The sequence below is a fragment of the Algoriphagus resistens genome, assembly GCF_001442615.1.
GTDB classification, from domain to species: Bacteria; Bacteroidota; Bacteroidia; order Cytophagales; family Cyclobacteriaceae; genus Algoriphagus; species Algoriphagus resistens.
Genome location: NZ_LMXN01000017.1, coordinates 1 through 57,671, shown reverse-complemented (window position 1 = coordinate 57,671; position 57,671 = coordinate 1). Strand labels below are relative to the sequence as shown.

At 41.6% G+C, this 57,671-nt stretch carries 45 protein-coding genes and 2 tRNA genes; 21 read left to right on the top strand and 26 right to left on the bottom strand.

The genetic code is table 11. The annotated features are described in order from the left end of the window. Positions 1–18: 18 nt before the first annotated feature. Positions 19–1,593: a toxin-antitoxin system YwqK family antitoxin gene (locus AS141_RS22790; RefSeq protein WP_057940020.1), complete on the top strand. Its 1,575-nt coding sequence runs from the start codon at positions 19–21 to the stop codon at positions 1,591–1,593. A 364-nt stretch (positions 1,594–1,957) separates the two neighbouring features. Here the strand turns inward: AS141_RS22790 and AS141_RS22785 are convergent, their stop codons facing one another. Further along, positions 1,958–2,479, bottom strand: coding sequence for a cupin domain-containing protein (locus AS141_RS22785; protein WP_057940019.1), 522 nt, complete (start codon positions 2,477–2,479; stop codon positions 1,958–1,960). Positions 2,480–2,694: 215 nt separating this feature from the next. On the opposite strand from AS141_RS22785, the gene AS141_RS22780 reads away from it, so the two are divergent. From AS141_RS22780 to AS141_RS22765, 4 genes are read left to right on the top strand one after another with little or no spacing between them, the layout of a single operon-like run. Further along, positions 2,695–3,942 carry an ROK family transcriptional regulator gene (locus AS141_RS22780; RefSeq protein ID WP_057940018.1) on the top strand — a complete coding sequence of 416 codons (1,248 nt, stop codon included), beginning with the start codon at positions 2,695–2,697 and terminating at the stop codon, positions 3,940–3,942. Positions 3,943–3,963: 21 nt separating this feature from the next. Next, on the top strand, positions 3,964–7,251 hold the full coding sequence (locus tag AS141_RS22775; RefSeq protein WP_057940017.1) for a VCBS repeat-containing protein: 3,288 nt from the start codon (positions 3,964–3,966) through the stop codon (positions 7,249–7,251). Continuing rightward, complete coding sequence (locus tag AS141_RS22770; RefSeq protein WP_057940016.1) at positions 7,248–8,594, top strand: vanadium-dependent haloperoxidase; 1,347 nt, start codon at positions 7,248–7,250, stop codon at positions 8,592–8,594. Before AS141_RS22775 ends, AS141_RS22770 begins: the two co-directional genes overlap by 4 nt. Continuing rightward, complete coding sequence (locus tag AS141_RS22765; RefSeq protein ID WP_057940015.1) at positions 8,591–10,033, top strand: sulfatase family protein; 1,443 nt, start codon at positions 8,591–8,593, stop codon at positions 10,031–10,033. The genes AS141_RS22770 and AS141_RS22765 overlap by 4 nt, the downstream gene beginning before the upstream one ends. Here AS141_RS22765 and AS141_RS22760 read toward each other — a convergent pair whose 3' ends face one another. The 4 genes from AS141_RS22760 to AS141_RS22745 all read right to left on the bottom strand — a co-directional run bounded on the left by AS141_RS22760 (position 10,034) and on the right by AS141_RS22745 (position 18,180). Beyond that, positions 10,034–10,882, bottom strand: a complete 849-nt coding sequence (locus tag AS141_RS22760; protein ID WP_057940014.1) for an ROK family protein — start codon at positions 10,880–10,882, stop codon at positions 10,034–10,036. A gap of 2 nt (positions 10,883–10,884) precedes the next feature. After that, entirely contained in the window at positions 10,885–13,185 is a 2,301-nt protein-coding gene (locus tag AS141_RS22755; protein ID WP_057940013.1) for a GH92 family glycosyl hydrolase, read from the bottom strand. A gap of 326 nt (positions 13,186–13,511) precedes the next feature. Further along, complete coding sequence (locus AS141_RS22750) at positions 13,512–15,113, bottom strand: SusD/RagB family nutrient-binding outer membrane lipoprotein (protein ID WP_057940012.1); 1,602 nt, start codon at positions 15,111–15,113, stop codon at positions 13,512–13,514. A 1-nt stretch (position 15,114) separates the two neighbouring features. Beyond that, complete coding sequence (locus AS141_RS22745) at positions 15,115–18,180, bottom strand: SusC/RagA family TonB-linked outer membrane protein (protein WP_057940011.1); 3,066 nt, start codon at positions 18,178–18,180, stop codon at positions 15,115–15,117. Between the two features lie 1,206 nt (positions 18,181–19,386). Between AS141_RS22745 and AS141_RS27475 the strand changes: the two genes are divergently transcribed. Further along, entirely contained in the window at positions 19,387–19,623 is a 237-nt protein-coding gene (locus AS141_RS27475; protein ID WP_394331085.1) for a transposase, read from the top strand. On the opposite strand, the gene AS141_RS26695 is transcribed toward AS141_RS27475, so the two are convergent. From AS141_RS26695 to gap, 3 genes are all read right to left on the bottom strand, one after another. Then, on the bottom strand, positions 19,586–19,837 hold the full coding sequence (locus AS141_RS26695) for an ISAs1 family transposase (protein ID WP_262481011.1): 252 nt from the start codon (positions 19,835–19,837) through the stop codon (positions 19,586–19,588). The genes AS141_RS27475 and AS141_RS26695 overlap by 38 nt on opposite strands. Before the next feature lie 29 nt (positions 19,838–19,866). Continuing rightward, the gene (locus tag AS141_RS27470; protein ID WP_082632392.1) at positions 19,867–20,007 is read right to left on the bottom strand and encodes a transposase family protein; all 141 of its coding nucleotides are present in this window, start codon (positions 20,005–20,007) and stop codon (positions 19,867–19,869) included. A gap of 1,105 nt (positions 20,008–21,112) precedes the next feature. After that, a complete protein-coding gene (gene gap / locus AS141_RS22720) occupies positions 21,113–22,117 on the bottom strand; it encodes a type I glyceraldehyde-3-phosphate dehydrogenase (protein WP_057940006.1) in 1,005 nt (334 codons plus the stop codon). 249 nt (positions 22,118–22,366) lie between these two features. Between gap and AS141_RS22715 the strand changes: the two genes are divergently transcribed. Continuing rightward, positions 22,367–23,239, top strand: a complete 873-nt coding sequence (locus AS141_RS22715; protein ID WP_057940005.1) for a trypsin-like peptidase domain-containing protein — start codon at positions 22,367–22,369, stop codon at positions 23,237–23,239. Between the two features lie 184 nt (positions 23,240–23,423). Here the strand turns inward: AS141_RS22715 and AS141_RS22710 are convergent, their stop codons facing one another. From AS141_RS22710 to AS141_RS22690, 5 genes are all read right to left on the bottom strand, one after another. Continuing rightward, complete coding sequence (locus AS141_RS22710; RefSeq protein WP_057940004.1) at positions 23,424–25,655, bottom strand: NADP-dependent isocitrate dehydrogenase; 2,232 nt, start codon at positions 25,653–25,655, stop codon at positions 23,424–23,426. Between the two features lie 192 nt (positions 25,656–25,847). Then, the gene (locus AS141_RS22705; protein ID WP_057940003.1) at positions 25,848–26,645 is read right to left on the bottom strand and encodes an amidohydrolase; all 798 of its coding nucleotides are present in this window, start codon (positions 26,643–26,645) and stop codon (positions 25,848–25,850) included. Beyond that, entirely contained in the window at positions 26,642–27,196 is a 555-nt protein-coding gene (def, locus tag AS141_RS22700; protein WP_057940002.1) for a peptide deformylase, read from the bottom strand. Before def ends, AS141_RS22705 begins: the two co-directional genes overlap by 4 nt. After that, positions 27,193–27,606, bottom strand: a complete 414-nt coding sequence (gene ruvX, locus AS141_RS22695) for a Holliday junction resolvase RuvX (protein WP_057940001.1) — start codon at positions 27,604–27,606, stop codon at positions 27,193–27,195. Before ruvX ends, def begins: the two co-directional genes overlap by 4 nt. Beyond that, on the bottom strand, positions 27,606–28,364 hold the full coding sequence (locus tag AS141_RS22690) for a hemerythrin domain-containing protein (protein WP_057940086.1): 759 nt from the start codon (positions 28,362–28,364) through the stop codon (positions 27,606–27,608). Before AS141_RS22690 ends, ruvX begins: the two co-directional genes overlap by 1 nt. A gap of 169 nt (positions 28,365–28,533) precedes the next feature. On the opposite strand from AS141_RS22690, the gene AS141_RS22685 reads away from it, so the two are divergent. Then, complete coding sequence (locus AS141_RS22685) at positions 28,534–30,186, top strand: S41 family peptidase (protein WP_057940000.1); 1,653 nt, start codon at positions 28,534–28,536, stop codon at positions 30,184–30,186. Between the two features lie 143 nt (positions 30,187–30,329). Continuing rightward, complete coding sequence (locus AS141_RS22680) at positions 30,330–30,761, top strand: VOC family protein (RefSeq protein WP_057940085.1); 432 nt, start codon at positions 30,330–30,332, stop codon at positions 30,759–30,761. Positions 30,762–31,057: 296 nt separating this feature from the next. On the opposite strand, the gene AS141_RS22675 is transcribed toward AS141_RS22680, so the two are convergent. Continuing rightward, on the bottom strand, positions 31,058–33,016 hold the full coding sequence (locus tag AS141_RS22675) for a M1 family metallopeptidase (protein WP_057939999.1): 1,959 nt from the start codon (positions 33,014–33,016) through the stop codon (positions 31,058–31,060). Between the two features lie 157 nt (positions 33,017–33,173). On the opposite strand from AS141_RS22675, the gene AS141_RS22670 reads away from it, so the two are divergent. Continuing rightward, positions 33,174–35,000: a TonB-dependent receptor plug domain-containing protein gene (locus AS141_RS22670; protein ID WP_057939998.1), complete on the top strand. Its 1,827-nt coding sequence runs from the start codon at positions 33,174–33,176 to the stop codon at positions 34,998–35,000. A gap of 93 nt (positions 35,001–35,093) precedes the next feature. Here AS141_RS22670 and AS141_RS22665 read toward each other — a convergent pair. From AS141_RS22665 to AS141_RS22645, 5 genes are all read right to left on the bottom strand, one after another. Beyond that, positions 35,094–35,168 (bottom strand) — tRNA-Val (locus AS141_RS22665). 43 nt (positions 35,169–35,211) lie between these two features. After that, positions 35,212–35,286 (bottom strand) — tRNA-Val (locus AS141_RS22660). Between the two features lie 134 nt (positions 35,287–35,420). Beyond that, the gene (amaB, locus tag AS141_RS22655; protein WP_057939997.1) at positions 35,421–36,965 is read right to left on the bottom strand and encodes an L-piperidine-6-carboxylate dehydrogenase; all 1,545 of its coding nucleotides are present in this window, start codon (positions 36,963–36,965) and stop codon (positions 35,421–35,423) included. Between the two features lie 56 nt (positions 36,966–37,021). After that, the gene (locus tag AS141_RS22650) at positions 37,022–38,053 is read right to left on the bottom strand and encodes a DUF4421 domain-containing protein (RefSeq protein WP_057939996.1); all 1,032 of its coding nucleotides are present in this window, start codon (positions 38,051–38,053) and stop codon (positions 37,022–37,024) included. 578 nt (positions 38,054–38,631) lie between these two features. After that, positions 38,632–39,384, bottom strand: coding sequence for a hypothetical protein (locus AS141_RS22645; RefSeq protein WP_057939995.1), 753 nt, complete (start codon positions 39,382–39,384; stop codon positions 38,632–38,634). Positions 39,385–39,516: 132 nt separating this feature from the next. Here AS141_RS22645 and AS141_RS22640 point away from each other — a divergent pair, with 132 nt between their 5' ends. Beyond that, complete coding sequence (locus AS141_RS22640) at positions 39,517–40,341, top strand: FkbM family methyltransferase (protein ID WP_057939994.1); 825 nt, start codon at positions 39,517–39,519, stop codon at positions 40,339–40,341. Positions 40,342–40,346: 5 nt separating this feature from the next. On the opposite strand, the gene AS141_RS22635 is transcribed toward AS141_RS22640, so the two are convergent. Together AS141_RS22635 and AS141_RS22630 are read right to left on the bottom strand one after the other, a co-directional pair. Continuing rightward, positions 40,347–41,057, bottom strand: coding sequence for a glycosyltransferase family 2 protein (locus AS141_RS22635; protein WP_057939993.1), 711 nt, complete (start codon positions 41,055–41,057; stop codon positions 40,347–40,349). A gap of 82 nt (positions 41,058–41,139) precedes the next feature. Further along, positions 41,140–42,342 (bottom strand): pyridoxal phosphate-dependent aminotransferase, encoded by a 1,203-nt coding sequence (locus AS141_RS22630; RefSeq protein WP_057939992.1) that lies wholly within the window; start codon positions 42,340–42,342, stop codon positions 41,140–41,142. A 133-nt stretch (positions 42,343–42,475) separates the two neighbouring features. Here AS141_RS22630 and AS141_RS22625 point away from each other — a divergent pair, with 133 nt between their 5' ends. After that, positions 42,476–43,327 carry a toxin-antitoxin system YwqK family antitoxin gene (locus tag AS141_RS22625; RefSeq protein ID WP_057939991.1) on the top strand — a complete coding sequence of 284 codons (852 nt, stop codon included), beginning with the start codon at positions 42,476–42,478 and terminating at the stop codon, positions 43,325–43,327. A gap of 1 nt (position 43,328) precedes the next feature. Here the strand turns inward: AS141_RS22625 and AS141_RS22620 are convergent, their stop codons facing one another. Beyond that, positions 43,329–43,856: a YSC84-related protein gene (locus AS141_RS22620; protein WP_057939990.1), complete on the bottom strand. Its 528-nt coding sequence runs from the start codon at positions 43,854–43,856 to the stop codon at positions 43,329–43,331. Positions 43,857–43,889: 33 nt separating this feature from the next. After that, on the bottom strand, positions 43,890–44,186 hold the full coding sequence (locus AS141_RS22615) for a YraN family protein (RefSeq protein ID WP_317043075.1): 297 nt from the start codon (positions 44,184–44,186) through the stop codon (positions 43,890–43,892). 141 nt (positions 44,187–44,327) lie between these two features. Here AS141_RS22615 and lipB point away from each other — a divergent pair, with 141 nt between their 5' ends. The 6 genes from lipB to AS141_RS22585 all read left to right on the top strand — a co-directional run bounded on the left by lipB (position 44,328) and on the right by AS141_RS22585 (position 50,240). After that, a complete protein-coding gene (gene lipB / locus AS141_RS22610) occupies positions 44,328–45,053 on the top strand; it encodes a lipoyl(octanoyl) transferase LipB (RefSeq protein WP_057939989.1) in 726 nt (241 codons plus the stop codon). A 177-nt stretch (positions 45,054–45,230) separates the two neighbouring features. Then, complete coding sequence (locus tag AS141_RS22605) at positions 45,231–45,632, top strand: hypothetical protein (RefSeq protein WP_057939988.1); 402 nt, start codon at positions 45,231–45,233, stop codon at positions 45,630–45,632. Between the two features lie 10 nt (positions 45,633–45,642). Continuing rightward, positions 45,643–46,392: a 3'-5' exonuclease gene (locus AS141_RS22600; RefSeq protein ID WP_057939987.1), complete on the top strand. Its 750-nt coding sequence runs from the start codon at positions 45,643–45,645 to the stop codon at positions 46,390–46,392. Between the two features lie 52 nt (positions 46,393–46,444). Then, positions 46,445–48,646, top strand: a complete 2,202-nt coding sequence (rnr, locus tag AS141_RS22595; protein WP_057939986.1) for a ribonuclease R — start codon at positions 46,445–46,447, stop codon at positions 48,644–48,646. After that, entirely contained in the window at positions 48,609–49,607 is a 999-nt protein-coding gene (locus AS141_RS22590) for a polyprenyl synthetase family protein (RefSeq protein WP_057939985.1), read from the top strand. The genes rnr and AS141_RS22590 overlap by 38 nt, the downstream gene beginning before the upstream one ends. A gap of 3 nt (positions 49,608–49,610) precedes the next feature. Further along, entirely contained in the window at positions 49,611–50,240 is a 630-nt protein-coding gene (locus AS141_RS22585; protein WP_057939984.1) for a rhomboid family intramembrane serine protease, read from the top strand. An 18-nt stretch (positions 50,241–50,258) separates the two neighbouring features. Here the strand turns inward: AS141_RS22585 and AS141_RS22580 are convergent, their stop codons facing one another. After that, positions 50,259–50,567: an HPF/RaiA family ribosome-associated protein gene (locus tag AS141_RS22580; RefSeq protein WP_057939983.1), complete on the bottom strand. Its 309-nt coding sequence runs from the start codon at positions 50,565–50,567 to the stop codon at positions 50,259–50,261. Between the two features lie 108 nt (positions 50,568–50,675). On the opposite strand from AS141_RS22580, the gene AS141_RS22575 reads away from it, so the two are divergent. Beyond that, complete coding sequence (locus tag AS141_RS22575) at positions 50,676–51,860, top strand: baeRF7 domain-containing protein (protein WP_057939982.1); 1,185 nt, start codon at positions 50,676–50,678, stop codon at positions 51,858–51,860. 359 nt (positions 51,861–52,219) lie between these two features. Here the strand turns inward: AS141_RS22575 and rpmA are convergent, their stop codons facing one another. Together rpmA and rplU are read right to left on the bottom strand one after the other, a co-directional pair. Then, complete coding sequence (gene rpmA, locus AS141_RS22570) at positions 52,220–52,480, bottom strand: 50S ribosomal protein L27 (RefSeq protein ID WP_057939981.1); 261 nt, start codon at positions 52,478–52,480, stop codon at positions 52,220–52,222. Positions 52,481–52,516: 36 nt separating this feature from the next. Continuing rightward, positions 52,517–52,828 (bottom strand): 50S ribosomal protein L21, encoded by a 312-nt coding sequence (rplU, locus tag AS141_RS22565; protein WP_057939980.1) that lies wholly within the window; start codon positions 52,826–52,828, stop codon positions 52,517–52,519. Positions 52,829–53,408: 580 nt separating this feature from the next. On the opposite strand from rplU, the gene AS141_RS22555 reads away from it, so the two are divergent. Together AS141_RS22555 and AS141_RS22550 are read left to right on the top strand one after the other, a co-directional pair. Beyond that, positions 53,409–54,389, top strand: coding sequence for a ribonucleotide-diphosphate reductase subunit beta (locus AS141_RS22555; RefSeq protein ID WP_057939978.1), 981 nt, complete (start codon positions 53,409–53,411; stop codon positions 54,387–54,389). Between the two features lie 40 nt (positions 54,390–54,429). Then, a complete protein-coding gene (locus tag AS141_RS22550) occupies positions 54,430–56,829 on the top strand; it encodes a ribonucleoside-diphosphate reductase subunit alpha (RefSeq protein ID WP_057939977.1) in 2,400 nt (799 codons plus the stop codon). Positions 56,830–57,671 lie beyond the last annotated feature (842 nt).

Genomic DNA, 57,671 nt, shown 5'->3' with positions numbered 1-57,671 from the left:
CACTCGAAAACAAACTATATGAAATATATCTTAATCGCATTAATTCTATTCAGCACGCCGTTATTTGCGCAAGAAAGCTCCATGGTACGCCAGTACAATTCAGACTCTACACTGATGGCCACCGGTGTGCTTACCAATGCATTGCGCGAAGGTCTATGGAAATATTATGACCCAAAAACAAATACCCTGCTAACCGAAGGGACGTTTAAAAATGGGCTGAGGGAAGGAACTTGGAGTAGTTTTTATCCCGACGGCAAAAGAAAAGTCGTGGCTGAATATAGAGATGGAAAACTTTTTGGACCGTCGAAATTATACGATGCTAACGGCGCACTGAAGAAGGAAATGATTTTTCAGGATTCTGTCATTGTAGGCAAATACATAGAATATTTCGGCAGAACTGGTGTACCAGAGTATATTGATGCCAAACAGGTAGCTGTTGAGGGTCAATATGAAAACAGTAAAAAAACCGGCCAATGGGTACAATATTATGATTTTGGGGAGGTAGCTGTCCGTGAATTTTATGTTAACGGACTACGAGAAGGGCCATTTCTGGAATATGATACCGAGGGGACATTAATTACAGAGGGGCTGTATAAAGCAGGCGAATTGGATGGAGCATTCAAAAGACTTACCTATCCGAACCTTGTGGTAGAGGAAGGGAATTATAAAAACGGAAAAAAAGTAGGAGAATGGACCAGATACTTTACCGGCACAAAAACTAAAGAATCAGAAGAATTTTACGACGAAAACGGAAATCGGATAGGTACATGGAAGTATTACTACGAAAATCAAAGGCTTGCAAGAATAGAAAAATATGAGAATGGAATTGCGGTAGGAACCTGGGAGGAATATTTCCCAAACAAGTCAATTGCCAAGCGTAAAATGTATGAGCTGGGAGTTCCTATCGGCAACTATGCAGAATACCATAGTTCAGGTCAAATCTCAGTTTCCGGACAATATACCAATGGGATGAAAACAGGTGTTTGGAAGAGTTATTTCCCGGATGGTGAATTATATTCCATAGGAGAATATAGAAACGACCTAAAAACCGGACTTTGGAAGTATTTCAATAAGATCGGAATCCTGATAGCCGAGGGAGAATACACTGTAGGGTTAGAAGACGGCCAGTGGGTTTACTACTACGATGGTGGACAACTGAAATCAGTCGGTAGCTATAATATCGGATTCGAACATGGAATTTGGGGGCTTTTTTATGACAACAAGCAGCTTACACAGGAAGAATATTGGGACAATGGCCGACTGATGAATGTCAGCGATTACAAAACCTACGACGGAAGTCAAAATCTGGATAAAGGGACTCTTCAAAATGGTAACGGCACAAGAATCACCTATTATGTAAACGGCAGGAAGGAATCTGAGGGAAATTATATTTCGGGAAAAGCAGATGGTACCTGGCTTTTTTATCATGAAAATGGTAGAAAAGCATCTGAAGGCCAAATGAAAGACGGTAGAAAAGAAGGCCCTTGGAGGTATTATAATCCTGCTGGACGCCTGGAGGATTTGATTAATTATAAAAATGATGAAATCCAGGAAGAATCACTCACTAACCTGCTTAACTCGACCAATCCATAGCCACTCTGCTGCCTCTTGGTTTTGTTACAGCATATATTGCTTAGCCATGTTGTAGAATACACGAAAGCAAAGCTGATAAGAACGCATTTCGAGATAATTGGCAGTAAGATGAAAAGTAAAGGAGCCGATCAACCAGAGGACTTGGGTTAAATACAAAAAACAGAATAGCTGTGAAAAGTACTCATTTCAATCAAAATCACTTTTCACGTATATCCTTTTGTACTTCAAATAATTACCAGTAAATTCAATCACTGTTCAAGCTAGTCTTGTAGGATTTTTTATAAACTATTGAGTTTATTTAAGGGTGATTGAGCTACAGACGACAAATTTTAAACTTTTCAGCTCGGGTATAACCCGAGCTTTTTTAGTTTCTAGAATAGTCGTCTTCCAACCGCACGATATCTTCTTCATCTGATGGATTTTCCGGATCTATGTGCATCCAAATTTCGGCCACTATACCCCAGGTATCCAAGCCGACCAATCTGTGTCGTTCGCCCTGTTTCAGAGATACCATTTTCCCAAGTACCATTTTCTCCAATGCTCCAAGTTCATCTGTTTCGCTTCGAACTATCCCTGATTCCCCATTGATAAGTTTCCAAAGTTCCGCTCTGCGAAAGTGATATTGCCATGAAAGACGCGCTCCTGGTGCTACTAATAAAAACTTAGGACTTAACTTTTGCTCCAATTGCACTTCTGAAAGATTAACCTCAGCAAAGAAAATGGCTCTAAATTCACGAATCTGGCTTTCATCCAACACAAAAAAACCTCCCCATGGTCTGGTCTGGTCTACTTTTGAAATTCTAAACCCCTTCTCTATCAAAAAGTCTCCAACTTTCTGGAACACCTCTTTTTTGCTCTGGTCAGCATTAATATCTATCAAACTCATAACTATTAAAATATATTTTCCAAAAATAGGTATTTCATTCGAAAAATGAATTCTACTGGAGCAATCTCACATTTGGAATCTTTTACGAAAAACCATGATTAACATATCAAGAATTGAGTGATATCACAACAAATTCACTTGTGTTAGTTTATTTTTTTAATGAAGTGCTTTTTTGAAAATCAAAAATTGCCGTTATTCAGGAATAACTTATACCTATGCACCTAATTAACCCTCAGGAAGTAATCGACAAAATGGATGGGGTAGTAGAAATCAAAAGCTACCTCAATAAAATTAAGATTATTAAGAACCTTTACACTAAAGGGGCAAACACAGCAAGTGAGATCTGCACAGAAGTAGGCATCTCTTTACCAACAGTAAATTCTCTACTCAGTGACTTGATCTCTAGTGGAGAAGTGATCAAACAGGGACGCGCAGAGTCACAGGGAGGGCGAAAACCCGACCTGTATAGATTAGCTCCTGATGCATTCTATGTCCTTTCAGTCGATCTTTCCAAGTTCAATATGAATCTTGCCCTTTATTCCTGCAACCATACGATTGTTACAGAGAAGGAAAGTCACAGGATCAGCTTAGATAATGAAAAAGAAACGTTTGACCACATTTGCCAGCTGATAGAGTCATATCTGATCAAGACGGGGATACCTGCTCACAAAGTAATAGCAATTGGCTTTTCCATGCCTGGTCTGACGGACTCCGTGGGAGGAGTGAATTATACTTACTTGAGATTTGGGGAGAAAACCCTTCTTGAAAACTTGGAGACTAGGTTTTCAAAAAAGATATTCCTCGAAAATGATGCCCGGGCAATGACCTTAGCAGAATTCAAATTCGCTACTGATCACAGCCATAAGAATGTTCTTGGACTTTTTATTGGTTGGGGAATTGGACTAGGAATCATCATTGACGGTAAATTATACCAAGGAGCATCAGGTTTCGCCGGAGAATTCAGCCACTCTCCTATTTTCGAATCCCGTGATGTCACCTGCATTTGTGGCAAAAAAGGATGTCTGGAGGCTGTAGCTTCTGGTACCGCAATCGTCAAAATGGCGGAGACAGCCATAAAACTCGATAAAGACAGCATACTGGCAAGGATGGCCCGGAATCAGGAAGGCGGTATAATGCCAAATCTAGTAGTGGAAGCAGCCTTGTCTGGTGATCAAAGAGCAATCACCATCCTTTCAGAGGCTGGCTTGGATCTAGGAAGAGGGATTTCAATGCTTATCCAGGTATTAAATCCTGAGTTGATAATAATCGGGGGATCTGTTGCTGAAGCAAATCAATATTTAATCACGCCAATCCAACAAGCTTTGAATATTTACAGCATGGCAAAATCACGGGAAAAATCCCAACTTGCCCTTTATCAATTAGGTGAGGATGTTGGACTTTTAGGCGGAGTCGCGGTTGTAAACGAAAAGCTCTTCGAAGATGTAACTACCCGGCTAAGTTAACTGTCAGATCTACTTATTCATATGAGGATCCTTAATAAATCCAAAGCAGTACTGTTTATTTTAGGATATCTTCTGATCCTCCAACTGGAAAACACTCTTTTAGCCCAATCTTCCAATATGGTTTTTGAAAGTATATCAGGGAAAAAATCCGGAGTTACTTTCAAAAACCAACTTAAAGAGGATACCAATAATAACATTCTGCGCTATGAATATTTTTATAATGGAGCAGGGGTAGCGGTGGGAGATTTAAACAACGACGGGCTGGAGGATATTTTCTTCACCGGCAATATGGTGCCCAACAAGATGTATAAAAACCTTGGAAACTTCAAATTCGAAGACAAAACCAAATTTTCTGGTATTTCAGGAAAAAACTCTTGGACTACAGGTGTGACCATGGCAGATGTAAATGGAGATGGGCTCCTTGACATCTATGTGAGTTATTCGGGAAAAGGAGATGCTGACAGCCGCCGAAATGAACTCTGGATTAACAGGGGCGGATTCAAATTTCAAAATGAAGCGGAAGCATACGGACTTAATGATTCAGGAAACAGCACCCAAGCATTATTTTTTGATTTTGATAAAGATGGAGATCTCGATATGTATCTACTTAATCACCACATTGAGTCGATCCATGAAATGGAATTTAGTGAGGTAAAATCAATCCGGCATCCGACTGCTGGAGATAAACTTTTCAGAAATGACGGAGAAAAATTCATTGATATCTCGCAACAAGCCGGAATTAAGGGTTCGGCACTAGGATTTGGTCTTTCTGTGGTTTCCTCAGACATAAACAAGGATGGCTGGCCGGATTTGCTGGTCACCAATGACTACATTGAGCCTGATTACCTGTATATCAACAATGGGGATGGTACATTCACAGATCAACTGACAGAACATTTTCAGCATATATCCCACTTTTCTATGGGAGCGGATATCGCTGACATCAACAATGATGGCAAACCGGATATCTACACACTCGACATGCTGCCTGAAGACAATGCACGGCAAAAGTTGCTCTATGGTCCGGAAAACTATGAGCAATATGCACTAATGATTCAAGAGGGATTTTACCATCAAAACATGAGAAACATGCTTCAGGTGAGCCTGGGAGACGGTTTCTTTTCTGAGGTGGGACAGATGGCCGGTATTTCGAACACAGACTGGAGCTGGTCTGCCTTATTTTTTGATGCAAATAATGATGGACAAAAAGATTTGTTTGTCACCAATGGCTATTTCCGGGATTACACCAATCGGGACTTTTTGAAGTACAAAGGGGATTACTATTTCAAACAGGCTATAGCGGCGGAAAAGGCTGATACATTGCATCTGGTCACCAGCATGGCCTCAACCCCAATCCATAATTATATTTTTGAAAACAACGGAAATCTGAAATTCTCAGATCGCTCCGGGGAATGGGGATTTTCTGAAAAGAATTTTTCAAGTGGAGCCGCTTATGCAGATTTGGACAATGACGGTGATCTGGATTTGATCATAAACAACCTGAACGCGCTAGCAGGGATCTATGAAAACAAGCTAAATGCTGTCAATTATCTGCAAATCCAACTCTATCAAGAGGATCAGAACAAATTTGCCATAGGAGCTAAGGTTGAGATTTATGACGGACAAACAAGGCAATTTGCGGAAATTCAACCCGTGCGGGGATTTCAATCTTCAGTGAGTACAAGATTACATTTCGGGTTAAGTGATCATAACAAGGCTACGTCAGTTGAAATCACCTGGCCCGATGGAAGTTTTCAGGTTTTGGAGGATGTGAAAGCAAACCAGCTCCTGAAGATCACAAAAGAAAACACAGGTCAACCTACAGAAGCATCAAAGCCCTCCCCTATCTTCAAGCGATCTGCAAACTCGCCAACCTTCGTATCCCAGTCAGCAGGGTTCAATGATCTTAAACGTCAGCCCCTGATGATTAACATGCCTAGCTATATCAGTCCAATTCTGGCTCAGGGGGATCTCAATGGAGATGGAATTGCTGAGGTTTTTATCGGTGGTACCAAGGGACAAGCAGCAAAGATTTTTACGCTCAGCAACAAGGAATGGATTCCCTACCACGGCTTTATCTCGTCTGAAGAATTTACTGATGCAGTGGCTATTTTTAAAGATTTCGATCAGGATGGTACACAGGATTTATTTGTAGGTAGCGGTGGCTATCATGACTACTTAGCTTCAGATGAGGGCCTACAGGATCGATTGTACCTAAACGACGGTTCCGGACAGCTTACCAGGGCGGCCAATTTCCCTAGCTATACCTTAAGTACAGGTGATGCCGTGGCCATTGATGCCAATGGAGACGGAGCATTGGACCTCTTCATAGGCGCCCGACTGATCCCTGGCAAGTACCCGCTAATCCCTCAAAGCAAGATCCTTATTAATGACGGTGCGGGAAATTTTTCAGACCAGTCCGCTACCTATCTTCCCAAATCAGGAGAGCCAGGTCTTGTTACCGGGGTAGAGAAAATAGATCTAAATGGAGATGGATTAGATGATCTTGTTATTGTGGGCGAATTCATGCCTATAACCTTCTGGGTAAATCAAGGCGGGAAATCATTTGAGGATCAAACTTCAGTCTTTCTCGATAAAACACACGCAGGATGGTGGGGAAGTATCCATTCAGCCGATATGGATGGAGATGGAGATCTCGATTTGATTGTAGGAAACTATGGGCTAAACACCCAGTTCAAAGCAAATGAAAATAGACCCATCAAGCTCTACGCTGCTGACTTTGACAAAAACGGATCAATTGACCCCATCTACGAATGCTATCTGGGAGATAGTGCTTTCCCTTATGCCAGCAGAGATGAACTATTGGATCAGATGGCAGGCATGCGAAGCAAATTCACAGATTACGCGTCCTATTCAAATGCAAAAATAGAAGACCTATTCACGGTACAACAACTGGAAGAAGCGCAGGTTTTGGTGGCAAATTCTCTGGAAAGCATCTACCTGGAGAACACGGGATCAGGCTTCAAAGCACGCCCTCTTCCAAGTGAGGCCCAAGCTTTTCCCATCTACGCTATTCAATCCTTGGATGTGAATGCAGATGGAAATATGGATCTAATCCTCGGTGGAAATCAAACTTTTACAAGAATCAGAATCGGGGTAATTGATGCAGGATTTGGATTGGTAATGCTCGGTGATGGCAAGGGAACCTTTCGCCCACTTTCTCCTTCAGAGTCGGGAATAGGTATTAAAGGAGATATTAAGTCAATTTTGTACCTGCAATCTTCAGGTGAATCAAGCGTACTTTTCGGTATTCATAATCAGCAAATTCAGCAATACGATATCAAATGATCCGATTTCTTCTAAGTCTACTATTTTCTACTATTCTGGTTAGCGCACAGTCACGAGCTGCAGGCAAAGAAGTCAATTGGCCAAAAATATATGCTGAGGAGTTATTTCATATCACAGAAGTGATGGTAACCGATGTAGCTTCCCCTCCGGTGGCTGCACGGATTTATGCATATTCTTCATTAGCCTCTTACCTGGTGGCAAAGGAAAGTGGTACAGCGTTTACACATAAGAACCTCTTGCTTCCTACCTATCTCACTGATCAAGTCTGGGAGAGTCCAAAGATTCTCTCTTCTCCGGAGTTTTCCGCAATCTATGCTATGCTAAAGGTAGGAGAAGCGATCATGCCCTCCGGATATTTATTGAAAGAAAGACAACAAGCATGGACTGAGAAAGCATTGAAAAGCAAGATCATTTCCAAAAAGGAACTCGAAGCGCATGTAGCCTATGCAAGCGTAATTGCTTCCCAGGTGATAGGTATTGCCCAAAAAGACGGGTATTTACAGCTTTCTACCCTCATAAGATATACCCCCAAAAAAGGCGAGGGGTTTTGGTATCCCACCCCTCCGGCATACATGGCAGCAGTAGAACCTGAATGGAAAACCATCAAACCATTCTTCATCCAAGATCTGGAAGAGTACAAACCTGCCCCTATGGCTCCATTTGATATGAGCGAAGGCAGTTCATTCCACAGACAATTGATAGAGGTGTATACTACTACGAAAGAATTGAATGAAGAAAGAAAGCTGATTGCCAATTTCTGGGATTGCAACCCCTTCAAAGTCGAATTCTCCGGGCATATGGCACTGGGAGTAAAAAAAATATCTCCCGGAGGCCACTGGATGGGGATCACTGGAATTGCGGCTCAAAAAGCAAAACTTTCACTTGCTGAAACCGCATATGTCCACGCTCTTGTGGGCATGACACTTCATGATGCTTTTATCTCTTGCTGGAAAACAAAATATGAAACCGACAGAATCAGACCAGAAACGCTCATCAATCAAAAGATAGACCAGCGTTGGAAACCTCTTCTGCAAACACCTCCATTTCCGGAATACACCTCTGGGCATTCGGTGATCAGCAGAGCTTCAGCCGTTGTTTTGACAGGGTATTTTGGAAACAATTTTGATTTTATCGATAGCTCCGAAACCTACTTTGGCCTTCCAGAACGTCCTTTCCACTCTTTTCTGCTTGCCTCCGAAGAGGCGGCTATTTCCCGCCTTTATGGAGGAATTCATTTTAGGGATGCAATAGAAGAGGGGATCAAACAAGGAGAAAAAATCGGCACTATGGTCTGGTCAAAAGTTAGTAGTATCAATAGTAAACAGAAAATCTCTATACGATGAAATCCACACATTCAATTCCTCTTTCTTCATTACTCATTTCTCTAATATGTTTTACTTCTTGCGAAACAAAAACCAAAGAAAATGAATTAGTTGGAATTCCATCGAAACCCAATATTGTCTTAATTTTCGCAGATGACATGGGCTATGGTGACTTAGGGGTGTACGGAGCAACTGAATGGAAAACACCAAACCTCGATCAACTGGCAAAAGATGGCGTGCGGTTCACCCAATTCTATGTGCCCCATGCAGTTTGTTCTGCATCAAGGGCAGCACTTCTAACCGGAACTTATGCCAATAGGTTAGAAATTTTTGGAGCTTTGGATCATACTGCCAAACATGGATTAAATCCTGAGGAGACGACCATCGCAGAGATGCTCAGGGCAAATGGCTACTCAACCGGAATGGTTGGAAAATGGCATTTAGGACATCACGATCCATTCCTTCCTACCGCGCAAGGTTTTGATTCCTATTATGGGCTTCCTTATTCCAATGATATGTGGCCTCATCATCCTGAAGCTAAGAACTATTACCCTCCACTACCTTTGTATAGAAACACTGCTGTGATCGATACTTTGGACGATCAAAGTATGCTTACGACCAATTACACCGAAGAGGCGATCAAGTTTATAGAAGAAAGTAAGGATAAACCTTTCTTCCTGTACTTGGCACATAGTATGACCCATGTCCCGCTTTACGTCTCTGATAAGTTTAAAGGCAAATCTGAACAGGGTCTTTATGGGGATGTGATGATGGAAGTGGACTGGTCGGTCGGTCAGGTAAGAGAGAAAATAGAGGAACTAGGATTAGCTGAAAACACACTTATAATTTTCACTTCGGACAATGGCCCCTGGCTTTCTTACGGCGGACATTCTGGCTTAACTGGAGGCCTAAGAGAAGGAAAAGGGACTTCCTGGGATGGCGGTATCCGTGAACCGGGCATCTTTGTTTGGCCCAATCATTTTCCTGCCGGAAAAGTAGAAGAACAAGCTGCTATGACAATAGACATACTCCCAACGTTAGCTGAGATCACAGGTTCTAACCTCCCTGATTTACCAATCGATGGCAGAAGTATCTTACCTATGCTGGAAGGCAAAGAAATGGAGTCAAAACCGTATTTCGCCTACTATAACAGGAATGAACTGCAAGCAGTAATCTATGGTAAGTGGAAGCTTGTATTGCCACATGCCTACAGAAGCATCCCGGAGGGCACAACTATGAGAAACGATGGGATACCGGTAAAATACCACATGCTGAATCTAGAAAAAGCAGCGCTCTTTGACCTAGGCAAAGACCCCAATGAAACAACTGACGTTGCAGGAAGCAATCCTGAAATTTTAACAAGATTGAAACAATTTGCAGATGAAGCACGAGCGGATATGGGGGATGCTTTGACAAAATCTGAAGGAGCTGGATTAAGGAAAGCCGGAAGAGTGGAGTAGCTAAACAAAGGACAAACATGCTCCAATCAATGCCGCACGCTCTCCCAGGACGGATTTATTAATGGGAACAGGATAGCCCATAGTTTCCAAGTAGGCTCTTGTAGTAGGCAGGTAATAATCTCCCGCCAGACTTATTTTTCCCCCGAGCACTACTCCTTCAGAATGCAACCGAATCAAATATGGAAATAAAAATTCCCCGAAAGCTCTGCCGAAAGTCTCGAAGATCTCTTTACAAACAGCGAAGTCAATTTCTGAAGCAAGTAGATCTTTCACTCCTGAAATTTCTAATCCATAGTGCTCAAAAGCATATTTTTTGAACCAGGCTGTACCTAAATAATCCTCTGCGATTCCATCTCGGAATGGCGCAGTCCAAAGCTTCGCGTCTTTCACTACTTCATGCACTTTAATAGCTGACCCTAAACCTGTACCTAATGTGATCCCAACCGAATTCTGAAAGTCCTTTCCCGCACCAGCATAGCTTTCTCCAGCTAAAAAAGCTTCAGCATCGTTGGTAAATGCGAGACAAGATGATGGAATACCCAGACTTTCAGCCAACAAATCCTTTACAGAAAGCTGGTAAAGAGAGGCCATTTTTCCCTGATCTTTTATCAGGGAAATTCCATTGTCGTAATCGTAAGGACCAGGCATGGCAATTCCTACTTTATAGTGTGAAGATTCACCCGCCGCGTTTCTTATCACCTCCGACCAAGCTGTAATAATTGCTTCTTTGGTACAAAACGTATCTACATCAGCTTCATGAAATTCATCAAAGGATGCGGTCCGGTCTCCAAACTTTACTTTTGCCGCGGAGATATGTGAACCTCCGATATCTACTCCTATAACTTCCATACTTAATCTTTTAAGCTTAATGAAAACGGCTTGGCACCTTCAGAAATCCCTCTAGACTTGTTTGGCACAGCGCTCATTTCGAATCCAAGTTTTACCCCCTTTACAAGCTCTGAGTAGTTAAGGAAGTTTTTATCATAAGTCTTCCCATTCCAGGTCATTGACTTGATATATCTCCTATCAGGAGAATTTTGAGGTGAAGCTATTTCAATTTCTTTCCCGTTCATCAGATGGATTCTGGCTTGCTTAAATAACGGAGCGCCCAAAACATACTCATCGGCACCAGGAGTGACAGGATAGAATCCGAGCGCCGAGAAAACATACCAAGCCGAAGTCTGTCCGTTGTCCTCATCTCCACAATATCCATCAGGAGTAGGCTGGTACATTCTATTCATAGTTTCCCGTACCCAGTACTGGGTTTTCCATGGCTGAAGCGCATGGTTATACAAATAGATCATGTGCTGGATGGGCTGATTTCCATGTGCATATTGCCCCATCTGCGCCACTTGCATTTCCCTAATTTCATGGATAACAAAACCATAGTAGCTTTCTTCGAAAATAGGTGCATGTGTAAAAATCCTATCCAATTTATCAGTAAAAGCCTTTTCTCCGCCCATTAGATCAACCAGACCCTGCACATCATGAAACACCGACCAGGTATAATGCATAGAATTCCCCTCAGTGAAAGCATCTCCCCATTTGAGTGGATTAAAAGGAGACTGGAAAGAACCATCTTCATTTTTTCCGCGCATCCAACCCGACTCTACGTCGAAAAGCTTCTTATAATTCATCGCTCTTGCTTTGTATAAAGCAATTTCAGCTTGTGGTTTGTTCAGTTTCTTTGCCAACTGATAAATTGTGAAATCATCGTATGAATACTCCAGCGACCTGGCCGCATTCTCGTTGATATCCACATCGTAAGGAACATAACCCAGTTTGTTGTAATATTCTGCGCCAGCCCTTCCTACGGCCGTCAGCGGCCCTGCATTATTTGCCCCGTGAATCAGCGCTTCATAAAGCGTCTCAATATCGTACTCGTAATCCTCCCCTATTTTTAGGTAAGCATCTGCTACCACTGAAGCAGAATTGTTGCCCACCATTACGTTTCTTAGTCCCGGACTTCCCCACTCAGGAAGCCAGCCGCCCTCTTTATAGGCATTCGCCAAGCCTGCCTGAATCTCTGCATTTACTTCAGGATAAACTAAATTCAACAGAGGAAATAAAGCTCTAAATGTGTCCCAAAAACCTGTATCTGTGTACATATATCCGGCTTCTACCTCTCCGTTGTACGGGCTATAGTGAACCACCTGGCCAGCGGCATTGATTTCGTAGAATTTCCTTGGAAAAAGTAAAGAACGATATAAACTCGTGTAGAACATTTCAAGCTGGGCAACAGTACCGCCCCCTACTTCAATTTTACCTAACTGCTCATTCCAGGCATCTCTACCTTTCCCACGCAACCTTTCAAAATCAGCATCTCCCAATTCTTTTAAATTCAGATTAGCCTGCTCATAACTTATAAATGAGGAAGCTACTTTCACCGTTACTTCGAAAGCTTCATCCTGCTTTCCAAAGCTGATTAATGCACCAACATGATTTGCATTTATAGTTAGCTTTTCATTAACAAGGGTATCAGAGATAGTTTGGGCCAAAGAAAAATCTTGGTTAAACTCTAAGACAAAGTAATTTTTGAAATTATCAGGAACACCACCTGAATTTTTGGTAGAATACCCAGAAATCCTGTTGTTTTCAGGATCAATTCTCACTTCAGATCCACTATCGAATGCATCTAAAATAAACGATGCTTCTTCATTAGCTGGATAAGTAATTCTAAAAAGTGCTGCTCTTTCTGTTGGTGTGAGTTCCACATTGATATCATGATCAGCAAGATATACCTGATAGTAATTTGGTTCAGCGGTTTCTGCCTTATGCGAAAACCAAGAGGCTCTTTCGTCCTGATCAAAAATCGGTACGCCAGTCATCGGCATGATAGAAAACTGACCGTAATCATTCATCCATGGTGAAGGCTGATGTGTTTGCTTGAAGCCCCTGATTTTTTCAGCTCCATAGCTATACATCCAGCCATTTCCCATCTTTCCGGTTTGTGGTGACCAGAAATTCATCCCCCAAGGTAAAGCAATGGCAGGGTAAGTATTTCCGTTGGAAAACTCAGGTCTAGAATCTGTCCCTACCAGTGGCAGTGCATAGTCCACCAATTCCCGGGATTCTGTAGCGGTGATTTTTTGGGCAAGAAGCCCGAATTGAAGGCACAGTAAAAGTGCAATAGTCGCAATAATAGGTTTCATTAAAGAGGGTATTAATTCAGCGATAAACTTACAAATCAATTCTCAGAGTAGGCAAAAGAATTCAATTGGCGGTACTTGGTATTCACAAGTGACAGCCTTGAGTCTCCGAATAGCTCTCAAAACATGCCCTTTCTTATTCTATATCTATTTTTAAATCGACTATATCGGCAATAGGTTCTTCTTCAAAATGCTCAAAATCAAATCAGCACTAAATTCTTGAAAGCACCTGGGCTGTCGGCTACGATAGAAACTTAGGCAGTAAAAAAGATAGAGGCCTTGAACTCAATCAAAGCCTCTATCGAACTAATTATAGGTAAAAGCAGGTATTAATTTCCTGCGTCCCACCATACGTTGTTAATCCAAGTATCACCCCCCATATTGGCAATTGCATCAGCCAATCCTTGCGGATTGGTAGCGCTTTCCGAAGTGGGGTAAAGTTGTCTTCTAGGAATTTGACCAGATGAGAAATTACCTGTATAGTTTATGGCATTCAATTCAGGGTAACCTGATCTTTTCCAATTATTCCAGGACTCTACAAAGTTAGCGAAGACGCCAGTGGTAGCCCAGATCTGCGTATTGATCATTTCCAGTGCTGCTGATGAGTTGCTAGTATCCAATGGATTTGCTGAAGCGTAAGCAGCAGCAGCCGCAGGCGAAATAGTAGCTCCGCCAAATTTGCCTATTGAAACTAGCGCTCCTTCTAATCCAGCTGCATAGTAAGCAGAGGCAGAACCCGGCACAGAATATCCTCGTGTAGCCGCATCAGCTAGCAAAAACTGAATTTCTGCGTAGGTCAAAATGAAAACCGGGGCATCTCGATCCCGATAGATTGCTGTTGGTCTTGAATACTTACCGATTGGAGCCACATCATCGCCCGTGCCTGTTGCTCCAGGATAATTAGGCGCTTTGGTGATATCGGTCGCACCACCTTTTAGATCATAACCATTTGGCATTCCAATCTGGACACTTGGATCACTGTTTCCCGCGGCGGTCCCTTTGTTAGCCGCAAGCCCTGCTAGAGGAATTTCAGCAATTACCGACAGACGGGGATCGTTGTCTGCTTTAAGAAAATCAATCAACTTGTTTGACCAACGTACTTCATACACATCATCGGTTACATTTAGGGCGTTAGCACTTGAATTGGAATAACCATTCGTTTGGTCAGATGCCAACACTGCTTCGTCCGCTGTAGATGTAAAAACACCACCGGCAATAGCTTTTTGTACATAAGTCTGTGCCGTGGCTGGATCCACTTCAACTAATCTCATTGCCATACGCAACATGATAGAATAGCCGAGTTTTTTCCATTTAGTCAAATCGCCTCCATAAAGAACATCGTTTTTGATTTGATCTCCTGACTCATTAATAGAAGAAAGTGCTCCCTCAAGACCGGACAACATTGCCATATACGCTTCAGCTTGGGAATCATACTTTGGCTGCGTGATTCCTTCCTCCGCCCGTAATGCTTCTGAATAGGGAAGATCCCCGTAGACATCAGAAACAAAAGAAAGCGTAAGGACTTTCCATATTTCGCCCACTGCAATTAAATTGGCATATCCTTTCTCTTCAGCAAGAGCTTGCATTTGAAATACTCTGGATGCAGCCGAATAGCCATCATTCCAGACGCTCTGGATATAACTATTGGTACTGCCAGAAGCTACATATTTATCTGCATTGGAATAATAATTGGCCCCTCCAGTAGATGTCGAAGCCATTACCTGTACCCACATACTTTGGAAAAGTATGGCACCGGTATAACCTGTCATCATATTGCCATAATTATACGACACTGTCGGCAAAATCAGGTTAGGATCAAAAACATCCCCATTCGCTCTGTTAGGGTCAGTATTGATATCATCAAAATCCCCATCACAACTGGACACAGCCAGCAAAACGCCAGTAAGAAATATGCTTATATATTTTTTCATTTTAGTTCAATTTGAAATTAAGATTAAACCCAAAGGATCTAGTGCTCGGTAGATTGCCGCCTTCAATACCTGTATAATTGATATTAGAACCAAAGCTTGCTTCCGGATCGATATTCTTAGCCTTACGCATCAAGAATGCCAGATTCCTGCCTACTAAAGAAACATCAAGTCCTTTTAAGACCGGCATATTTCCAAACCATTTTGCAGGGAATGAATACCCTAAAGTCAATTGCCTCAACTTGATAAAATCACCCTCAACGACACTGGTTTTGGTGATATTTTGAGCTAAAGCCTGATAGTATTCCTGGGCTGGTGCAGTTACACTTCCATTAGTCACGCCTTCTTCTCTACCTTCAAGAGTAACCTGATTAAGTCCTCTGAATGTAGAGTAGAACTCAGTTGCGGAAAGCACTTTATTGCCATAGTTGTAATCAATCAGGAATGAGAATGTGATTCCTTTATAATTGAACTCATTATTCCATCCACCATATAATGTAGGCAATACAGTTCCCATATTGATCAATTCACCTCTGACTGGCAATCCAGCTTCATCCACTTGAATGGAACCGTCAGCATTATATGCATAATCATACGCTCGTATTTGAGGCCCCGACTCTCCTACTACATAGGCGGTTACAGCATTTCCCAAGGTAGCCCTATTTTGGCCCAGGTTTACCGGGTTATTGTTGTTATCAGTGCTCAGCACTTCATTTTTTACCTTTGACAAGTTAAATGACGATTTCCAAGTAAAGTTGGTCGTTTGAACCGGCGTGCCAGTCACCAAAACTTCTAATCCCTTATTGCTGGTAGAGCCCGTCGCAACAACTGCACTATTAAATCCGGATGCTATGCTATAGCTAGCATTCATGATTTCGTTATGCGTTTCTTTTTCGTAGTATGCAATATCAAATCCCAATCTGTTATTGAAGAAACTTAGGTCTACTCCTAGTTCTATTTCACTGGTAGTAAATGGCTTCAGGTTCAAATTTGGAAGAGATGTAGGTGATGAACCTGCAGGAACTCCATTGTAAGAGTTTGCGGAACTGTAATAGAAGTCAGTTATGTAAGCGTCAAAGGGCTCTCCACTGGTGACGGCATAAGATGCTCTAAACTTACCGAAATCTAAAGCGGAGCTATTGAGCAATTCACTGAAAACAAATGCTGCTGCTACTGAAGGAGAGAAAATATTATTATCGGCCAGAGGCAATGTGCTGTATACATCATATCTGCCTGTAGTTGTCAATGTCAGTATATTATCATATCCTATACCAACAGAATAAAATGCAGAATGAACCTCACGTTCGTTGTATTCATACGTTCTGGAGAATGTCTCTAGATTGAATGGAGAGTATAAGTAAGGAAGAACGAAGCGACTGCCACCTACTCCTACAGACTCATATTGATTGTTTCTCATATTCGCACCTGCCAGTACGTCAAGATTTAACTTCTCTGTCAAGTTAAATTTACCGCCCAAAATACCATCAATGTTTGTTTCGGATCTTTGGGATTGACCACGGCCGCTTAGGTTACCTTTCAAGTCTGCTGTATAAGCCAAACCATAGGGTTCTACGCTAAAGAAATCATCATTTGATGCATCGTTTCCAACTCTAATCAGTGCATAAATATCTTTTGTAAAGGCATACTTGGTAGCTATTGCAGAAATGATACGCTTTCTACCCAAATCATTAATTCCTTGATTTACCACAAAATAAGGATTGGTCACATAAATATCATCGCTAAATACAGTTTCAGCTCCGGTCTCTATATTATAACCCGGCGCAAAAATACTCTGGCTGATATTTGGCGCAAGTAGCAGGAAATTATTTGGATTCTGAGGTCCATCACTTAGACGGGGAATGTTGTTGGATTTTTGATCTATGTAATTGACCATCGCAGTCACGCTCAGCTTATCTGTAATATTCTGCTCTACATTTAGGTTGATGGTCAGACGATCCAGCCCACTGCTGGGCACGATCGATTTAGCATCTAGATTGGAAATAGACATTCTGAATGAACCGTCTTCACCCAATCCTTTTGCTACAGAAACTGTATTGGTAAAATTGGATCCTGTTCTGTAAAAATCAATATACCTGTCGTTTGAAGGAGAGTAAGGATATTGGTTGCCGTCAAATCCAATAACCGGTGTACCGTCCATTCGGCCGCCCCAAGCTAATCTACCGGTTGTTTGTGCATCGGTTGCAGTCGTTGGCCTAACTCCACCGACTCCTTGACCATAGACATTTTGAAAATCGGTGAAATCTACAGCATTTTCTGCCATATAGTTCATGGTATAGTTTAAGGACCAATCCCCACCTTTCGCTCCCTTTTTGGTGGTGATCAAAATCACTCCATTGGAAGCTCTAGTGCCATAAAGCGCAGAAGCAGCCTGACCTTTCAATACAGTCATTGTCTCTATATCATCCGGGCTAAGGTTACCGATACCATCACCGCTATCAGCACCTCCCCATTGTCCTGCAGAGCCTCTTTGGGTATTATCCATTGGGATACCGTTGATCACATACAAAGGAGACCCTGTACCACTGATACTTGGCAGACCCCTCAATGTAATCTTCGATGTTCCTCCCGGACCACTGTTGGTCCCTTTTACAACTAGACCGGCAACACGTCCTGCAAGCGAGTTGGCAACGTTTGTCTCACGAGCTGTGGTAAGGGCTTCGCTCCCTACCTCAGTCAAAGAATAACCCAAAGTCGCCTTGTCTTTACTGATACCTAACGCGGTCACAACCACCTCTGATAATTCACTGGCGTCTTCATCCAATACCACGTTCAGTTCAGACTGATTCCCTACAGGAATTTCCTGTGAGGCATAGCCGATAAAGGAAAAAACCAATATAGAATTGGTACCTACAGAGATCGAGTACTCACCATCTATATTAGTGGTTGTACCTGTCTTTGTGCTCTTATCAAGGATAGTGACACCTGGCATTGGCGATCCATCCGGCGCTGCCGTCACTACTCCTTTCAAGACTCTACTCTGACCTTGTGCTAGATGCGTTGCGCATAGCATAAAACCTAGAGCAAAAGCAATTGATAATACTTTTCTCATAGCGTGTAATTCTAGATTAGAAATAATTTATAGGGTATTTGGGAGTCCTTTTTATGCCTTAATTCTCTTGCTTGGCATTAAAAGCTTGGGTACAGGGAAATCATACTGATAATTTATCCTATGCAACCTGATAGGATCAGGTAACTCTTGCAAACTATCCGTTTTACAGTTTTTTATCTGGTAAATCTAAATATTTAAAAATTTATTCAAAAGCAATTCAACGATATTTTATTTTAAAACTTCTCCTATTTTTTTAATTTTTTTAAAAAAGACAATTTAAACTAACGATTATTTTAAAAAAATGAAAAATCATCTCTCTTTTATACGAGAACCTATATTTATATGCATCCATCTGCCCCCAATTGAGTAGGAGAAATGGGGTTAGCTCCCGTTTCGACCTCCACACCACCCTACGTACCGTTCGGTATAGGGCGGTTCCTTGCTTTTACACATCGAAAGGCGTGTTTGGCGTTGTTTTCAGTTATCCTTCTATGGAATCACTCTTATCTATCCTTCGGATTCTGTCCTATTCTTTTGATAAGGAGCCTCGTTGCCGAGCATCTGATCCTCTTTTTCCGGTAACATTCATTTACTGCCTAATTGCAAGGTTCGGGCCTTCCCAAACCAACCCGTGATCCGGTACTTTGCCCTCTGCTGACTTCTCATGGCTAGCTTTACACCGTATGTCAGAAAAGAAATCCGACACACGTCCATGAGACCTCCCCAGGTAAGAACGATAACTTTCTTCTCATATACCCGCTACATTTACCATGTTGTCTCCGAGCAGTATAGGACTTTGGTTTGTTAGGCAACCTCATCCAGACAACTTTGGCCTAATATGTAGTTTCAGTCCGTCAGGCCGAGAATTTGCCGCTGGCTTCCTTCAGATTCCACCTCACGATGGACACCCTTGCCTTAAGCTAACACTTCCAACTGCCGAGGCGTGTTCGGAACTTGCACCCTATAGCTATCGCCCATGCTGGGCGCACCCAAAAGAAAAGACTGTCTCAAAAGTAGATAGTTTAAAAGGCTAGCCGATTACTCGGCTAGCCTTTCCTGTTATACTCAAAATTTGTATTTTAAGGTGTGCAAAAACAAGACTTAAATGTAGCCTTTAAGGACTACAATCACAACCAATTAATGCTTCTTCCTCCTTCGTTGGAAGAACTTATTGCTTCCAATCATCCAGGACGAACAGTCAATTAGATCGTAGAACGAATCGACCTCACCCCGGTTTACCTCAGTTTCCCTGACAACGGATCCAGTAGTTACCATTCCAAAATGTTGTTGAAGATTCTGGTTTATGGGTATCTGAAAAACTATTTTTCGTCCCGTAAGCTGGAGAAATCAACCCGTGAGAACATTGTATACATGTGGAGGTCGACCACGTCGCACAAACTGTGCTCTATCCTTCCATGTCCAAGCCCATGGTATCCAGGGTGACAATGCAGCCCTTCAGGCCCAGCAGTTCCGGTATAGCGGTGATTTCATTGCTCTTCGAACCATCATTTACCTGTCCAAGGCATAGCCCGTTGGCCGTTGCAAAGGCTAATACCACATGTAACGCGAGCTTTCCATTGGCCGTGTCCACAGAACCGCGGAGTGTTTTCCCGTCTATAGATACCACTTCGCCTGAAGTGGTATCTATAGACTTAATCCAAGAAACAAAAATCTACTGAATACCTGTTAATCAAGGACTTTGAACACTTTACCAAGAACATCATGGGAAGGTATTCCGTTTTCAAAAGGATAAAAGCTGCTAAGCCAGTCCAGCTTGGCGCGCCCAAAAAGACTGATGGCCATCCAGGTATCAGCCCCGCTGACCACAGCGGCAATGGATTTTTAAAAGCGATTTCCCTGTACCCCTCCACCTTCTTTGGAATTTCTACCAACTTTACTGGGAAGGAAAGTAGCTCCCTAAGCTCATCCTGTTCCATAACCTGTACAGGTCGTTCCGGCGATCTTTCTCGAAATCTTCCAAGCTAACATCATCAGAGCCAGCACTGCCCCGGGTTTGTTTTACCCGGTCATAAGCCTTCTGAACGACGTCCTTTGAAATACTAAATGTTTTTTGATCATCTCAGTACCTCCTTTGGTGTGACCATAGTTTTCTTTGTGATAAAACTGACTAATACATCCCCTTTGCCCCATCTCCATTACAGAGATTTCATCACTACTACGGGATGTTCCGCCCGCGTGCTCCGCATCGGTACTTTTGCTCTTGTGGGTTCACCACTTGAAGGTTTCTCTTAACATCGGGACGAAACGTTCTAACGTTCCGCTTAAATGACTGTACTAGGTTCACGCCACCTATACGCCGGATGCCACCGAAGCAGTAATCAGGTTTCCCTTCGGTTTGTCCCAAGGCAACACCAAGACCTTGGTTTCGACATCGTCTAATCAGCTTTCGACGCTTCATCGATAGTTCGCTTTCGCTCGTCTCTCTAGTACACACCTGATACCTTTAAGGGTACCTTTTCCTTTATCGCTCCTTACCGGACCATTTAAATCCAGCAACATAAAGGTGGTTTGGGGCCTGCGCCTGAACACCGACTCCGAGGGGCCTATCCCCATCATTTAAACAGCACCACAGCATTTTTTCCCTAATGCTTTGTTCGTGACACACTGACCACGGCTGACTCCTCATGGCAAGTTTTACTCCATGTTTCATACTCCGTTTCCACACGTCCCTGAGGTCTCCCGTGGTAAGGCAACCCACTTTCACTCCATGTCCCCGCCTCATTTACACACCAATGTCTGTGTAATCTTTGGACTTTGACTTGTTACGTACCCCCCCACAGTGGACTTTCACTACCTAGTTGATTGCCATGCACGGAATACAAAAAATTAGCATCGAGTCGAAACCCGATGCTATCTCAAATTTATCCTTAAAGACTGTATCGTCTATTCAGGACTAGTCATAGTTTACTTATTACTTGCTGGCAATGAAGCTAACCAAGTCGATTACTTTATTGGAGTAACCCCACTCGTTGTCATACCAAGAAACTACTTTCAAGAATTTGTCAGAAAGCTGAATACCCGCACCTGCATCGAAGATGGAAGTTCTGGCATCTCCAAGGAAGTCATTAGAAACCACATCATCTTCAGTGTATCCAAGAACGCCTTTCATGGTAGTCTCAGAAACTTCTTTCATTTTAGCACAAACCTCAGCATAAGTAGCAGGATTTTTCAATCTAACTGTCAAATCCACAACTGATACATCCGGAGTAGGAACTCTGAATGCCATACCAGTCAATTTACCATTAAGTTCAGGAATAACTTTTCCTACCGCTTTAGCAGCTCCGGTAGATGAAGGGATGATATTTTGACCTGCGCCACGTCCACCTCTCCAGTCTTTTGCAGAAGGACCGTCAACAGTTTTCTGAGTTGCAGTAGTCGCGTGAACTGTAGTCATCAAGCCTTCCTCGATTCCCCAGTTGTCATTCAAGACTTTGGCGATAGGTGCCAAACAGTTTGTAGTACAAGAAGCGTTAGAAACGAAAACCATGTCAGAAGTATAAGCATCTTCATTCACACCCATTACAAACATTGGCGTGTCATCCTTAGATGGAGCAGACATTACAACTTTTTTGGCGCCAGCATCGATATGGCCCTGTGCAGTTTCTTTAGTCAAGAAAATACCGGTTGATTCGATAACATAATCAGCTCCTACTTCACCCCATTTAAGGTTTGCCGGGCTTTTCTCGGAAGTAACACGGATGCTATTTCCATTTACTACCAAAGCGCCGTCTTTCACCTCTACAGTCCCTTTGAAAGTACCGTGAGTGGAGTCATACTTAAGCATGTATGCCATGTAGTCCACGTCGATCAAGTCATTGATCGCTACTACCTGGATATCTTCTCTTTCTTGTGCAACTCTGAACGCCAAACGTCCGATTCTACCGAATCCGTTGATTCCAACTTTAATTTTGCTCATTGTTATTTTGATTTTACGTATAGGTTTGATTCCTAAAACTCCCTTGGAGGTATGCCTCTTTTGGCCAAAAATCCCTGCGGGATGGCTAAGTTATCACATTTATTTGGCTAGCCCAAACTATCTTACGAACCAATAAAAGCCAGCTTAAATACAATCGATTTCGAAAGATAATTTTTTTCTTAAAAATTCTGAAAAATCCAATTTCCCGATGCTTTTACCTATTTTGAAATCTGAAACACCTAATTTTTGATGTTTGAAAAAGCAATTCTGGAAACCGCGGGTTATACTCGCGCAATTCATTCTATCTCAAGAAATTTTGGAAGCACTCAAATAGAGAGAGGTTCAGCCACCTTGTTTTTTGTAAATCAAGAAGGCTATGCCCTAACGTGCAAGCATGTCGCACAGTGGCTGAGACAAGCAGATCAGATCAATCAGAAATACTCCACATTCCTTCAGCAGGGTAAAGAGATGAGTGGTGGGCAACGTGCTTCCTTAATCAAAAAACTGGGATTGAAAGCTGACACCACCTCTGAGATGCGTGTCACATTTGTGGATTGCGTGGATCAGATCAAGAACATAAAGTTCTTCATCCATCCGGAATACGACCTTGCCTTGATCAAATTCGAAGGTTTTGAAAAACCACTTTTTACAAATGTTCCCAAGTTCAAGAAGAACCACTCTGAAATAAACCCCGGAGCAATGCTATGCAGACTGGGATTTCCTTTTCCCGAGTTTTCAAACTTCCACCTAAATCAACAAAATCAATCCTTGGAATGGACAAGTACGGGAACCATGCGTTCTCCCAGATTTCCTATCGAAGGGATGCTGACACGATTTCTGGGAGACAAGAAAGGAAAAGTCTATGGGATGGAGATGAGCACGCCAGGTCTGAGAGGACAAAGCGGAGGGCCGCTTTTTGATTCTTCCGGCATCATCTGCGGAATGCAAAGCCGAACCAAACATTTACACCTGGGATTTGATATAGAAGACAAAGCAATTATTGCCCATGGCAAGGCCAAAAAAGTGAATGACTATGCCTTTATCCATTTAGGCGAATGCATTCACGTATCGGTGATCAAGGAATTTATGCGGGCAAATAAGGTGTGTTTTGAGGAGGAGTGATTGGATTTCGGATTTATTCCAATTCAAACCAATTTAACAGGTGAAAATTAGCAGATTTGCTTAGTTCTGATTTTTGAAACAAAATCTCGCTCCGGCGTTCTCTACGAGAACCTCCGTGGTTAAAAGAATCCAACAAAAAAGCCACCCGATTTCCCGAATGGCTTTCCATATTTTTCAGTTCTTCTTAAACTAAGGTTGTTAAAACTTCATTTAAGGTAGCACTTGGCCTCATCGCTTGAGAAGCCAGTGCAGCATCAGGCCTGAAGTATCCGCCTATATTCACCGGAGCACCTTGAGAACCGTTCAATTCTTCTACAATTACATTTTCTTTTTCCCCCAAGGCTTTCGCAATCGGCGTAAATTTGGCTTTCAACTCCGCATCTTTAGTTTGACCGGCAAGTGCTTCTGCCCAGTAAAGCGCAATGTAGAAATGGCTTCCTCTGTTATCCAGTTTGCCTACTACTCGTGCAGGAGATTTATCGTTTTCCAACCATTTGCCGGTCGCCTGATCAAGCGTTTCAGCAAGAAGCAAGGCTTTTTCATTATGGAAAGTCTGTCCCAAATGCTCAAGTGAAACCGCCAACGCAAGGAATTCACCTAAGGAATCCCAACGTAAGTGCCCTTCAGAAACAAACTGCTCCACGTGCTTAGGTGCAGATCCACCTGCTCCGGTTTCAAACAACCCACCACCATTCATCAATGGAACGATGGAAAGCATTTTCGCCGAAGTACCCAATTCCAAAATCGGGAACAAATCAGTCAGGTAATCTCTCAATACATTTCCTGTGACAGAGATCGTGTCCATACCTTCCCTGATGCGCGCCAAAGAAAGGTTTGTCGCCTCAACAGGTGAAAGAATAGAAATCTCCAGTCCAGTCTGATCGTGATCCAGTAGGTATTTATTGACTTTTTTAATCAATTCAGCATCATGTGCTCTATTCGGATCCAACCAGAAAATGGCCGGTGTATCTGAAAGCCTTGCTCTAGTAACAGCAAGTTTCACCCAATCCTGTATTGGTGCATCCTTCGTCTGGCACATTCTCCAGATATCTCCGGCTTCTACCTCATGCGAAAATATCTCATGTCCGTTTTGGTCAATAACTTTTACAGTACCTGCATAAGGAATTTCGAAAGTTTTATCATGGGAACCGTATTCTTCGGCTTTCTGGGCCATCAGACCCACATTAGGAACAGAACCCATAGTCGATGGATCAAAGGCCCCATGAGTCCGGCAAAAATCAATCGTAGCCTGATAAACACCGGCATAGGATCTATCAGGAATGATCGCTTTGGTATCCTGAAGTTTGCCTTCCTTGTTCCACATCTGGCCGGAAGTCCTGATCATCGCAGGCATAGAGGCATCGATAATCACATCACTTGGCACATGTAAATTGGTGATTCCTTTGTCAGAGTTCACCATGGCTAAGTCTGGGCTATCCGCAAGACAAGCTGCAATATCTGCCTCAACTTCAGTTCTCTTTGGGATAGAAAGTTTATCAAGATTGGAGATCAAGTCCCCGAATCCATTATTCACATCAATTCCCACCTCATTGAAAGAGGCGATATGCTTAGCAAAAACCGGCTCAAAAAAAACTTTCACTGCATGGCCGAAGATAATGGGGTCAGAAACCTTCATCATCGTAGCTTTCATGTGAAGGGAAAAAAGAACTCCTTGTTCCTTTGCCTCTGCTTTTGCATTTCTTAGAAATGCCGTCAAAGCAGAAATACTCATTGTGGAAGCATCTATCACTTCACCAGCTAGAATCTTCAAACCGGATTTAAGAATCTCTTTTCTGCCATCTACACCCTGCAATTCAATTGAAATAACAGCCTCCTCTGTCATTGTATGAGATTTTTCACTTCCATAAAAATCGCCTTCAGTCATACTATCCACATGAGACTTGGAGTCCGCAGACCATTTTCCCATGGAGTGAGGGTGTTTTCTTGCGTAAGCTTTCACCGCTTGTGGAGCTCTTCGGTCTGAGTTTCCCTCACGGAGAACTGGGTTCACTGCCGAGCCTTTGATTTTATCATATTTACTCTTAATGTTCTTTTCTCCTTCGGTTTTTGGTTCTTCCGGATAATCAGGAAGCGCATATCCCTGCGACTGAAGTTCCTTAATCGCAGCCTTCAACTGCGGAATTGATGCGGAAATATTCGGAAGCTTTACGATATTGGCTTCAGGAGTTTTGGCGATATTACCCAACTCAGCCAATGTATCCGGCAACTGCTGCTCAGAAGTTAGGAATTCTGAGAAGTTGGCGATAATTCTGGCAGAAAGTGAAATATCACGGGTCTCTACTGATACACCGGCAGATTTAGTGAATGCTTCTACAATTGGTAATAGGGAATACGTTGCCAAGGCCGGAGCTTCATCGGTCAGCGTGTAGAGAATTTTTGGAGTTTGGTTACTCATGGTTTTAAGAATTCAAAAAGGCTAGTTAAACCCTGAATCATCAATCGATCGTTCTTCGGTCTTAATCCATTTTTTCTTTTAATATGGAATGGAAATAGAGAAACAGGGTCTTAAAATATCGCGGCTAAAATACGGAAAATATCCTTGTTTCAAATTCCACCCGCATAAAGTACTGAGTGTCTGAAAAAAGGATTACTTGATCAAAAAATCATCAGAATCCATCCAAGCCGGAAACTTCTCCCTATAAGAATCCAACTCCCCCGCATCCAATCGCACTATAATGATTTGCTCATCTTCTCCCATAAATTCAAGCTGATTCCCTTTATAATCATAAACTGCAGAATGCCCATTGTACTTTATTCCATTTCCGTCCTCTGCCACACGGTTCACCCCCAAGGAATACGACAGATTTTCAATGGCACGTGCCGGCAAAAGTGCATCCCAGGCTGAAATTCTCGCAGCAGGCCAAGAAGCCACATAAAAAATCAGGTCATAGGCCATTTGCCCATCAATCACCCTATTTCTGGACCAGATAGGAAATCTAAGATCATAACAAACTTGCGGACATATCTTCCAGCCCTTCAATTCAAAAACCGGCAGCCTCTCTCCTGAGGAAAATGTCCTGTCTTCGTCCGCCATTCTGAAGAGATGTCGCTTGTCATAATGCTGGATCATCCCATCAGGACCTACCCAAAGCAACCGGTTAAAAAATTTACCATCCACCTGGATAATTGCACTTCCTGCAATGGTAGCATTTTTTTGTGCAGCCAGCTGCCGCATCCATCTGCAGACAGTGAAATTCATAGGTTCTGCCAATTCCGCTGCCTCCATACTAAATCCTGTCGGAAACATCTCAGGCAGGATGATCAAGTCCACTCCTTCTTCTATCCCCCAAAGCTTCTCTTCCAACATCGCCAGATTGGCGACCTTATCTTTCCAATGAAGATCAGTTTGTACCAGCGCTATAGAGAGTTGGGTGGATTTAATCATTTAAGCGGGTAAATCATTCGGTAATCAGTGGATATTTTGCCTTTACTTACGTCTATCAGCTTGGATTTTACAAGTCGCTTTTTGAGGCCTTTGAGGTAGTCTATGAATAAAATACCTTCCAAGTGATCATATTCATGCTGGATCACACGGGCAGTCATTCCAGAGAATTCTTCCTCCTTCAGATTCCAGTTTTCATCGTAATACTCTATAGTCAATGTTTCCGGACGAGTGATCTCTGCACGGACTTCAGGAATACTCAGACAACCTTCCTCGAAGCTGTAATCATCTCCATATTCATCCAAAATAATCGGGTTGATGAATGCCCGTCGGATACCCACCTCTTCATCCTCTTCATTTAGCATCAAACTACTGTCAATGACAAAAAGGCTAATTCCCTTATTGATTTGGGGTGCAGCCAGACCTACGCCGCTGGCGTTGTCCATGGTTGCAAACATATTTTTTATCAGCTCGTCAAGCTCTGTTCCTTCGGTAATTTCCTCAGCTTCTTTTTTCAGAATCGGGCTACCGTAAGCAACTATTGGGTAAATCATTGTCTCTCTAAATAGGATTGTAGAATAATTGCCGCACTCACCTTGTCCAGGTTTCCTGCTTTTTCTTTTCTGTCTTTCTTTTTACTTCCCATGGAAATCATGCTTTGCATGGCCATCTTAGAAGTGAACCGCTCGTCAATGAGTTCAATTTTTTTATCAGGAAATGCCTTCGAAAGCCTGTCCTTCATCGTAACTACTTTGGGAGTCATCTCGTTATCCTGCCCATTCAAGCGGGTCGGATATCCAAGAACCAGTGTATCCACTTCTTCTCTGCTGCAGTAGCTTTTAAGATAATCAAGCAGTGCGGATGTCTCAATGGTTTCCAGCGGATTAGCCAGCATTTTCAATGGATCGGTAACAGCCAGGCCGGTCCGTTTGGTTCCCAGATCAATAGCGAGTATTCTGGGCATCAGTTTTTTCTGGTTTTTTTACGGATTTGGCGTAAAGCCTCCCTTTCCAGTTCTACTGCTTTTGGGAAAAGTAGTTCATCTTCTATTTTGGCATGAATTCTAAGTTCCTGCTCGAAGTTTTGTAATTCATGATATAGCACTTTCATCGTCAATGGAGCGTTAAGCTCCAAAGAATAATCCGCTGTCAACTTTCTGATTCCTTCCATTTCATCATCGTGAATCTCATGCTGGTCAGCTAATAAATGAACTGGATCTCTTTCCAAAATCGTAATGGCATCATTCAGCGAAAATCTATTTTCTTCAATATCCTGAAGCAATTCAATTCTCTTGAAAAGCCTGCTTTCCTCTTCATGAATATGATGAATAAAATCTTCTACAAAGAGTGGAAACATAATCCGTAGGTCTGCCATCAAGGAAGCAAATTGAGGCTCTGGGACTATACCTGAGATAATATTAGACAGAAAAGGTAATTCCTGACGTACAAAATAGTAATGCTTCTTCTTTAGGTAAGCCACCAAAATCTCAATGGGATTTAGGTAAAGCTCTTCGGTAGAAGGCTCCTTCCGCTGGGCCCATGATTCCAACTCTGTAATCAGCTGACTGGAATGCACTTTATGTTTCCTGCAAACTACCTCAAGCGATTCGGTAGGATATTGGTAAAAGCTGATTCCGAAATAATGCAGCACAGAAGCAAAGACGTAGTTTTCAGAAACTAAATCTCCTAATAGTGCCTTTTCAAAATCATCTATTGATCGCATCTTGCAAAAATAATTTTTTTTAACAGAAAAAAGGGGAATAAATTGAGCCATTATACCCTCCCCTCGTATAAACATTTATTAGCTTTATCAAATGCCCCTTTAATAACAGGGTGAAATAGGCTAATTTACCGTAACAATAAAGAAATATAACCAACTGAAAGAGAAAGCCGTGAGCGAGACGAAAAACACTAAATCCCAAATCAGACTCCCTATAATATTGGCACTTGCCATTTCCGCAGGAATTTGGATTGGGGCCACTTTTGCTGAGCCAAAAGGAAATCAAAATGATCTGAGAGCTGCACTTTACAAGTTGCAAGAAATAATGACCTATGTCAATAGAGATTATGTGGACAGCGTCAATACCAATGAACTGATAGAATTTGGTATCAATAAAATGCTTGAACACTTAGATCCTCACTCAAGCTATATCCCTGCAAAGGATGCTTCATTGGCACAGTCCCAACTGGATGGGGAATTTGATGGAATTGGGGTAGAATTTGGGATCATAAGGGACACAATCTATGTGGTAGCTCCTCTTACTGGCGGACCGTCGGAAGCACTGGGAATCCAATCCGGTGATCAAATCATCCGGGTAGATGGAGAAAACATGGCAGGAGTCGGTGTGACCAACCGCGATGTCTTCGAAAAACTACGGGGTCCAAAAGGTTCTGTGGTCGTAGTGGACATGAAGCGTAAAAACCAGGATGAGCTGATCGAGTACAAAATCACCCGAGACAAAATCCCCCAATACAGCATCAACGCTTCCTATATGGTCAATAATGAAATCGGCTACATCAAAGTAACCAGATTTGCAGCGACTACTTACGATGAGTTCAAAGAATCAATCGCTGACCTGAAAAGTAAAGGAATGAAGAAATTGGTGATTGACCTTCAGGGAAATCCAGGCGGATACATGGGTGCGGCTATCAATATGGCAGATGAGCTATTGGGAGAAAAAGCGCTCATCGTTTCCCAAGAGGGAAAAGTTGAGCAATACAACCAGAAAGCATTTGCTTTCAAACCTGGAATGTTTGAGGAAGGGCCTGTGATTGTGCTTGTAAATGAAGGATCTGCCTCTGCATCTGAGATTTTGGCAGGAGCTATCCAGGATAACGACAGAGGATTGATCGTAGGTAGAAGATCTTTCGGAAAGGGCTTAGTCCAGATGCCAATAGATCTTTCGGATGGAGCAGAGTTACGATTAACTATCGCAAGATACTATACCCCTTCTGGCCGATCTATCCAGAAACCGTACGATGCAGACTATGAAGCCTATGAAAGAGACTGGATAGACCGATACGAGCACGGGGAATTTTTCTCAGCTGATAGCATTACCTTCAATGATAGCCTGAAATACGAAACGGTAAAAGGACGCACTGTCTACGGTGGTGGAGGGATCATGCCTGATTACTTTGTTCCTTTGGATACTACGATGTCCTCAGCATATGTGAATAGGCTTTTCAATTCAGATTCGAACCGGGAATTTGTACTCGATTATGTGAATGAGAACAAATCCAAATTCGAAAATATGAGTTTGGAACAGTACTACAATGACTTCACTGTTAGTGATGCGATGCTCAGCGAATTGGTAGAGTACGGTAAGAAAAACAAGGTGGAGTTTAATGAAAAGGATTTCAATAAATCAAAATCGTATCTCAAAATCCTAGTAAAAGCCCATTTGGGAAGGCAACTTTATGATGACAGCGCTTTCTATAAGGTAGTGAATGACATCAATGAAGTCTATCTTCAAGCCATCAAGCTTTTTGATGAAGCGGAGAAACTGGCTCTGGCTTCGGACCTTCACAACGAAGAGGAGAAATAAAAAACTACCTTTGAGCTCTTTAAGTTACAGATGAAAGCACTCGCCTAGGTGAGTGCTTTCATGTTTATTATCTGATTTTATTTTCAATCTATCCCCAAATACGCTAACATTAGCTTTCCAATTAATCTATGATCCAAAAATCAATGAAAGCACTATTCACCTTTATATTACTAGGAATTACCATGAGTACTTTTGCCCAGATTAAAGTAAACCACATCGCTGTCCATGTAAGCAATCTGGATTCCAGCAAGGAATTTTATCAGAAAATAGTAGGTCTGGAAGAGATCGAAGAGCCTTTCAAAGACGGACTTCATGCTTGGTATGACCTAGGTGGCGGTGCGGCTCTACACATCATCGAAGCGCCAAATGTCCCAACCCAAATCTCAAAAGTAAATCATCTATGCTTCAGCATGAAGGATATGGATGCATTTATAAAAACATTAGAAAGCACCAATTACCCCTTTGAAAGCTGGCCTGGAGAAAAGGGAAAAATCACTACCCGTGTAGATGGAATCCGCCAAATCTACATCCAGGATCCTGATGGCATGTGGCTGGAAATCAACGATGATTATTGATTGATATACGAACCAAATTACACAAAAGTGGACTTCCCGGCTATTTGAGGAAGTCCACTTTTTTTGTCAATTCTGAACCGGGGTCTTCCCTAAGGTTCCCCCACAGCGGATGAGTCTGTAACTGCTTCGCTACTTTTTTCTATTCGGTTATAATGGCACTTTAATAATCTAAATGGAGATTAGGGTTTACACCTGGAGATGAAAGTGCTTACCCTTATTGACACATGCAGAAATGTGCAGGAGTAATTTGATCCTTTTACTAAAAAAGCCCGGACATATATCCAGGCTTTTGCAATTTACTTTTCATAGATGTTTTGTGGCCAACTATCATTTCCAAGATTCACATCCGGGAGAAGCTTGTTGGGATCGATTACCACTGATTTCACCGTTTTATCTGTTTTCAGTAAATAGTTCCAAGTATCGCCCCGCTGCCAGATCTCTACAGGAAGCATCTTAAGCTCGCTTGTACCATCCTCGAAAGTCACCTCCAACTGTACAGGCATCGGCATATCTCCCTTATTGGCCAATACAATCACAAAGTTTCCTGCATAAGGAATAACTGCTTCTACCCCCAAGTCGATATTACCGGTTCCATAAAACCATCCTTGCCAGAACCAGGAAAGATTCTCTCCAGCTACGTTTTCCATATGATTGAAGAAATCCGTAGGCTGGGGATGCTTGTATGCCCAGGTTTTGATGTAGGATTTGAAAGCATTGTCAAATCGCTCATGCCCCAAGATGTATTCTCTCAACATCAGTAAACCGAAGGCCGGCTTATTGTATGCCAGCATTCCAAGGTTATTGATATTCACCACATCAGGGTAAGTATCTATTCCCTCTCTGGTTTCACTGGTAAAGAAGTTCAGGTACCTGCGGGTTTCATTTAAGTTAGAAGGGTATTCGCCCTCATTGAAAGCCAGCGTGCTATAATGATTGATAAACGTATTGAATCCCTCATCCATCCAGGCGTAGCGGCGCTCATTCGTCCCTACGATCATAGGGAACCAGTTATGACCAAACTCATGGTCTGTCACTCCCCAAAGTCCTTCACCCTTGGAATTGTAGCTACAGAAATTCAATCCTGGATATTCCATTCCTCCGATATCCGCCGCTACGTTTGTCGCAGTGGCATAAGGGAACTCAAACCACTTTTCAGAATAATGTTCGATTGAAGCTTTGCTATATTCGGTTGATCTCGACCAAGCCTCTTGCCCATTTGATTCCTTGGGATAAACAGACTGTGCCAAAATTTTCTTTCCACTAGGTAAGTCAATTTTAGCAGCATCCCAGATAAATGCCTTAGAAGTAGCAAAAGCAATGTCACGGCTGTTTTCGATGGCAAAGTGCCAAGTGACTGTTCCATCCTGCTTAGGTCTGGTCAATTCTGTATTGCCAAGTTCTTCAGCAGAGATCAGCATGATCGTAGTATCACTTTCCATTGCTTTGTTGTAGCGATTCTGAAGTTCTTTGCTCAAGACCTCCTTTGGATTCAACAGCTTACCGGAACCGACCACAATATGATCATAAGGCACGGTAACTTTATAATCGAAATCACCATACTCTAAATAGAACTCTCCAGCGCCCAAGTAAGGTTCCACATTCCATCCTTCCACGTCGTCAAATACCGCCACTTTAGGATACCACTGAGCAAATGCATAAATCCAACCATCTTCGACTTCAAGTCTCCCCATTCTGTCCATCCCTTTAACCGGAACTTTAAAGGAGAAATCCATGGAGACAGTTGCTGTCCCACCTTTAGCCGGGATCGGCTCGTTAAACCAAACCTGCATTCTTGTATCTGAATCAATATGCTTAGTAGAGACTGATCCTTTAGAACCAACTTTTGCCTGCAGATTAGTCACCTCAAATCCACCGTCAGTATCGCCGTTGTAGCGATTGCCTTGAATAGGCGTAGTAAGCGTGCCTCGGGAATCTTCGGTAAACCTGTTTTGCTCCATTTGCATCCAGATGAAATCCAGCGCCTCCGGGCTATTATTTGTATAGGTCAATGTAATAGTACCAGTAAGTTTGTGCGCCTCTTCATCCAAGCTCACTGCAATTTGATAATCGGCTTTATTTTGCCAATAACCCACATTAGGCTTGCCCGATGCAGATCGGGTGTAGGTTCCTTTTCGGTTGATAAATTCCCCAAATTCACTTTGGTTGTTTTCCTTCACTTCTTGAGCAAAAGAATTGCTGATTCCTACGAGCAATGCCCCGGCAAAAAGCAGCTTAACTATAATTTTCCTGCGCATACTATTTGTTGATTTAGCCCAAAAATAAGAATTGCGCTTTTAAGCTTCATTATAATTTACATGAGAGTATTTCCTTTAACGAATTTTTAGAAAACTTTCATTATTGGAAAAAGCATATTTTGGGACCACTTTTGAGCCACCATTTACAATCTTACCCATGAAAAAATCAGTACTCCTAGTGGCTTCCCTGGCATTATACTTTACCGGGAATGCCCAAACTGACACCACAACACAGAACTTAGGTGAAGTTTTGATTCAGGAAAACAGAATCCAACTTCCTTTTTCAAAGCAAAGTAGAAACGTCTCTTTAGTAAACAAACTCCAGATAGAGACTTCTCCGGCCAGAAGTTTAGCCGAGGTATTATCATTTGTGCCGGGTGTGGATATCCGCCAAAGAGGGGTGACCGGTGTACAATCAGATGTAAGTATCCGCGGAGGCTCTTTCGAACAAACACTTATGCTGTTGAATGGCATTAAATTAAGCGATCCGCAAACGGGACATCACATGATGAATATCCCGGTTCCTTTGGTCAATATCGATAGAATAGAAGTAGTAAAAGGTCCTGCATCCCGTATTTTTGGCCAAAATGCCTATGCTGGTGCCATCAATGTGATCACAGATCTCAGCGATAAGAAATACGCCAGAGTCCAAGGCTATGCAGGTGACTTTGGGATGAAAGGGGTAAATTTTGCCGGCTCCCTCCCTGTCGGAAATTACAGACAAAACCTGGCTATCTCCTACGATGACTCCAATGGGCATTGGTACAACTCAGATTATCAAGTCAGCAACATCTTCTATGAAGGCGGTTTTGATATCAATGCGAAAAACACGCTAAAGGGAATGATTGCTTATACCGATAGAGATTTTGGGGCAAATGGTTTCTATTCCAGCACCTTTCCCGACCAATGGGAAAGTGTGCAAACCACATTGACTTCATTAAGTCATAAGTTGACACTAAATAAGTTTTATTTGAACACGCGCGCCTATTTCCGCAGAAATCAGGATGAATATGTATTAAAAAGAAATGAGCCTGAATTCTATAAAAATAATCATACGACAGATGTGATCGCCTTAGAAGCTAACGGAAATTTTCAAAGCAGTCTTGGCACTACCGGATTCGGGATCGAAACCAGACGAGAGTCCATAGAAAGCACCAATCTTGGAGATAGAGAACGTACAATTGCAGGGATATTTCTAGAACAGATGATCAATTTTGGGACAAAAATAGACCTACGGGCAGGAGTATATTCCAATTATTATTCAGAATACAACTGGAAGCATTTTCCCGGCGCCGAACTGGGATTTCAAGCTACTAAAGAATTACGGTTCTATTCTGGCTATGGAATAAGCTTCAGAATCCCCACGTATAACGATCTCTACTACCAAGGCCCTACTAATATCGGAAATGATCAGCTTGAACCTGAGCAGGCTCAAAACTTTGAAGTTGGTGCCAAGTGGTCCAAGTCAGGCTTTTTCGCTGAACTGGTTTATTTTAACAGAAATACCGACAACCTGATTCAATGGACAAGACCTAATGCGGACACCCCTTGGCAGCCTCAGAATTTCAGCGAAGTAAAATTCAATGGAATAGAAGCTTCTGTGAATTATCGGGTAAGTCCAACTGGCAGAACAGTACAGGTCAAGGAATTTATGTTTTCCTACAACTACATACATGCGGATCTGATCAAGCAACCGGGCATCGAAACTAGTTATGCATTTACCGCTCTGAAAAATCAAACTATAGCCGGAGTACTTATAGGCATTGGCCGAAAAGTGGAATGGAACACCAAAATGAGGTATTTGGAGAGAATGAGCCAAGATCCTTATTTCTTGCTGGACATGCGGGTGGATTACAACCGTACAGGTACACTTGGATTTTTTGCCGAAGCTTCAAATATCACCGACACAGACTATAGGGAGGCTGGGACAGTTCAGATGCCAGGACGTTGGTTCAGAGCTGGATTTATGTTGAATTTGGAGTAGAAAAGTTACTATTCAATCCAATTAAAAGACTGTTTCGTGATTGAGACAGTCTTTTTTTGGCAAAAAAAATCCCGAAGGATTCGGGATTGGATGTGGGAGTTGAGGGATTCGAACCCCCGACCCTCTGCTTGTAAGGCAGATGCTCTGAACCAACTGAGCTAAACTCCCAAGAAATAATTTGTACTTACTCTTGAGCAACAATAATAAGATGTGGGAGTTGAGGGATTCGAACCCCCGACCCTCTGCTTGTAAGGCAGATGCTCTGAACCAACTGAGCTAAACTCCCATTGTGTCCCAAATGGAATGCAAAGGTAATTTCTATTTTCTTTTAACCAAATACATTTTACCCCACCACACTTAATACATTGAAAATGAGACCAAATATTTCAAAAATATTTACATCCTGATTTTGATGGTCAATTAAATAGTAAACTTAATTCCCTGCGCTAGCGGTAAAGTGGATGAATAATTGATTGTATTTGTCTGTCGGCGCATATACGCTTTCCAGGCGTCCGAACCTGATTCCCGACCTCCGCCTGTTTCCTTTTCACCTCCAAAAGCTCCTCCTATCTCTGCACCCGAAGTTCCGATATTTACGTTGGCAATTCCACAGTCAGAACCTGATACTGCCAGGAAAGCCTCAGCCTCCCGCATATTGGTAGTCATAATTGCCGAAGATAAACCCTGGGGAACACCATTTTGTAACGCAATTGCTTCTTCCAGCGATTTGTATTGGATCAGGTAAAGAATCGGCGCAAAAGTCTCATGCTGGACAATTTCGAAGTGATTCTCAGCTTCATAGATTGCAGGTTTCACATAGCAACCGGATTCATATCCTACCCCTTCCAAAACTGCTCCTTCTACTACAGCCTTTCCCCCTTCTGCCTCCACTTTTTGTATGGCTGCCAAATACATCCCAACAGCTTCCTTATCAATCAGCGGGCCTACGTGATTCATTTCATCCAAAGGATTCCCAATTACTAATTTCCCGTATGCAGAAGCAAGTCTTGACTTTACCTCCTCAAATACATTTTCATGGATGATAAGACGCCTTGTACTTGTGCATCTTTGCCCCGCAGTACCTACAGCTCCAAACAAAGCACCACGGATGGCCATATCCAGGTCTGCATTTTCTGTGATAATAATTGCGTTATTTCCCCCAAGTTCCAAAAGTGATCTGCCCAATCTCGCCCCTACTGTTTGTGCCACAATTTTACCCATACGCGTGGATCCTGTCGCTGAGATCAATGGAATCCGTGTATCTCTGCTCATCATCTCCCCCACTTTATAATCTCCATTGACCAAGCTACAGATCCCTTCGGGCATACCATGCCTGGCAAAGACTTCGCTGGCTATCAACTGGCAGGCAATTGCCGAAAGAGGAGCCTTTTCCGAAGGCTTCCATACGCACACATCTCCACAAACCCACGCCAATGCCGCATTCCAAGACCAAACAGCTACAGGGAAATTAAAAGCTGAAATAATCCCAACAAGCCCCAATGCATGCCACTGCTCATACATTCGATGGCCGGGACGCTCAGAATGCATTGTAAGTCCGTATAACTGTCGGGAAAGGCCCACTGCGAAATCACAGATGTCGATCATCTCCTGCACCTCTCCCAAGCCTTCCTGATAGGATTTACCCATTTCATAGGAAACCAACTTGCCAAGATCGGTCTTCTTTTCACGGAGGGCATTGCCAATTTCCCGCACGATTTCGCCTCGCTGTGGGGCAGGCACTTTTCTCCATTGTTCGAAAGCAAGTTGAGCAAGGGTGATTACCCGCTCATAACTGTCGGAATCTGTAGTCTGAACCTCCCCGATCAATGAGCCATCCGCAGGTGAATAAGATGAAAAATAATCCCCATCTGAATCTATCGATTTGATACCTGTAGATGTACCTGGATTTTTACTTTTCAGCCCTAGCCGGGCTAGTGATTCCTGTATTGCAAACTGGTTTGACATAAGAAATTTTTGTTTTGATAGCTTTCAAAGCTAGTTTTTTTTGAAATGTTGACCAATCATTGCTTATTCAACATTTTGGAGAGTATGCTCAGTGGGTTCACTTTATTAAATCTTTTTTTGAATTTTCGGCCCGGTGTAATTTTATAGATCAGATTAAAGCGGTAATTCCCCGTATTCACAGCCTGATCAAAGGGCCCTGCTTTAATCAGATTCAGATTTTTGTACACATAGTTAAAATTAAAAGAGAATTTTTCATTGTTATAGCCTGCAAACCCCCTGAGATAATACGTAGGTACCACTCCCCATTGCTTAGTCTGGGTTTCATTTTCCCATTTAGAATACCCCCCACTCAAATTAACCGCAGCCACTCCCGTAAGAAAAAAACCTTTTCCAAAAACCAATGTCCCGGCCATACCGGCGTTGGGGCCTGCCTGAAAGTAGCCAGCCTCCTGAAAATTCATCGATTCAGATATAGCCATCTTAGGCAGCAAAAGTGAATCTCCTTTTATTTTTCCACCATAAACTTCAAATCCCACAAAAGGAGAAAATGCCGACTTCTTCTGAATATCTGCTTGTGTAAATGCCGCAGCAAGGGAAAGTCTTTCTCCGAAAAATAAGTAATTAAAATTCACACCAACTAAAGCCAATCGCATATCTTCTCTCAGATAATCTTCGTCAAACCCGTTAAGATCTTCAGCTTTGATCCTATATCCGCCATAGAATTGGCCAAAAAAATCAACGATAACTTTTGGTGCATAGATGTGAGACTGCAGATCAAGACTGAACGGCCAATCTTTCTGTCTATCAGGATTCAGAAACCCCACTGGAACAGCAATGTTTATAGACAAATTCTGATAGGTAAAACCCAAGCCCATATTTAATCCTGAATTAGGTATAAACCTGTACGGCGAATCCAAATCAGGCACCTGTACACTTAGGTCAGTGTATTTTTTTGAGAGATAGAACCTAATCCCAAATTTATCCGGCTCAGTTTTGACGTATGATGAATCGTATCCATTTAACTGGCAAAAGGCACTTTGACTGACAACGCATAAAAAAAACAATAAGAAAATCTGGATTCGGGTCATAAATGGAGGTGATATTCTTCTGGTGAAAGATCACCAAAAAATCAGCAAAAAAAAATCCGGACCGTAATCCGGATTTTTCTCAAACAGGTTGAGCTGAAAAAGTGGATCGATAAAATCCAATGTCTAAAAAAATGAAATACTTATGAAAAGTTGTTTAATCACCATTATAAAGCTATAAATTGATCGATAGAAAACAAACTTTTCTATCGATTATTTAGCTGAGATCCAAACAAATACATTATTTACAGCCAGTTTTTAGAAGAATTCAAATCATCCTTGAATTGCAATTACTTCACTACTTCAAAATTAAGGCTTTAATTCTACCATGTACACTGATCTCCTCGGATATAATCAGGCATGTTACTTAGGGAAACAGTAAAATCTCCATCAGATCAACCTACCCAAAGCCCGAAGTGATCATTTTAAATAGGATGGCACATCTACTCCAGGTTCAATTCCCGATTTTAGGTTGGATACACGATATCAAATTTCAATAATAGTTGGACATAGAAAGGCTGACCAATACAAATGCTAAAAAATGATAACGTAATAATTAAAAACGGAGGTAAGTTCCCTCTTTATTTTGCTCCCTTTGAAAACCAGATTTCCCGCTCTTTCATCCATTCAATTAAGGCTCGGAACATTCCTTCTTTTTGTCTAGAAGTCTGTCTCCCCTGTAAAAACTTTAATGACACATTATGTCCTCTATTCCTTTTGATAAATTTGAATAATTCATCCCTGGGCATCCCTTGAATCTTTACCCCAGAGAGGAAAGATGCCAACGGCAAACTTAACTGATCACGATGTGAGTTTTTGGAAAGAATTTCTGCCCACTTTTCCTCTATGGCTTCAACTTCCTTTGATTTATCCCTTACGATAACCATGCTTTCAAAAAGTCCCAGATTATCAGGGTATCCAAGATCTTTTGCATAGGCTAATGTCTTTGTCACTTTGTAGTTTAGATCTTTCTTCTTCCGAATGATTTCAGTGGCCTCCTCTTTTAAAGACTTTCGTTTTGGATGTATGCAAGTCAAAAAACCACCCCGAAAATATTTATCCAAGAACAATTGTGGGTCTTGGATGATTTCCATATTACCATCAATGTATATCGTCAGCCCGTAGGAAGCAGTGAATTTAAAACTGTTTATTTTGATCAAACGCTGCTGTTTTATAGGGTCTTCGGACCTAGGGATCGTCTTTATTTCCCAGCCATCAACTTCTAGATCGTCCTGATCGGTAAATAACCAAAAGTCAAAATCCGGATAATTCGCAACTGGTTTAACATCATCGTATCGATTGGTTACTACAGAATAAATCAGCTTTTTGGTCATGAAATCAGAATATCATTTATAATTAATTAAATATCGCTAAGAATACATGAAGTGAAAAATGCAACTGCAATAGAAATTATGGTTATCATTGGGTTATCAATTAGCAATCGATTCTAATCATTTACAAGTTTCATGCTTAAGCATCAAATCAAATCCGCCTTTAAAACGTTTTGGAAAGATTTCAGATTCAATCTAAGCGCCACGGACAATCTTGCTTTCATTTCATTTTACAAATATCTTTACCATCCCCAAAAAGGGAGTTTATCTGAATTCCTTTCATCCTATTCACTTTCAAAGAAAGGGGATTTCTATGTAATCCAAATCGGAGCAAACGATGGCATTACCCATGACCCAATCCATAAATTCATCAAAAGGGATCGATGGAAAGGAGTATTATTGGAACCTCAGCCGGAAGTTTTTAGAAATGAACTGAGCAAAATTTATAAAAAAAACAAAGGCCTTTATCCAATTTGTGCAGCAATCGGAAAAAAAGACGGATTTCAAACACTTTATAAAATAGGGTTTTCTGAAATGAGATGGGCCACCGGTTTAGCCTCCTTTTCCTTAGAGAAAATTGAAGACCATTTTCGGAATGGTCTTGTACAAAAGAATTGCAAAAAATATGGCCTGGAAATCCCGTCAGATCCTAAACAACAAATTGTAGCCGTGGATGTGGAAGTAATTTCACCTCAATCTTTGATTAATAAATATAACATTTCAAAAATCGACCTATTGCAAATTGATGCTGAAGGTTATGACCTCCAAGTAATTCTTATTTTTGACATCGCTAACACTAATCCAGAAGCCATAATTTTTGAAAATGAGAACCTTGACCCGGATAGTCTCGAATCATGCTACGACCTGCTAAGGAAAAATAATTATATATTGAAGGAATTTGGACGGGACACACTCGCATTAAAGTCCTCAAATACTGAGATGAAAATATTCTTGGATTAGAATAATCAGATTTTATCCCATCCCTTCCAAAATTTCAAGAAATAGTATTTCAGTGGATTACTATATTTGAGTTGCTTCCAGGGCCTGCTAGCATGAGGTCTGTGCCAAACCGGCGAGTTCATCAGCACATGGTTTTTAAATCCTAATTCGATAGACTTCTTAGAAATAAACGTATCATACCAATCTTTGGCTTCATCTAGCCCCATAAAATCATAGGCTTTTAAAAACTCGGCAGAAAATAAGGTGCAACAAAAACTCAAACTGCGATGCGTATCAATAACGGATTCTTTTATCCCTTTGAACTTCAGATAAGGAAAATTCACTATACCGTTTTCATCGACTGTCACTGATCCTACCAGCCCCGATTTTTCATTTACGCTTTGAAAATTCAGCAAATCAGCAATTGTTTCTGGTTTAACCACCACATCAGATTCAATTACCAACAATGGCAAACCTTCTTCAATTGCTATTTTCTGAGCCATCTGAAGTACAAGCTTGTAATTAGGGGAAGGGTGATCCGTGTGGTCTTCCAGATGGATCAATTCATAGCCGATCCCAACTTCATTCGCTTCCAAACCAGCTTTGGTTTCCTCCGTACTGAAGTCGTTAAAAATAATGTGTTTTACTTGTACTGAAGAACTAGCTATAGCTCTTGCAGTATCCAAGGTTGTTTGAAGAGAGTTTTTAACGGGAGTTATTACGATTACTTCTGCCATGGGGTAGTTTTCCCCAAAAATAGACCTTTCTTTTGAGGCAAAAAATAACCCCGGCTTTTGCCGGGGTTTTAGGTAATGATTATTAGGCTAGTTCGCCAAGTGCCTTTTTCATTCTGCCTAGCGCATCAACCAGCTCCTCGTCAGAGGCAGCATAAGAAAGTCTGATACAATCCGGCGCACCAAAGGCCGCTCCAGTCACTAGAGATACATGTGCCTCAGCCAAAAGATACAGGCACAGATCATCTGCATCTTTTACATCATGCCCTTTAGCAGATTTGCCAAAGAACGCAGTCACATCCGGGAAGAAATAGAATGCGCCCTCAGGCACGTGAGTTTTGATACCTGGAATATCGCGAAGCAAGTCCAACACCAAACCTCTTCTTCTCAGATAAGCATTTGCCATTTCAGTTGTTGGAGTTTGGTCTCCGGAAATTCCTGCCAAAGCAGCTCTTTGGGCAATCCCTGTTCCTCCTGAAGTGAACTGCCCCTGAATTTTTTCCACGGCCTTTGCCATCCAAACCGGCGCGCAGATATAGCCAACTCTCCAGCCTGTCATTGCATATCCTTTAGAAAAACCGTTCACAGTGATTGTCCGGTCAAACATTCCTGGGAAAGAAGCTATACTGTAGTTTCTACCCGCGAAATTTATTTTCTCATAGATTTCATCAGCGATCACCATAATATTCTCATGCTTCTTCACCACCTCGGCGATAGCTTCCAGTTCTTCTTTGCTGAATACAGATCCTGTAGGATTACATGGGGATGAATAAATCACCCCTTTCGTATTTGGAGTGATGGCAGCTTCCAGTTGAGCAGCAGTTGCTTTGAAGTTATTCTCCAAAGTTCCTTCGATCAGCACAGGCACACCACCTGCCAATTTGATGATCTCAGCATAGCTCACCCAGTAAGGAGAGAAGATTACGACTTCATCACCTTCATTGATCATACACATGAATACGTTGGCAATGGAATGCTTGGCACCGGTAGAAACTACGATGTTTTCAGCTTTCGCCTCAGCGATTTCATTTTCTTCCCGAAGTTTCTTTGCGATGGCTTCTCTCAGATCCTGATAACCAGCTACCGGAGGATATGAAAAGTACTTGCCTTCGTCTATTGCAACTTTTGCAGCTTCTTGAATATGCTTTGGTGTCTTGAAGTCAGGTTCGCCCAAACTAAGGCTGATGATGTCAATTCCTTGGGATTTCAGCTCTCTTGCTTTTTTTGCCATGGCAAGAGTGGCTGATTCCTCCATATTGATTATCCGGTCTGATAAAATAGAATTCATTGTTTGAGAGATTTTTTTACAAATTCCACAAAAATAGAGAGAAGATTATAAAATCTAAACAATCGGCGGCTTTTGATCTCGAAATGTTATTTTTGGATAAAATACACCGAAGTAAATTGCGTTTTTATATACAATGGGTCGATTTTATATCAGTTTTATTTGTCTGCTGTTTTTAAGCCAGATTTCCTTTGCCCAAAAAGAAGATGCAGAGGGCAAATCCGATCCTGATAGCAGCGGGGTGGTCAACTCAGCTTTGCTCCCGACTACCATGCCTTTGCTGCTTTTCGACGACTCAAAGGAAAAAGAGGAAAAGAAGGAGAAAAAGAAGAAAGCACGCAAAAACGAATGGTTTGGAATCAAAACTCAAAAAGGCTATACACGCAAGGAATTCCGGGATCAGCGGATCTTTGAATACTTCAATTATACAGATATAGAAAGACGTCCAGACCCTTATATTCGAGATGTATATTGGTTTGATCCGCAGACGAGATCCGTAAAATCGGATGGATATACACTGGGCCAAGGGTATTTGCTTCATGGGCCATATGAGCGCATAATCAATGAAGAAGTTGTCGAAAGCGGCATGTTTTACTACGGAACCAAGCATAAAACCTGGATGCTATTTGATTCCAACAATATATTGCAGGACAAAAACCACTTCGATAGCGGCTGGCCCCTTGAGTCCAGAATTAAATACTACAATCAAACCTCCAAGACCATTAAGGAAATCATTCCTGTACAATACAGCCTAGAGGAAGGTAATTACTTTCATTTTTATGAAGATAAACAAGTTGCTGTCACTGGAGAATATCAATTTGGTGAAAAAGTAGGACTCTGGACAGAATATTGGGATACCAATAATACCAAAGCGATCCGAAAGCGGGAAATCCAATATCAGGAACAGGCTTATACAAAAAATTTCCGCCCCTATATCCGCGCAGAATGGGATAAGGACGGAAACTTAGTTTACCGAAAGGACAATTGACTTATTTCTCCCGGAATTTGAATTGCTGGCCCCCTACCGATGCTTCATACATCAACCCGCCTTTAGTACGGGTGAATACAGCCACTCCATCAATATATTTTGCATTTGCTGATGCTCCAGATGCGGCAGCTACTGCGGACACCTGCGCAGACATCTCTACATTATTTGATTTGAATCGATCAAACGCTTCTTCATTTTCAAAGAAAACCACTTCAGAGTAAGCCTGTCCGCCCGCTTGAAAACCAATAGTAACCTGGGTCATTTTGGCATATCCCACCTGGGTTCCTCCCTGAAAAGCCACGCCACTACCAGCAGCCCCTCCTATACCAAACCCGCCTTTCCCTACATTGGGCAGAATGATATATCCGTAAGATGAATCAAAAAGTGCTTGCATGCCAGGATCCTCCTTCAGGAAAGCTGCTTTTGCATTTTGGCTATCTTCTTCGATCTGCTTGTCTTTCTTCTCGTTTTGCGCAAATGCGATGATTCCCATAAATGCAAAAAAGAAAGTTAATGTTACTTTTTTCATGATTTTGTAAATTAAAATTGTGGTGATAGTTAGTTAAAAAGCATCTTCAAAATGCCGAAAATTGGTTTTGTCGGTGCGCCCCCTATAAACGCCTATTCTATACAAGCGGATGCCATTATGCCAATCTTTTTCATAACTGTAATGACCGGTGGCTTTGATGAGGTTTTTTCGTTGAGTAAAATCCACAAACTCCTCTGCAAAACCAAGGCCAGTACCTGATCTAAACTTAACTTCAACAAAAATTAACAGTCCAGAGTATCTCAGTTTTAAATCAATCCCAGCATCTCCATAACCATAGATTGTTTCGACATATTCTTGCCCTTTTGTCACTAAAAAAACAGCCCCCAGTTGCTATGCGGGCTTTCCGGATTCGTTGCATCCAGCCATCTTATATATTTGTTTAATTTTGAAAAATCAATGAACGAACCCGTGAGGGGTTCAGTTGAAAAGTAAATCCTCAGGGACTAGCCGATGAATGAAATTATTAATAAAAGAGTAGAATTCCGAGACTTGGGCCAGCTAGATTATCAGCAAGCATGGGATTATCAGGAACGGCTGTTTGCAGATACGGTAGCTTTAAAGATCAAAAACAGGACTTTGGACGCACTTGATCAATTTCCTACAGAAAATTTCATCCTATTTGTCGAGCATCCACATGTTTATACCCTAGGTAAAAGTGGTAAGGAAGAAAATTTATTGTTGGACGAAAATGGTCTGAAAATCCATCAAGCCCTCTATTACAAAATTAATCGTGGCGGTGATATTACTTATCATGGCCCGGGACAGCTTGTTGGCTATCCCATATTGGATCTTGATAATTTCTTTACCGATATTCACAAATACCTGAGATTTCTTGAAGAAGCGATTATTCGGACTTTAGCTGACTATGGTCTGGAAGCCGGGAGAATTAATGGTCTCACAGGTGTGTGGATTGATCACATTGAGCAAACAAATCCCAGAAAAATCTGCGCAATGGGCGTAAAGTCCAGCCGTTGGGTTACCATGCACGGATTTGCTTTCAACGTCAATACTGATGTAAGCTATTTTAGCCATATCATTCCCTGTGGCATTGATGACAAAGCTGTGACCTCCCTACATCTTGAGCTAGGCAGAGCGGTGGATATGCAAGAAGTCAAAGCTAAGGTAAAACAACACTTAACCGAATTATTTGAAATAGAGAATATAGAAACAGCATGAAATCGAGCATGACTCCAAAGTCACTCACTGGGATGATGATATAGGCGAGATTCCATGTGACCTATAAAAATCATAATATAAACACATGAAATCGAGCATGACTCAAGAATCACACACTGGGATGATTATCTACCATGCGAGATTCCATATGGCCTTTAAAAGACAAATCACAATCCTATGAAAAAAGATATTGATTTCAGTCCTGTGACTGGAGTAAAACTTGCGATAGCAAAAGAAGATACTGCCTCCGGAACTGAGTGGGCAGTATATCTTATCAATTTAAATCTGATTGAGCTTAAGAACGTCATGATAACTTCCAAAGGCTACGGAGAAATAAACGGGGAAATAAAGAAGACTTCTACCCTTCGCCATATCATTGAGGAGCTAGGCGAGCAATCCGTTGCGAAAGTCGAAGCAATTGATCCTTCGGTTTTTGTTTTGAACAATGAGTTTTGGGTGAGTTACTATATTATGGATCAGATTTTTGATAAAAAGTTTATCTTTACTTCAGGTAGTTTTGATTCTGGCTTCATCAAGATTATTCCAGAAATCGGCCTAGAAGGAGTTCTCCACGCATAATATTTAGCATATGGCAGATTTTTTTGATCAATTGAACGACATCCTGTTTCTGGATATAGAAACGGCCTCGTTGACCGAGAAGTTTGAAGAACTGCCAGAGAGAATCCAAGAAGAATGGCTCAAAAAAGAACGGTTGATCCAGACTGAAAAGAACAGTCAAGAACCCGGATCACTGTATTTTGAGCGGGCAGGAATTCATTCGGAGTTTGGTCAGGTAATCTGTGTAGGTGTAGGGTATTTCCAGTGGAAAAAGAAAGATAAAAAACTGGTATTCAGGTCAAAATGCTATACTGATGAAAATGAACGGGAACTTCTTTTGGAGTTTAAGACTTTACTAGAAAAGAAAAATTGGATTCTTTGCGCTCATAATGGAAAGGAATTTGATTTTCCATACCTCTGTCGCAGAATGCTCATCAATGGAGTAGCTTTGCCGGAGCCTTTACAGATCTCAGGGAAAAAACCTTGGGAAGTTCACCATCTCGACACGATGGAGCTTTGGAAGTTTGGAGATTTTAAACATTACACCCGCTTGGAGCTTTTGGCTTCAGTTTTTGGAATTCCATCCTCAAAAGATGATCTTGACGGAAGTCAGGTCAATACTACTTTTCATCTGGAAAAAGACATAGAGAAAATCAAAAAATATTGTCGTAAGGATGTGGAAGTCACAGCTCGAGTATATATGGCTATGCATCCGCAGTCGGATGACTTAGAAATTGAAATCATCCATTTAGAAGATTCAAAAAAAGATCACAAAGATTAATGGGCGCAGGGACATAAATCTTTTTACCACAACATTAATCAATACCCAAATCATGGGAAGAAAATCAGACAGAAAAAACAGAAGTAAAAATAAAGGAGGAAAACAAACAGACGCTGCCAGCCTGGCCCGTCGGATCCTTCAATTTTTAGACGCGCATTACGGAGAAGAATTCAACTCCAAGCAGATTATCAAGAAATTGGAAATCCGCGATGCCCTTACCAAAGGAGGAGTAGAACCGGTACTGAGCAAATTAGTAGAAGCAGGTTCAGTTTCCCGAAATCCAAGAAATTATTACTCATCCACACAAGATCCGGAGTTCATCGATGGTATAGTGGATTTTGTAAATCCACGCTTCGCATTTATTGTCCCTCTAGATCCAGAAAAGGTAGATGGGGATATATTGGTAAAAGAAGCAGATCTCAAGCAGGCGCTTGATGGAGATAAAGTCCGTGTGATGGTCTATCCTCTTAAAGGAAAAACCGGACGTGTGGAAGGCAAAGTACTGGAAGTGGTAGAAAGAAACCGTGATGAATTCGTAGGACGTGTAGAAATATCTCCGCGCTTTGCATTCGTCGTTCCAGACTTCAAAAAAATGCACAAAGATATCTTCGTCCACCGAGGCGGGCTGAATGGTGCCGAACATGGAGAAAAGGTGGTTGTCAAGCTCACTGAATGGAGGGATGGAGACAAAAACCCTACGGGTGAAGTGACACGTGTTCTTGGAAAAGCCGGAGAGCACGAAGTAGAGATTCATTCCATCATGGCGGAATTCGGATTGCCATTCGAATATCCAGAGGAACCGGAAAAGGAAGCGGAAGCGATCTCAGAGAAAATCACCGCTAAAGAAGTCAAGAAGCGAAAAGACTTCAGAGATATTTTAACATTCACCATAGATCCAGCAGACGCGAAAGATTTTGACGATGCCATCTCCTATAGAAAGCTAGAAAATGGCAACCATGAAATAGGAGTTCACATTGCTGATGTGACCCACTATGTACAACCAAAAACCGCTTTGGAAAAAGAGGCTTATAACCGAGCAACTTCGGTCTATTTGGTAGATAGAACGATTCCTATGCTGCCGGAGCGATTGAGCAATGGACTTTGCTCCCTTCGCCCAAATGAGGACAAGCTAACCTTTGCTTGTGTATTCGAAATCGATGACCAAGCAAATGTCAAAAAACACTGGATAGGGAGAACGGTAATCCATTCTGACAGAAGATATGCCTACGAAGAGGCGCAGGAAAACATCGACACGCAATCCGGCGATTTCTTTCAAGAACTGACTTTGCTCAATGAGATGGCAAAAAAAATCCGACAACGAAGATTCAAGCATGGAGCTGTTAACTTTGAAACTGTAGAAGTAAAATTCAAATTGGACGAGAAAGGAACTCCACTGGGCTTGATGATCAAGGAGCGAAAAGATATACATAAGCTCATTGAAGAATTTATGCTTTTGGCAAACAAATATGTGGCAGAGTTTATTTTCAATAAGAACAAAGGAAAAGATACCTTCGTATATCGTACGCACGATTCTCCTGATATGGATCGTTTAGATACTTTTTCAGGATTCGCCAAGCGATTTGGTCATCCTTTTGACATAGAAAATGAAAAAAATATTTCCACTGCCCTGAATAAATTGATGGAAGACATACAGGGTAAACCTGAGCAGAATGTGCTTGAGCAGCTCGCTATCCGTAGTATGGCCAAAGCCAAATACACCACTGAGCCAAAAGGGCACTTTGGACTTGCGTTTGCGCATTATTCCCACTTCACCTCCCCTATCCGTCGATACCCCGACATGATGGTTCACAGATTGCTGGAGCTTTATCTTGAAGGAGGAAAATCTCCTGACGCAGAAGCATGGGAGCAAAAATGTGTGCATTCCTCAGAGCGTGAAAAACGCGCTGCAGATGCAGAAAGAGCTTCTATCAAATACAAGCAGGTGGAATTCATGTCTCTTGCAGAAGACAAAGACTATGAGGGAATAGTAGCCGGTGTGACTGAATGGGGAGTTTTTGTAGAGATCACTGAAACGAAGTGCGAAGGCATGATACGGGTCCAGGACATGGATGACGATTACTACGACTTCGACCAGAAAAACATGCGATTGGTGGGTTCGAAGACGAAAAAAATGATCACTTTGGGCGACAAAGTGAAGGTCAGAGTAGTTAATACCGATATTGACCGTAGAACAATAGATTTGGAATTTGCTGATAATGACAAGAAAAAAACACGCGCACGAGTTATTAGGTAAGCTGGAGACATTTATCCAGAACCTCCCGAGTGCATTAGAATTAGGAAAATCACCCCAAGAACTTTATAATCCGATTACCTATATTTTGGGCTTGGACGGAAAGAGAATCCGCCCTTTGTTGAGTTTATTGGCCTATGGGATTTATAAGCCAAACCCAGAAGAAATACTGAGTCAGGCTGCAGCAGTAGAAGTCTTTCACAACTTCACTTTAATGCATGATGATATCATGGACGACGCTCCTCTGAGAAGAGGAAAAAAAACTGTTCATGTGAAATGGAACAAAAATGTAGCCATACTTTCTGGTGATGTGATGCTTGTAAAAGCCTATGATTTACTGTTGCCAACCCATGCCGAAAAACTTGGAGACGTTCTTCGCTTGTTCAACAAAACAGCCTCTGAGGTCTGTGAAGGCCAGCAATTTGACATGAATTTTGAGGCTCTGGAGGCTGTTCACGAAGACGAATATCTTACCATGATTCGCTTAAAGACTGCGGTACTTTTGGGATTTGCCTTACAATTAGGCGCTTTGCTTGCCGGCGCAGAAAAGGATGATGGACAGAAACTTTATGATTTCGGAGTGAATATCGGTGTAGGTTTCCAGCTCAAAGATGATTTACTCGATGTATTTGCGGATCAGACAAAATTCGGCAAGCAAGTAGGAGGTGATATCATTTCCAATAAAAAAACCTTCCTTCTAATAAAGGCACTTGAGCTAGCCAAAGGCAAAGATGCCGAAGCACTTAACTATTGGCTTTCTCAGAGTGAATTTGACAAAGAAGAAAAGGTACAGGCTGTGAGAAAGATATATGAAAAACTAGGTATAAAAGCGATCACTGAAGCCAAAATGAATTCCTACTTCGATGCAGGATTTGCGCAATACGAAGCGATCCATTTTAAGGACGAAGACTACTTCCTAGAACTCAAGAAAATAACCCAGGACCTAATTCACAGAGAAAAATAATAAATGCCCTTATCAATTACAGTTGTCCTGATTATAATCACTGCGATCAGCAGTTTCTACGGAATCAATACTACATCTTTTATGGAGCGATGCATGTTCATTCCATATAAAATAAAGCGAAATAACCAGTGGGAGCGGTTCATCACTTCAGGATTCATCCACAAAGATTACATCCATCTTTTATTCAATATGTTCACCTTCTACTTCTTTGGAGGAGTGGTGGAACGGGTTCTTGCATATAAGTTCGGCGTAACTATAGGAGGTGCAGTCTATGTGGTATTCTATCTTTTGGGAATTATTATTTCTGACATCCCAACCTATCTAAAAAACCAGGACAATAGCTACTATAGAGCATTAGGAGCTTCAGGAGGAACCGCCGCAACTGTATTTGCCAGTATCATTATCCTACCACTTTCGGACATCTGTTTATTTGGTATTCTTTGTTTACCGGGATTTGCCCTTGGGATCATGTTTTTGATTTATTCTGCTGTCCAAGCTAGAAAGGATTCTGATGGAATAAATCATGATGCACATTTTTTCGGAGCTGTCTTCGGCATTGTTGTGATCTTGATTATTTTTCCACAAAGTGGGGTAAATTTTATTCAGGAGATCATAAGCTACCGTCCATTTTAGGCAGTAGGTATTGTTATATCACTTCAGTTTTTGAAGCTGCCTGATATTTTTATCCGTGACAGATTTCAGCATTCCTATCCAATTGTCTCCATCTTCATCAGCATAAATATCCGGCCCTGGGATTCCAACTCGCATCCCCAAATTAGTGACTATAGCAGCTCCATGACCTTCTTTATTGATATACACAGCCACTTCATTGATATCGTCCGCAAATCTTGTAAGCTTGTCTATGCAGGATCTAAGCTCCAGTTGCACCGGCTCGCTAACCTCCATATGAGGTGATTGCACATCTAATTTAATTCCTCTATAATTTTCTGTGTAGTTCATGTCTTAGATGATTTATAGGTAATAAAGCCACGTGGCTTCTTGTTTGTGGGAAAATAGTGTACCATTTTATCTGATAAAATGGGATAAGTTCAACCTAAGACTATAGCCATGGAAATTTTTGATCGCAAAAAGTTTGTGGATCTTTCACAAAAATCCTCCTTACCCTATATTTCAATGTTTATTCCAACCTCCAGACAAAGTACTGATGGATATAAACAAGATAAAATCCATTTGAAAAATAAACTCGCTGAGGTAGAGAAGGAGCTCGAGGAAAAGTACCAGCTCACCGTAAACCAGATAGATAAGCTACTCATGCCGGCTTCCGCCCTTCTAAAGGATGCGGAATTCTGGAAATATAATTCCGATATGATAGCGATCTTTCTGGCAGATGGACAAATAGAGCTCATTCAAGCCCCCATCCTTTTAGGAGATAGCTCATATTTCATTGGAACTAAACCTTTTTTACTCCCTCTAATCCCGGCAACCACAGACAATGGGCACTATTATCTGCTAGTGCTTAATCTGGAAAGAATCCGTCTGTACGAAGCTACAAGGAATGTAATCCAAGAAGTTATCCTTGATCCAGAGGAAGTAGCTGTCTCATTTACCGCTGAGGAAGAATACTTTGAAAATCAGCAATATCTTCAAGGCCAAGGAGGAGTAGGTTCTGCCGGGGCAATGTTTCATGGCCATGGCGAAGGATCTGATGAAGAAAAAAAGAAAACCATCCTTAATTACTTCCACAGAATGACCAATATGCTCGAGCCAATTTTAACTAAGAATCCCCTCCCCCTATACATGGCTGGCGTGGACTATTTGATCCCGTTATTTAGAGAAGCCAGTAAATATAAAGATTTGATGGATGGATATATTCCTGGATCATTCACCACAAAAGACCTAGACTTGTTGCATCAAAAATCATGGGAATTGGCAGCATCTCATTTTTCCAATGAAAGAAACAACCTTTTGAAATCCTATGAGGTTCAAAAAACTGAAGGGCTAGCCTTCGATAATGAAACTAAAAGGCTGCTGAAGGCGGCTTTTATAGATGCCGTTGATACATTATTTGTTGCCAAAGACCACAAGCATCTATGGGGTAAATACAACGCAGATAAGCATAGTATAGAAATACATGAAACACAATCAGAAGATGACCATTGCCTGATAGATGAAGCAGCCGCTTGTGTAATCCGATCAAAAGGCAGCGTTTATATCCTAGATCCTGATGATATGCCAGGCGAAGCACCTATTGCTGGAATATTACGCTATCCACTTCCAGATCAAACTTCCTAACACAGAAAATTTTCTCTTCATTTTAAAATACACGGAATTGAACTCCAGAGACTAGCACCACATATCTTCCAGTACTGGGATGCTGTCATCAGCACCTTTCTCGAGTGGTACAACTACTTTACACAAGCAATGAGGGAGAAATAGAAAAGTCTATAATATAAGATCAGGTTCATATCAAAACCATCCATGAAACAAGACTTGACCGTCGGAGATGGGTGATCGAAAAGTGTGCATCATTCTGGTGAAGCCTGAAAGTAAACAGTCACTGTTTGAACTTTTGGGATTTAAAGAGTGACTTTTATAAAAAAAAGGGAGCTGTCATTCAAGACAGCTCCCTTTTTAACTTGTTAGCGTATTGATTACGCTTCTGCCGGCAACACACTTACGTATGATTTACCATCAAATCTCTTTTTGAAGGTTACCACACCGTTAGATGTTGCAAACAAGGTATGATCTTTGCCAAGTCCTACATTCTCACCCGGGTGATGCTTGGTACCTCTTTGTCTTACAATGATATTTCCGGCGATTACTACTTCACCACCAAATTTCTTCACACCCAATCTCTTGGATTGTGAATCTCTACCATTTTTGGAACTACCGACGCCTTTCTTATGTGCCATGGTTTTATTCTTTTATCGTTTTCCGAAGGAGAAAACTTAGATTGAAATACTTTCTATCAATACTTTGGTGAAGTCTTGTCTATGACCGTTCTTCTTCTTGTAGCCCTTACGGCGCTTCTTTTTGAAGACGATGACTTTATCACCTTTTACATGATCCAGGACCTTCCCAGACACCTTCGCTCCTGCCAAAAGGGGAGCGCCTACAGACACAGATCCATCAGCTTCTGCTAATAGTACCTGGTCGAATTCCACGGAAGCGCCAGTTTCTAAGTCTAGCTTTGGAGCATAGACGAACTGATCTTGTGTTACTTTGAACTGCTTACCTGCGATGTTTACAATTGCGTACATAATTCTTGATTCTTTTGAAATCGGAGTGCAAATATAAGGAAGTTATACAAAACAAAAAAACAGGCTTCTGAAATATTATTTGCGCATAATAGTGAACCTTTGCAAACCGCTCTTTTGGAAGGAAAATCACCTTAATAATTCCCTCATAAAAGACAATTTTATTCTGAAATGATTTGAAGATTTTAAATTGATTTCCATCCAACCCGTTGATCGTCAAAATATTGAAAAGCAAAATTATTTATGTCAAATACTTGACTTATAGTCAATTTTAATCTTGAATTTTGGTTGAAAATCTTTTTTGGAATTATTTCAAATTATTTCAAACCCCTAAAAACAGCTCATTCAATTAATCTAAAGATATACTTATATGACACTAATCAACTGATAACATGAATACTATACAATTTTTGAATTTTAGTCAAAAAACATATTAAACTGACACTTCACTGGTTTTATTTCCCAATTTTGATTCACATATTTGTTCAAAGGCTGTTCTAAAAAGGCAGCCTTTCTTATCCCCTGACCATAGAAAATAATTTGCGACGGGAAAATAAATTTCGATTAAAACATACAAGTAGCAATGCAGAACGAACCGATATTAGAAGAGAACAAGAAGCGATTTGTTTTATTCCCAATCCAGCACAATGACATTTGGCAGTATTACAAAAAAGCAGAAGCTAGCTTTTGGACAGCCGAAGAGATTGACTTAGGCCAGGATATGGTGGATTGGAAAGCATTGAATGATGGCGAGCGGCATTTTATCTCTCATGTTTTGGCATTTTTTGCGGCCAGCGATGGAATAGTAAATGAAAACCTGGCCGAGCATTTTGTTTCTGAAGTTCAATATACTGAAGCTAAGTTTTTCTATGGCTTCCAGATTGCCATGGAAAATATCCACTCGGAAACTTATAGCCTTCTTATTGATACCTACATTAAAGACGCCGGGGAGCGTGACAAACTCCTGAATGCTATCGAGCATATAGATTGTGTCAAGAAAAAGGCCGATTGGGCATTGAGATGGATTGACAACGGAAACTTCCAAGAGAGACTAATCGCCTTTGCAGCAGTGGAAGGGATTTTCTTCTCCGGCTCATTTTGCTCCATTTTCTGGCTTAAGAAAAGAGGTTTGATGCCTGGACTTACTTTCTCCAATGAATTAATCTCCCGTGATGAAGGTTTACACTGTGACTTTGCTTGTCATCTATACACAAAGCACCTGAACAACCAACTCCCGAAAGAAACAGTAAGAGAGATTATCAGAGATGCGGTAGAAATCGAAAAAGAATTTGTAACCGATGCACTTCCTGTAAGACTTATCGGTATGAATGCTGATTTGATGTGCCAATATATTGAATTCGTGGCAGATAGACTGCTTGACGAATTAGAATGTGAAAAAATATGGAACAGCACAAATCCTTTTGATTTCATGGATATGATTTCGCTTCAGGGAAAAACCAATTTCTTCGAAAAAAGAGTTGGTGACTACCAAAAAGCGGGCGTAATGAAAACTAATGAGGGGTCTGACGATTCACCAAGGTTCTCCATCGGTGAAGACTTCTAATTAACCCAAACTATTCCATCAATCTAAAAATCCCAAAGAAATGCTAGTATTAAAAAGAGACGGAAGGCGAGAATCAGTACGATTCGACAAAATCACAACCAGAATTGAGAACCTTTGCTATGAGTTGGATCCAAAATTCATTCAGCCAATTGATGTTGCCAAGAAGGTAATTGATGGCCTGTATGATGGAGTATCCACTACAGAGCTGGATAATTTGGCAGCAGAAGTCTGTGCCTCTCTGACCGTAAAGCATCCGGATTATGCTATTTTGGCAGCGAGAATAGCCATATCCAATCTTCATAAGACAACTAGCCAGTCTTTTTCAAATACTATGAAAAGGCTATATACCCACGTCAATCCAAAGACTGACGAAAATGCAGCTTTACTGGATCCTGAGGTATATGGTATCATCAAAAAAAATGCAGCCAGACTAGACGCTGCAATCGATTACAAAAGAGATTTTGGGTATGATTATTTTGGATTCAAGACTTTGGAGAGAAGTTACCTGATCCGATTGAATGGAAAAGTAGTAGAACGTCCTCAGCATATGCTGATGCGGGTAGCTGTCGGGATCCACAAAGAAGACATGGAGTCAGTGATTGAAACCTACAACTTACTTTCCGAGAAGTGGTTTACTCATGCTACGCCTACCCTTTTCAATGCGGGGACACCTAAACCTCAGCTTTCATCCTGCTTCCTGCTTACCATGAAAGACGATAGTATCGACGGGATCTACGATACATTGAAACAATGTGCCAAGATTTCTCAATCTGCAGGAGGCATTGGCCTTTCTATTCACCACGTGAGAGCGAAAGGATCCTACATCAAAGGCACAAACGGGGTTTCTAACGGGATCGTACCAATGCTTCGAAACTTCGACATGACGGCCCGTTATGTAGATCAAGGCGGAGGAAAAAGAAAAGGTAGTTTTGCGATTTACCTTGAGCCTTGGCACGCAGATATCAAAGATTTCCTGGAGCTGAAAAGAAATCATGGGAAAGAAGAAATGAGAGCTAGGGATCTGTTTTACGCACTCTGGATTCCAGATTTATTCATGAAGCGTGTGGAGCAAAACTTAGAATGGTCACTATTCTGCCCGCACGAAGCTCCTGGGCTTTCGGAATGCCACGGCGAAGAGTTCGAAAGGCTATATGAAAAATACGAGAGGGAAGGAAAAGCACGTGAGACAATCAAGGCACAAGAGCTGTGGTTTGAAGTACTGGAATCGCAGATTGAAACTGGTACTCCATACATGCTTTATAAGGATGCTGCAAATGGTAAGTCAAACCAGAAAAATTTGGGTACAATTAAGTCTTCCAACCTTTGTACTGAGATCATCGAATACACAGCTCCAGACGAAGTGGCTGTATGTAACCTGGCTTCTATAGCCCTCCCGAAATTTGTAACAAAAGGTCCTGATGGCAAGCTATTCTTTGACCATCAGAAACTATATGAAATCACCAAGGTAGCTACTAAAAACCTGAACAAGGTAATTGATGTAAATTACTATCCGGTCGAAGAAGCTAGAAGATCAAACTTCCGACACCGCCCAATCGGCCTGGGAATTCAGGGACTCGCAGATGCATTCATTATGCTGCGTATGCCTTTTGATTCCCCGGAAGCTAAAGGTCTGAATGAGGATATTTTCGAAACCATGTACTTTGCTGCTGTGGAAACTTCCATGGAATTAGCCAAAGTACAAGGGACTTATGAGACATACGAAGGTTCTCCTGCTTCAAAAGGAGAACTACAGTTTGACCTATGGGGAGTAACACCAAAATCAGGAAGATGGAACTGGGCTGAAGTAAAAGAGAAGATCAAGAAATACGGGATGAGAAATTCCCTTTTGATGGCCCCTATGCCTACTGCCTCTACTTCTCAGATCTTGGGCAACAATGAGTGTTTTGAACCATATACCTCAAACATCTACACCAGAAGAACGTTATCAGGTGAGTTCATCATTGTGAATAAGCATTTGATGAAAGATCTGATTGCTCTTGGTTTGTGGGATGATACGATGAGAAATAGATTGATTTCAACCAATGGTTCAGTACAAAATGTACCTGGTATCCCTCAGCATATCAAAGACATTTACAAGACTGTTTGGGAGATTTCTCAGAAGATAATCATTGATATGTCTGCCGACCGCGGGGCCTATATCTGTCAGTCCCAAAGCATGAACGTGTTTATGCAGGATCCAAACTTCGGGAAATTAACCTCTATGCATTTCTATGCTTGGAAAAAAGGGTTGAAAACCGGAATGTACTACTTGAGATCTCAAGCAGCTACAGCGGCTATTAAATTCACGCTGGACAAAACTGGCTTTGAACCGAAAGTACAAAAGGCACAACAGGAACTCGTAGAAGTAAAATCACAAAAACAAGATGCTATTGCCTGCTCATTAGATGATCCAGAAGGTTGCGAAATGTGCGGAAGCTAAAATCTAAAGTTTACCAATCACCGAAAAAGCGTTTGAGAGATCAGACGCTTTTTTTTTGCGTGCACCATTATCAGGAGTTGTTCTTAGCTTTGTTTAAAGCTTAATATTAGAATCGTCAGTTTCTTTGGAATTTATATCCCATGCTTAATTCCTTTAGGGAATTCTAAGGATGGATATGAGCGTATTGCCTTGTGGATTTTTTCTTTTTCCCAAGCTCAAACCCATCGGTTTTCTACTGTTAAGGTAGCTTAACAGGGACCGTAAACACGCTAGCTGGTGTTGAAGCTATGATTCCAAATTGGGACGCAGTATCAGCTTAAATCCTTCCTCCTTGCTCCAATCACTTTAGGGTCCCATTCTGAGTCTATGATATGGCCATTACAACATCTTCGAAAAGATTCCATAACTACACTACCCACCCTAGCTTTACTTTTCAAGATGGGAAAAAATCATCTCAAGCACTTTAAGTAGCATTTCAAACAGTTTGAGATTTGGGTTTAAACCAACATCATCTCCACCTCAGAAGATAATCTTCAATCATTTCCCTATTCCTTATGGAAGGATTCCTCATTACACAAGCCCAATAGAGTGGATCTTGACATTAAAACATTCAGGAAGACCTTTCAAAGGAAATGAAGGTTGGACTTCTGTGCTATCCTATCCGCAGAGATTTGTTTCCTTTTCAGCGGTCACCTGCCTAAACGATGTCAGTCGGGTCTGCATGACATAACAGGACCATCGACGCTACAGCCCGCGGCTAGGTTTCCTAAATCTTAGAAGCTTGTAGAGTATTTTTTGCTTGTATCTTCCTCAAAAAAAGCTGAAACGCAAAAAAGCCCTAA

Coding starts and splice junctions, on each gene's coding strand:
- AS141_RS22690 (WP_057940086.1), bottom strand. CDS start 28,364: ATGCGATCAATAGATGATTTTGAAAAGGCACTATTAGGAGATTTAGTT.
- AS141_RS22575 (WP_057939982.1), top strand. CDS start 50,676: ATGGAAATTTTTGATCGCAAAAAGTTTGTGGATCTTTCACAAAAATCC.
- def (WP_057940002.1), bottom strand. CDS start 27,196: ATGATTTACCCAATAGTTGCTTACGGTAGCCCGATTCTGAAAAAAGAA.
- rpmA (WP_057939981.1), bottom strand. CDS start 52,480: ATGGCACATAAGAAAGGCGTCGGTAGTTCCAAAAATGGTAGAGATTCA.
- AS141_RS22590 (WP_057939985.1), top strand. CDS start 48,609: ATGACAAGAAAAAAACACGCGCACGAGTTATTAGGTAAGCTGGAGACA.
- AS141_RS22625 (WP_057939991.1), top strand. CDS start 42,476: ATGGGTCGATTTTATATCAGTTTTATTTGTCTGCTGTTTTTAAGCCAG.
- AS141_RS22555 (WP_057939978.1), top strand. CDS start 53,409: ATGCAGAACGAACCGATATTAGAAGAGAACAAGAAGCGATTTGTTTTA.
- AS141_RS22755 (WP_057940013.1), bottom strand. CDS start 13,185: ATGAAACCTATTATTGCGACTATTGCACTTTTACTGTGCCTTCAATTC.
- AS141_RS22680 (WP_057940085.1), top strand. CDS start 30,330: ATGAAAGCACTATTCACCTTTATATTACTAGGAATTACCATGAGTACT.
- AS141_RS22710 (WP_057940004.1), bottom strand. CDS start 25,655: ATGAGTAACCAAACTCCAAAAATTCTCTACACGCTGACCGATGAAGCT.
- AS141_RS22675 (WP_057939999.1), bottom strand. CDS start 33,016: ATGCGCAGGAAAATTATAGTTAAGCTGCTTTTTGCCGGGGCATTGCTC.
- AS141_RS22650 (WP_057939996.1), bottom strand. CDS start 38,053: ATGACCCGAATCCAGATTTTCTTATTGTTTTTTTTATGCGTTGTCAGT.
- AS141_RS22585 (WP_057939984.1), top strand. CDS start 49,611: ATGCCCTTATCAATTACAGTTGTCCTGATTATAATCACTGCGATCAGC.
- AS141_RS22670 (WP_057939998.1), top strand. CDS start 33,174: ATGAAAAAATCAGTACTCCTAGTGGCTTCCCTGGCATTATACTTTACC.
- AS141_RS22765 (WP_057940015.1), top strand. CDS start 8,591: ATGAAATCCACACATTCAATTCCTCTTTCTTCATTACTCATTTCTCTA.
- AS141_RS22705 (WP_057940003.1), bottom strand. CDS start 26,645: ATGATTAAATCCACCCAACTCTCTATAGCGCTGGTACAAACTGATCTT.
- ruvX (WP_057940001.1), bottom strand. CDS start 27,606: ATGCCCAGAATACTCGCTATTGATCTGGGAACCAAACGGACCGGCCTG.
- rplU (WP_057939980.1), bottom strand. CDS start 52,828: ATGTACGCAATTGTAAACATCGCAGGTAAGCAGTTCAAAGTAACACAA.
- AS141_RS22645 (WP_057939995.1), bottom strand. CDS start 39,384: ATGACCAAAAAGCTGATTTATTCTGTAGTAACCAATCGATACGATGAT.
- AS141_RS22770 (WP_057940016.1), top strand. CDS start 7,248: ATGATCCGATTTCTTCTAAGTCTACTATTTTCTACTATTCTGGTTAGC.
- lipB (WP_057939989.1), top strand. CDS start 44,328: ATGAATGAAATTATTAATAAAAGAGTAGAATTCCGAGACTTGGGCCAG.
- gap (WP_057940006.1), bottom strand. CDS start 22,117: ATGAGCAAAATTAAAGTTGGAATCAACGGATTCGGTAGAATCGGACGT.
- AS141_RS22550 (WP_057939977.1), top strand. CDS start 54,430: ATGCTAGTATTAAAAAGAGACGGAAGGCGAGAATCAGTACGATTCGAC.
- AS141_RS22785 (WP_057940019.1), bottom strand. CDS start 2,479: ATGAGTTTGATAGATATTAATGCTGACCAGAGCAAAAAAGAGGTGTTC.
- AS141_RS22750 (WP_057940012.1), bottom strand. CDS start 15,113: ATGAAAAAATATATAAGCATATTTCTTACTGGCGTTTTGCTGGCTGTG.
- AS141_RS22580 (WP_057939983.1), bottom strand. CDS start 50,567: ATGAACTACACAGAAAATTATAGAGGAATTAAATTAGATGTGCAATCA.
- AS141_RS22635 (WP_057939993.1), bottom strand. CDS start 41,057: ATGGCAGAAGTAATCGTAATAACTCCCGTTAAAAACTCTCTTCAAACA.
- AS141_RS22600 (WP_057939987.1), top strand. CDS start 45,643: ATGGCAGATTTTTTTGATCAATTGAACGACATCCTGTTTCTGGATATA.
- rnr (WP_057939986.1), top strand. CDS start 46,445: ATGGGAAGAAAATCAGACAGAAAAAACAGAAGTAAAAATAAAGGAGGA.
- AS141_RS22780 (WP_057940018.1), top strand. CDS start 2,695: ATGCACCTAATTAACCCTCAGGAAGTAATCGACAAAATGGATGGGGTA.
- AS141_RS22745 (WP_057940011.1), bottom strand. CDS start 18,180: ATGAGAAAAGTATTATCAATTGCTTTTGCTCTAGGTTTTATGCTATGC.
- AS141_RS22605 (WP_057939988.1), top strand. CDS start 45,231: ATGAAAAAAGATATTGATTTCAGTCCTGTGACTGGAGTAAAACTTGCG.
- AS141_RS22620 (WP_057939990.1), bottom strand. CDS start 43,856: ATGAAAAAAGTAACATTAACTTTCTTTTTTGCATTTATGGGAATCATC.
- AS141_RS22790 (WP_057940020.1), top strand. CDS start 19: ATGAAATATATCTTAATCGCATTAATTCTATTCAGCACGCCGTTATTT.
- amaB (WP_057939997.1), bottom strand. CDS start 36,965: ATGTCAAACCAGTTTGCAATACAGGAATCACTAGCCCGGCTAGGGCTG.
- AS141_RS22715 (WP_057940005.1), top strand. CDS start 22,367: ATGTTTGAAAAAGCAATTCTGGAAACCGCGGGTTATACTCGCGCAATT.
- AS141_RS22775 (WP_057940017.1), top strand. CDS start 3,964: ATGAGGATCCTTAATAAATCCAAAGCAGTACTGTTTATTTTAGGATAT.
- AS141_RS22640 (WP_057939994.1), top strand. CDS start 39,517: ATGCTTAAGCATCAAATCAAATCCGCCTTTAAAACGTTTTGGAAAGAT.
- AS141_RS22630 (WP_057939992.1), bottom strand. CDS start 42,342: ATGAATTCTATTTTATCAGACCGGATAATCAATATGGAGGAATCAGCC.
- AS141_RS22760 (WP_057940014.1), bottom strand. CDS start 10,882: ATGGAAGTTATAGGAGTAGATATCGGAGGTTCACATATCTCCGCGGCA.